General features: G+C 69.1%; 48 protein-coding genes (2 of these 48 running past the window's edge). 26 read left to right on the top strand and 22 right to left on the bottom strand.

Annotation, left to right across the window (positions count from 1 at the left end; translation table 11 throughout):
• The 7 genes from ACEN9Q_RS12495 to ACEN9Q_RS12525 form a co-directional block, all read left to right on the top strand.
• A protein-coding gene (locus ACEN9Q_RS12495; protein ID WP_495628654.1) for an exo-rhamnogalacturonan lyase family protein crosses the window boundary here: on the top strand, positions 1–477 show its end. 2229 nt of this gene lie to the left of the window's left edge; only the last 477 of its 2706 coding nucleotides appear in the window; its start codon lies off the left edge, out of view; its stop codon occupies positions 475–477.
• 9 nt (positions 478–486) lie between these two features.
• Complete coding sequence (locus ACEN9Q_RS12500; protein WP_495628655.1) at positions 487–1788, top strand: right-handed parallel beta-helix repeat-containing protein; 1302 nt, start codon at positions 487–489, stop codon at positions 1786–1788.
• Between the two features lie 23 nt (positions 1789–1811).
• Positions 1812–3101, top strand: a complete 1290-nt coding sequence (locus tag ACEN9Q_RS12505; protein WP_495628656.1) for a rhamnogalacturonan acetylesterase — start codon at positions 1812–1814, stop codon at positions 3099–3101.
• A complete protein-coding gene (locus tag ACEN9Q_RS12510) occupies positions 3098–4072 on the top strand; it encodes a glycoside hydrolase family 43 protein (RefSeq protein ID WP_056451137.1) in 975 nt (324 codons plus the stop codon). Before ACEN9Q_RS12505 ends, ACEN9Q_RS12510 begins: the two co-directional genes overlap by 4 nt.
• A 108-nt stretch (positions 4073–4180) precedes the next feature.
• Entirely contained in the window at positions 4181–4606 is a 426-nt protein-coding gene (locus ACEN9Q_RS12515; protein ID WP_082548434.1) for a DUF2382 domain-containing protein, read from the top strand.
• A gap of 20 nt (positions 4607–4626) precedes the next feature.
• Positions 4627–5808, top strand: coding sequence for a YsnF/AvaK domain-containing protein (locus ACEN9Q_RS12520; protein WP_495628657.1), 1182 nt, complete (start codon positions 4627–4629; stop codon positions 5806–5808).
• Positions 5809–5905: 97 nt separating this feature from the next.
• Positions 5906–7255 (top strand): GMC family oxidoreductase N-terminal domain-containing protein, encoded by a 1350-nt coding sequence (locus tag ACEN9Q_RS12525; RefSeq protein WP_495628658.1) that lies wholly within the window; start codon positions 5906–5908, stop codon positions 7253–7255.
• Here the strand turns inward: ACEN9Q_RS12525 and ACEN9Q_RS12530 are convergent.
• Complete coding sequence (locus ACEN9Q_RS12530) at positions 7218–9404, bottom strand: glycoside hydrolase family 3 C-terminal domain-containing protein (RefSeq protein WP_495628659.1); 2187 nt, start codon at positions 9402–9404, stop codon at positions 7218–7220. The two genes, ACEN9Q_RS12525 and ACEN9Q_RS12530, sit on opposite strands and share 38 nt — an antisense overlap.
• A gap of 169 nt (positions 9405–9573) precedes the next feature.
• On the opposite strand from ACEN9Q_RS12530, the gene ACEN9Q_RS12535 reads away from it, so the two are divergent.
• Complete coding sequence (locus tag ACEN9Q_RS12535; RefSeq protein ID WP_495628660.1) at positions 9574–11049, top strand: tryptophan halogenase family protein; 1476 nt, start codon at positions 9574–9576, stop codon at positions 11047–11049.
• Between the two features lie 50 nt (positions 11050–11099).
• Here ACEN9Q_RS12535 and ACEN9Q_RS12540 read toward each other — a convergent pair whose 3' ends face one another.
• Complete coding sequence (locus ACEN9Q_RS12540; protein WP_056451118.1) at positions 11100–11732, bottom strand: TetR/AcrR family transcriptional regulator; 633 nt, start codon at positions 11730–11732, stop codon at positions 11100–11102.
• Positions 11733–11815: 83 nt separating this feature from the next.
• On the opposite strand from ACEN9Q_RS12540, the gene ACEN9Q_RS12545 reads away from it, so the two are divergent.
• Positions 11816–12484: an O-methyltransferase gene (locus ACEN9Q_RS12545; RefSeq protein WP_495628661.1), complete on the top strand. Its 669-nt coding sequence runs from the start codon at positions 11816–11818 to the stop codon at positions 12482–12484.
• Between the two features lie 185 nt (positions 12485–12669).
• Complete coding sequence (locus ACEN9Q_RS12550) at positions 12670–14058, top strand: NCS2 family permease (RefSeq protein WP_495628662.1); 1389 nt, start codon at positions 12670–12672, stop codon at positions 14056–14058.
• A gap of 6 nt (positions 14059–14064) precedes the next feature.
• On the opposite strand, the gene ACEN9Q_RS12555 is transcribed toward ACEN9Q_RS12550, so the two are convergent.
• Positions 14065–14445: a nuclear transport factor 2 family protein gene (locus ACEN9Q_RS12555; protein ID WP_056451110.1), complete on the bottom strand. Its 381-nt coding sequence runs from the start codon at positions 14443–14445 to the stop codon at positions 14065–14067.
• Positions 14446–14591: 146 nt separating this feature from the next.
• On the opposite strand from ACEN9Q_RS12555, the gene ACEN9Q_RS12560 reads away from it, so the two are divergent.
• Both ACEN9Q_RS12560 and ACEN9Q_RS12565 read left to right on the top strand, forming a co-directional pair.
• Positions 14592–15002, top strand: coding sequence for a hypothetical protein (locus ACEN9Q_RS12560; RefSeq protein ID WP_229412919.1), 411 nt, complete (start codon positions 14592–14594; stop codon positions 15000–15002).
• A gap of 56 nt (positions 15003–15058) precedes the next feature.
• The gene (locus ACEN9Q_RS12565) at positions 15059–15877 is read left to right on the top strand and encodes a metallophosphoesterase (protein WP_056451106.1); all 819 of its coding nucleotides are present in this window, start codon (positions 15059–15061) and stop codon (positions 15875–15877) included.
• A 3-nt stretch (positions 15878–15880) separates the two neighbouring features.
• Here ACEN9Q_RS12565 and ACEN9Q_RS12570 read toward each other — a convergent pair whose 3' ends face one another.
• From ACEN9Q_RS12570 to ACEN9Q_RS12585, 4 genes are all read right to left on the bottom strand, one after another.
• A complete protein-coding gene (locus ACEN9Q_RS12570; RefSeq protein WP_056451104.1) occupies positions 15881–17308 on the bottom strand; it encodes a glycoside hydrolase family 88/105 protein in 1428 nt (475 codons plus the stop codon).
• Positions 17309–17322: 14 nt separating this feature from the next.
• Entirely contained in the window at positions 17323–18024 is a 702-nt protein-coding gene (locus ACEN9Q_RS12575) for a DUF6250 domain-containing protein (protein ID WP_495628663.1), read from the bottom strand.
• Entirely contained in the window at positions 18021–19727 is a 1707-nt protein-coding gene (locus ACEN9Q_RS12580; protein ID WP_495628664.1) for a rhamnogalacturonan acetylesterase, read from the bottom strand. The genes ACEN9Q_RS12575 and ACEN9Q_RS12580 overlap by 4 nt, the downstream gene beginning before the upstream one ends.
• A gap of 181 nt (positions 19728–19908) precedes the next feature.
• On the bottom strand, positions 19909–20541 hold the full coding sequence (locus tag ACEN9Q_RS12585) for a 3-keto-disaccharide hydrolase (protein ID WP_056451098.1): 633 nt from the start codon (positions 20539–20541) through the stop codon (positions 19909–19911).
• Between the two features lie 47 nt (positions 20542–20588).
• On the opposite strand from ACEN9Q_RS12585, the gene ACEN9Q_RS12590 reads away from it, so the two are divergent.
• Entirely contained in the window at positions 20589–21509 is a 921-nt protein-coding gene (locus ACEN9Q_RS12590; protein WP_495628665.1) for an alpha/beta hydrolase, read from the top strand.
• A 346-nt stretch (positions 21510–21855) separates the two neighbouring features.
• Here ACEN9Q_RS12590 and ACEN9Q_RS12595 read toward each other — a convergent pair whose 3' ends face one another.
• The 6 genes from ACEN9Q_RS12595 to ACEN9Q_RS12620 form a co-directional block, all read right to left on the bottom strand.
• Complete coding sequence (locus ACEN9Q_RS12595; RefSeq protein ID WP_495628666.1) at positions 21856–22182, bottom strand: L-rhamnose mutarotase; 327 nt, start codon at positions 22180–22182, stop codon at positions 21856–21858.
• The gene (locus ACEN9Q_RS12600) at positions 22179–23384 is read right to left on the bottom strand and encodes a glycoside hydrolase family 88/105 protein (RefSeq protein ID WP_495628667.1); all 1206 of its coding nucleotides are present in this window, start codon (positions 23382–23384) and stop codon (positions 22179–22181) included. The genes ACEN9Q_RS12595 and ACEN9Q_RS12600 overlap by 4 nt, the downstream gene beginning before the upstream one ends.
• A 28-nt stretch (positions 23385–23412) precedes the next feature.
• The gene (locus ACEN9Q_RS12605) at positions 23413–26118 is read right to left on the bottom strand and encodes a glycosyl hydrolase (RefSeq protein ID WP_495628668.1); all 2706 of its coding nucleotides are present in this window, start codon (positions 26116–26118) and stop codon (positions 23413–23415) included.
• 156 nt (positions 26119–26274) lie between these two features.
• A complete protein-coding gene (rhaI, locus tag ACEN9Q_RS12610; RefSeq protein WP_495628669.1) occupies positions 26275–27570 on the bottom strand; it encodes an L-rhamnose catabolism isomerase in 1296 nt (431 codons plus the stop codon).
• 87 nt (positions 27571–27657) lie between these two features.
• The gene (locus tag ACEN9Q_RS12615; RefSeq protein WP_157202174.1) at positions 27658–29766 is read right to left on the bottom strand and encodes a bifunctional rhamnulose-1-phosphate aldolase/short-chain dehydrogenase; all 2109 of its coding nucleotides are present in this window, start codon (positions 29764–29766) and stop codon (positions 27658–27660) included.
• 160 nt (positions 29767–29926) lie between these two features.
• A complete protein-coding gene (locus ACEN9Q_RS12620; RefSeq protein WP_267874997.1) occupies positions 29927–30061 on the bottom strand; it encodes a hypothetical protein in 135 nt (44 codons plus the stop codon).
• A 49-nt stretch (positions 30062–30110) separates the two neighbouring features.
• On the opposite strand from ACEN9Q_RS12620, the gene ACEN9Q_RS12625 reads away from it, so the two are divergent.
• The 7 genes from ACEN9Q_RS12625 (at position 30111) to ACEN9Q_RS12655 (ending at position 37621) form a co-directional block, all read left to right on the top strand.
• Entirely contained in the window at positions 30111–31013 is a 903-nt protein-coding gene (locus ACEN9Q_RS12625; protein ID WP_056451083.1) for a DeoR/GlpR family DNA-binding transcription regulator, read from the top strand.
• Positions 31010–32017 (top strand): rhamnose ABC transporter substrate-binding protein, encoded by a 1008-nt coding sequence (rhaS, locus tag ACEN9Q_RS12630; protein ID WP_056451080.1) that lies wholly within the window; start codon positions 31010–31012, stop codon positions 32015–32017. The genes ACEN9Q_RS12625 and rhaS overlap by 4 nt, the downstream gene beginning before the upstream one ends.
• A gap of 166 nt (positions 32018–32183) precedes the next feature.
• Complete coding sequence (locus tag ACEN9Q_RS12635) at positions 32184–33734, top strand: sugar ABC transporter ATP-binding protein (RefSeq protein WP_495628670.1); 1551 nt, start codon at positions 32184–32186, stop codon at positions 33732–33734.
• Positions 33731–34729 (top strand): ABC transporter permease, encoded by a 999-nt coding sequence (locus ACEN9Q_RS12640; RefSeq protein ID WP_495628671.1) that lies wholly within the window; start codon positions 33731–33733, stop codon positions 34727–34729. The genes ACEN9Q_RS12635 and ACEN9Q_RS12640 overlap by 4 nt, the downstream gene beginning before the upstream one ends.
• Positions 34726–35751 carry an ABC transporter permease gene (locus tag ACEN9Q_RS12645; RefSeq protein WP_495628672.1) on the top strand — a complete coding sequence of 342 codons (1026 nt, stop codon included), beginning with the start codon at positions 34726–34728 and terminating at the stop codon, positions 35749–35751. Before ACEN9Q_RS12640 ends, ACEN9Q_RS12645 begins: the two co-directional genes overlap by 4 nt.
• A complete protein-coding gene (locus tag ACEN9Q_RS12650) occupies positions 35748–37100 on the top strand; it encodes an FGGY-family carbohydrate kinase (protein ID WP_495628673.1) in 1353 nt (450 codons plus the stop codon). The genes ACEN9Q_RS12645 and ACEN9Q_RS12650 overlap by 4 nt, the downstream gene beginning before the upstream one ends.
• A 44-nt stretch (positions 37101–37144) precedes the next feature.
• Positions 37145–37621: a YbaK/EbsC family protein gene (locus tag ACEN9Q_RS12655; RefSeq protein ID WP_495628674.1), complete on the top strand. Its 477-nt coding sequence runs from the start codon at positions 37145–37147 to the stop codon at positions 37619–37621.
• Positions 37622–37839: 218 nt separating this feature from the next.
• On the opposite strand, the gene ACEN9Q_RS12660 is transcribed toward ACEN9Q_RS12655, so the two are convergent.
• From ACEN9Q_RS12660 to ACEN9Q_RS12670, 3 genes are all read right to left on the bottom strand, one after another.
• Positions 37840–40137, bottom strand: a complete 2298-nt coding sequence (locus tag ACEN9Q_RS12660; protein WP_495628675.1) for a putative bifunctional diguanylate cyclase/phosphodiesterase — start codon at positions 40135–40137, stop codon at positions 37840–37842.
• Positions 40138–40235: 98 nt separating this feature from the next.
• The gene (locus tag ACEN9Q_RS12665; RefSeq protein WP_495628676.1) at positions 40236–44075 is read right to left on the bottom strand and encodes a beta-galactosidase; all 3840 of its coding nucleotides are present in this window, start codon (positions 44073–44075) and stop codon (positions 40236–40238) included.
• Positions 44072–45493, bottom strand: coding sequence for a glycoside hydrolase family 28 protein (locus ACEN9Q_RS12670; RefSeq protein WP_495628677.1), 1422 nt, complete (start codon positions 45491–45493; stop codon positions 44072–44074). Before ACEN9Q_RS12670 ends, ACEN9Q_RS12665 begins: the two co-directional genes overlap by 4 nt.
• A gap of 240 nt (positions 45494–45733) precedes the next feature.
• Between ACEN9Q_RS12670 and ACEN9Q_RS12675 the strand changes: the two genes are divergently transcribed.
• From ACEN9Q_RS12675 to ACEN9Q_RS12695, 5 genes are all read left to right on the top strand, one after another.
• Positions 45734–48772, top strand: a complete 3039-nt coding sequence (locus ACEN9Q_RS12675; RefSeq protein ID WP_495628678.1) for a TonB-dependent receptor — start codon at positions 45734–45736, stop codon at positions 48770–48772.
• A 186-nt stretch (positions 48773–48958) separates the two neighbouring features.
• Positions 48959–49339, top strand: a complete 381-nt coding sequence (locus ACEN9Q_RS12680; protein WP_056451057.1) for a glyoxalase superfamily protein — start codon at positions 48959–48961, stop codon at positions 49337–49339.
• 154 nt (positions 49340–49493) lie between these two features.
• On the top strand, positions 49494–50366 hold the full coding sequence (locus tag ACEN9Q_RS12685; protein ID WP_495628679.1) for a PhzF family phenazine biosynthesis protein: 873 nt from the start codon (positions 49494–49496) through the stop codon (positions 50364–50366).
• 67 nt (positions 50367–50433) lie between these two features.
• Positions 50434–50784: a TfoX/Sxy family protein gene (locus ACEN9Q_RS12690; protein ID WP_056451051.1), complete on the top strand. Its 351-nt coding sequence runs from the start codon at positions 50434–50436 to the stop codon at positions 50782–50784.
• 73 nt (positions 50785–50857) lie between these two features.
• On the top strand, positions 50858–51835 hold the full coding sequence (locus ACEN9Q_RS12695) for a family 43 glycosylhydrolase (RefSeq protein WP_495628680.1): 978 nt from the start codon (positions 50858–50860) through the stop codon (positions 51833–51835).
• Positions 51836–51917: 82 nt separating this feature from the next.
• Here ACEN9Q_RS12695 and ACEN9Q_RS12700 read toward each other — a convergent pair whose 3' ends face one another.
• The 3 genes from ACEN9Q_RS12700 to ACEN9Q_RS12710 are packed head-to-tail and all read right to left on the bottom strand — an operon-like array spanning position 51918 to position 54328.
• A complete protein-coding gene (locus ACEN9Q_RS12700; RefSeq protein WP_495628681.1) occupies positions 51918–52682 on the bottom strand; it encodes a hypothetical protein in 765 nt (254 codons plus the stop codon).
• Between the two features lie 52 nt (positions 52683–52734).
• Positions 52735–53520, bottom strand: coding sequence for a DUF2491 family protein (locus ACEN9Q_RS12705; protein ID WP_495628682.1), 786 nt, complete (start codon positions 53518–53520; stop codon positions 52735–52737).
• A 4-nt stretch (positions 53521–53524) separates the two neighbouring features.
• Complete coding sequence (locus ACEN9Q_RS12710; RefSeq protein WP_495628683.1) at positions 53525–54328, bottom strand: hypothetical protein; 804 nt, start codon at positions 54326–54328, stop codon at positions 53525–53527.
• 82 nt (positions 54329–54410) lie between these two features.
• On the opposite strand from ACEN9Q_RS12710, the gene ACEN9Q_RS12715 reads away from it, so the two are divergent.
• The gene (locus ACEN9Q_RS12715) at positions 54411–54902 is read left to right on the top strand and encodes a phage regulatory CII family protein (RefSeq protein WP_495628684.1); all 492 of its coding nucleotides are present in this window, start codon (positions 54411–54413) and stop codon (positions 54900–54902) included.
• Here the strand turns inward: ACEN9Q_RS12715 and ACEN9Q_RS12720 are convergent, their stop codons facing one another.
• The 3 genes from ACEN9Q_RS12720 to ACEN9Q_RS12730 form a co-directional block, all read right to left on the bottom strand.
• Complete coding sequence (locus ACEN9Q_RS12720; protein ID WP_056451211.1) at positions 54903–55334, bottom strand: hypothetical protein; 432 nt, start codon at positions 55332–55334, stop codon at positions 54903–54905. It abuts the gene before it with no gap.
• A gap of 96 nt (positions 55335–55430) precedes the next feature.
• Complete coding sequence (locus ACEN9Q_RS12725; RefSeq protein WP_495628685.1) at positions 55431–56468, bottom strand: glycoside hydrolase family 43 protein; 1038 nt, start codon at positions 56466–56468, stop codon at positions 55431–55433.
• A 16-nt stretch (positions 56469–56484) separates the two neighbouring features.
• Positions 56485–56639 carry the 3' portion of a family 43 glycosylhydrolase gene (locus ACEN9Q_RS12730; RefSeq protein ID WP_495628686.1) on the bottom strand. Its footprint extends 910 nt past the window's final position, so only the last 155 of its 1065 coding nucleotides appear in the window; its start codon lies off the right edge, out of view; it ends in the stop codon at positions 56485–56487.

Below are 56639 nucleotides of genomic sequence, written 5' to 3' on the forward strand. Positions count from 1 at the left end.
TACGAGCCGGACACGGGCCACCTGCACAACATGATCGGCACGAACGTGAAGGCGCTGCACCTGAACGCGGTCTTCGGCGCGGTCGAGATCTTCGATGAACTCATCCGCCTGACGGGCGACAAGGCGTTCGAGGCCGCGTGGCTGGATTACTGCGAACTGTTCAACGCCCCGGTCGAGGAACAGCGGCGCCGCCTCGGCATGCCGCACGGCGCCACGCACGCGCTGTACGTCGGCCACTCGCGCCTGACGGCGTATGCGGCCTGGAAGCGCAACGACCCCGCACTGGCGCGGCGCGCGTGGCGCGAATTCGCCGGCGAAGGCAAGCCGCGGCCGTTCCGCACCGTCCACGTGGCCGGACCGGCCGCACTCAATCCCGTCGACGAAGTCCCGTGGGCCAGCACCAACGAAACGGCGCAATGGGGCCTGGCCGCGATCCAGAACCTGGCCCTGATCGGCGCCGCGCTGCCCCGCACCTAGGAGAACACCTTGTACCTGTCACGTTACATCGCCGCGGCCATGGCCTGCGCCGCCGCGCCGGCATTCGCCGCGACCTATTATGTGGCGCCCGCGGGCAGCGACACGGCCGCCGGCACCCAGGCGGCGCCCTGGCAATCGTTCGCGCACGCGCAGGCCGTGGCGCAGCCCGGCGACACCGTCTGGTTCCGCGGCGGCCGCTACGCCTACACGCGGGCGACGACGAACTGCGCGTCGCGCCGCGCAACAGTGTCCGCCATCGTCCTCGACAAGAGCGGCACGGAGGCGCAACCGATCCGCTACTGGGCGTATCCGGGCGAGACCCCGGTGTTCGACTTCGCGGGCATGAAGGACGATTGCCGCGTCAAGGGCATCGAGGTCGTCGCCGACTGGATCCACCTGAAAGGCCTGGAAATCACGGGGGCGCCGCAACAGCCGGACAACCGCCTGAACCACGAGTCGTGGGGCGTGTGGGTCAACGGCAACCACGACGTGTTCGAACGGCTCGACCTGCACCACAACATGGGGCCGGGCCTGTTCATCAAGGACGGCGGCTGGAACCTCGTGCTGAACAGCGACTCGCACCACAACTACGACCCGTACACGTCGAACGGCGCGGGCCAGAGCGCGGACGGCTTCGGCGCCCACATCAGCGCCGGCCATCCCGGCAACGTGTTCCGCGGCTGCCGCGCGTGGGACAACTCGGACGACGGCTTCGACCTGATCAACGCCTATTCGCCGGTCACCATCGAGCAGTCGTGGGCCTGGCAACAGGGCTACCTGCCCGGCACGCACACGTCGCTCCCGGCCGGGAACGGCAACGGCATCAAGGCCGGCGGCTACAGCGGCAGGTACGTGCCGAACGGCGTGAAACACGTGGTGCGCTTCTCCGTCGCCTTCGGCAACAAGGTGTCCGGCTTCTATGCCAACCACCACCCGCTGGCGCTGGACTTCTTCCACAACACGGCGTTCGGCAACGCCGTCGACTTCAACATGCTGGGCATCGCGCCCGACGGCGGTCCGGTCTACCTGGGCACCCTGCGCAACAACCTCGCGTATCCGGCGGGCGCGCCGCTCAAGGTGGCGGGCGCGGACAGCGCCGCCAATTCCTGGGACCTGCACCTCGCCCTGTCGGCGGCCGATTTCGACAGCGTGGCGGCAACCGGCTGGGACGCGCCGCGCAAGCCGGACGGCAGCCTGCCCGACGTGCCGATGTTCCATCCGAGCGCCGCCAGCGCCGTCATCGACAAGGGCGTCGACGTCGGGCTGCCCTACCACGGCAAGGCGCCGGACCTGGGCGCCTTCGAGCGCTGAACCGAGACCAAGAACGGAGACCCATGAACCGATCCATCCGCGGCGCCGCCGGCGCCCTTCTCCTCGCCGCCTGCGCGGCCCACGTCCACGCGGCCGACACGTGGAAATTCGCCTTCGGCCCCGGCGCGGCGCCGGCCGGCTATACCCGCGTCGGCGCGGACGCCGTCTACACGGCCGCACGCGGCTACGGCCTCGAACCGGGCAGCGGGCCGGACGGCGTCCATCCGTATTACTTCTCCGTCGATCTCCCGGAAGGCAATTACACGGTGACGGTCACGCTGGGCGACGACAAGGCGGCTGCGGTGACGACCGTGAAATCCGAGCTGCGCCGCCTGATGCTGGAGAACGTCCGCACGGCGCCCGGCGCGACCGTCACGAAGACGTTCGACGTCAACGTGCGCACGCCGCGGATCGCCGCCGTGGCGGGCGTGGCGGCCGGCGAGGTGAAGCTGAAGGCGCCGCGCGAAACGGTCGAGGAAGCGTGGAACTGGGACCCGCGCCTGACGCTGGAAATCAACGGCGCGCACCCGGCCGTGCGCACGATCGCGATCGCGCCCGCCAGCGTGCCGACCCTGTTCCTGCTGGGCGATTCGACCGTGTGCGACCAGCCGGCGGAACCCTACAACAGCTGGGGCCAGATGCTGCCGCGCTTCTTCAAGCCGGGCATCGCCGTCGCCAACCACGGCGAATCGGGCGAGACCTACCGCGATTCGCTCGCGCGCCGGCGCCTCGACAAGATCGTCAGCCTCATGAAGCCGGGCGACATGCTGCTCATGCAGTTCGGCCACAACGACCAGAAGCAGATCAAGTCCGGCAAGGGCGGCCCGTTCACGACGTACAAGGCGGAGATCAAGGCCCACGTCGATGCCGTCCGCGCCCACGGCGGCCTGCCCGTGATCGTGTCGTCGATGGAGCGGCGCGGCTTCGACGCCGACGGCCACGTGATCCCGTCGCTCAAGGATTATGCCGAGGCGGCGCGCCAGTCGGCCAAAGAACTGGACGTGCCGTTCATCGACCTGAATGCGATGAGCAAGACCTTCTACGAGGCGCTCGGGCCGGAAGGCTCGAAGGCCGCGTTCGCGGAGCCGGCGCCGGGACGCCTGGACAACACCCACCACGACAGCTACGGCAGCTACGAGCTGGCCAAGGCCGTCGTGCTGGGCCTGCGCCGGGCGCACGTGCCGGCGGCCGCGTTCATCGTCGACGATTTCGCGTTCGATCCGGCCCACCCGGACCCGGTCGCGACGTTCGCCGTGCCCCCGAGCCCGCGCCGCACCGACCAGCGCCCGCTCGGCGACGAGGGCCACAAATGAAACGCCGCGCGGCATTGGCGGTCCTCGCCGCGGGCGCGCTGGCCGGCTGCGCGGGCACCGCGCCGGCGCCGCCCGGCGACGCCTACGTCTTCGCCTACTTCATCGGCAACGGCGAGGACGGCCTGCACCTGGCGGGCAGCCGCGACGGCTACCGCTGGGACGCGCTGAACGGCGGCCGCAGCTTCCTTGCGCCCACGGCCGGCAAGGCGAAGCTGATGCGCGACCCGTGCATCCTGCGCGGCCCGGACGGCATCTACCGCATGGTGTGGACGAGCGGCTGGAACGAGACCGGCATCGGCTATGCCTCGTCGCCTGACCTCGTGCACTGGTCGCCGCAGCGCGAGCTGCCCGTGATGGCGCACGAACCGACCGCGCTGAACGCGTGGGCGCCGGAAATCGCGTGGGACGAGCGGCGCGGCGAATACCTGATCTTCTGGTCGTCGACCATCCCCGGCCGTTTCGCGCAGTCCGAAGCGGCCGGCGACGACGCCGGCGCGAACAAGTACGACCACCGCATCTACGCGACGACGACGCGCGACTTCGCGACCTTCACGCCCGCGCGCCTGTTCTACGATCCGGGCTTCTCCGTCATCGACGCGACCTTCGTGCGCACGCGCCGGGGCGACTGGCTGCTCGTGAAGGACGAGACGCGCCACCCGCCGCGCAAATACCTGCAGCTGGCCCATGCCGCCAGCCTGCAAGGGCCGTTCGCGCCGCTGGCCGCGCCGATCACGCCCGCCGGCCTGTGGACGGAAGGCCCGACGGCGCTGCAGGTGGGCGACGACGTGATCGTCTACTACGACGCCTACACGGCAAAGCACTACGGCGCGCTGCGCTCGCGTGACCTCGTGCATTGGGAAGACGTGACGGCACGGATGCGCTTCCCGGACGAAGGAACGCCGAAGCGCATGCGCCACGGGACGGCCCTGCGGGTGCCGGCCGACGTGCTGGACGCGCTGCGCGCACGCTGAGCACCGGGGCGCGGCACCGCTTGTTGAAGGGCAACGGTGCGCGGAAAGTCTGCCGGTTGGAGTACGCTCGGTCCTCCAGTGTCGTGATCCCGGAGGCGGACCGTGTCGATGAACCCAGCAGAACCCGAACAGGAAAAGCAGGAGCTCGTCCGGGTTCCCGTTGTCCGCGAGGAGGCTTGGGTCGAGAAACGGATCGTCGACACGGGACGCGGCGTACGCATCCATAAAACCGTCGCCGAACACCCCTGCCGGATCGACGAAAGCCTGTTCCGCGACGACGTGCAGGTCAGCCATGTGCCGGTCGACCGCATCGTCCCGCTCGAGCAGGCGCCCGCGACCCGCTACGAAGGGGATACGCTCGTGGTCCCGATCCTCGAGGAAGTGCTCGTCGTCGAACGGCGCCTGCGCATCAAGGAAGAGCTCCACATCACCCGCACCCGGCGCGAGGAACGCCACGTCGACACCGTCGTGCTCAAGTCCGAGCAGGTGAGCGTGGAGCGCTTCGACGAGCACGGCGACACCTCAACAACGTGACAATCACCGGAGGACGCATCATGCAACATACCCTAGTCGCGGTTTTCGACAACCGCAGCGATGCCCAGAGCGCGATGGACGAACTGCTCGCAGCGGGCTTCACGCGCGACAACGTCAACCTCTCCAGCGCCGACCTGGCCGGCACCACGACCACCACGGGCGCCACGCTCGGCACCACCCACGAGGAAGGCGTCGGCGCCTCCATCAAGCACTTCTTCGAGAACCTGTTCGGCACCGACCACGACGAACACGCCACGCGCTATTCGAACGTCGTGACGGGCGGCCAGCACGTGCTGACCCTGACCACGGCCTCCGAGCCGGACGTGGAACGGGCCGCCGACGTGATCGAACGCTTCGGCCCCGTCGACATCGACGAGCGCCACGACCTGGCCGGCAATGCCGCCGAACTGGGCGCGAGCGCCTACCAGCCGGCCACGTCGCCTTCCGTGCAGGCGGGCTCGATGCAGTCGGGCACCCAGGCCGGCAACCTGTCGGGCAACCTGGCCGACACCCGCGCCGACACCCGTGCCGACCTGCGCACCGATTCGCTGCAGCGCGACACGAGCACCGCCCGGTCGGACAAGGCTTCGATCCCGGTCGTGCGGGAAGAGGTCCACGTCGGCAAGCGCGTGGTCGAACGGGGCGGCGTGCGCGTGTTCTCGCGCGTCGTCGAGACGCCGGTGAACGAGACCGTGGCGCTGCGCGAGGAACACGTCAGCGTGGAACGCCGTCCGGTCGACCAGCCGGTCAACCCGCGCGACACCACCGCGTTCAAGGACAAGACGATCGAACTGCGCGAAACGGCCGAGGAAGCCGTCGTGCAGAAATCCGCGCGCGTCGTCGAGGAAGTCGTCGTCGGCAAGGAAGTCAGCCAGCGCAAGCAGCAGGTCAAGGACACCGTGCGCCATACGGAAGTCGACGTGCAGCCGCTGCAGGGCACGAGCATCGACGACGACACGTATTACCGCAACGACTGGCAGACGAATTACGCGCGCCTCGGCGGCACCTACGACGACTATGCGCCGGCCTACCGCTACGGCAACGAGATGCGGCGCGATGTCCGCTACAAGAACCGCAGCTGGGACGACGTCGAAACCGACCTGCGCAGCGACTGGGATACGCGCTACGGCAGCAGCGGCTCGTCGACGTGGGAACGGATGAAGGCGGCCGTACGCTCCGGGTGGGACCGCATGACGTCCTGACGGGCAGGCGGCATCGAGCCGCAGCAATGCCTGGCGCCGCCTCCCGGCGCCAGGCCGGCCGCACCGTCGCCGGCACGGCGGGCCGCAGTACAATGTCATGATGCGGCCGCCACCCTCCCCACCCTCCTCCTTCGACGCCATCGTGGCCGGCACCGGTCCCGGCGGCGCCAGCGTCGCGCGCGAGCTCGCGCGGGCCGGCGCGCGCGTGCTGATGCTGGAAGCGGGCGGCGACGCCCCGCTCGCCGGCACGCTGGCGCAGATGGCCGGCATGGCCGCCGTCCCCGGCAAGGGCGCGTTCCTGCACCGCGACCTGTCGCTGCTCGTGCGGGCGCTGACGACGGGCGGCACGTCGACGATCAACTTCGCCACCGCCGCGCCGCCGCCGGCCGCCATGTTCGCCGCGCACGGCATCGACCTGGCGCCCGCCCTCGCCGCGTGGCGCGCGGAATTGCCGATGGCGCCGCTGCCGGATGGCCTCGTCGGCCCAATGGCCGCGCGCATCATGGCGGCCGCGCAGGCCCGCGGCCTCCCGTGGCGCAAGCTGGACAAGATGATCCGCCCGGCCGCGTGCCGCACGGGATGCTGGCGCTGCGTCTACGGCTGCCCGTTCGGCGCCAAGTGGTCGGCGCGCGAACTGGTCGACGACGCCCGCGCGCACGGCGCGGCCCTGCTGACGGACGCGCGCGTGACGCGCGTGCTGCTGGACGGCGGCCGCGCGGCCGGCGTCGAAGCCGTCATCAAGGGCCGCACGCAGGCCTTCCGCGCGGGCCTCGTCGTGCTGGCGGCCGGCGGCATCGGCAGTCCGCGCATCCTCCAGGCCTCAAGGCTGCTGGCCGGCCCCGTCCCGTTCTTCAGCGATCCCGTCGTGGCCGTGATGGGCACCGTCGACGGCATCGAGGGCGGCGGCGCCGAGGTGCCGATGGCGGCCGGCATGGGCGATCCGGACGCCGGCGTCACGCTGGCCGACCTCACGCTGCCGCGTCCCATGTACCAGGCGTTCGCGGCGCAGGCAGGCCGCGTCGACCGCCTGCTCGCCCACGGCCGCACGCTCACGGTCATGGTCAAGATCCGCGACGAGATCCGCGGCAACGTCGGCCCCCGCTGGGTCGACAAGACCCTCGACGCAGCCGACCGGCAACGGCTCGACCACGGCATCGCCATCGCGCGAGGCATCCTGGAACAGGCCGGCGCGCGCCACGTCTTCGCCAGCCACCACTTCGCCGCGCATCCCGGCGGCACGGTGCGCATCGGCCGGGCGCTGGACGGGGACCTGCGCACGGCGGCGCCCGGCCTGTACGTGTGCGACGCGTCCGCGATTCCCGACCCGTGGGGCCTGCCGCCGACCCTGACCCTGCTGTGCCTGGGCTGGCGCCTCGGCCGCCACCTGGCCGGGATGGCGGACTACGCGCTCAGCGTGGACGCACCGGCAGCGCCGCCGTCAGCCTGATGTCGGCCGACGACTCGCCGACCATCAGCTTGACGGGCACCGCCTCGACCTCGAACCGGCCTGCCTGCGTGTTCCAGTACGCGAGGCGCTGCGCCGCCAGCGGGATGTGCACGGTGCGCGTCTCGCCCGGCGCGAGGTGTACGCGCCGGAAGCCGACGAGGGCCTGGCGCGGCCGTTCGACCTTCGACTGCGGCCACGCCGCGTACAGTTCGACGACGCTGTCGCCCGCGACCTTGCCGGTGTTGCGGACGTCGACGTCGACCTCCACGCTGCCGTCGGCCGCCAGCGCCGGCGCGCTCGTGCGCAGCTTCGCGTACTGGAACGTCGTGTAGGACAGGCCGTGCCCGAACGGGAACAGCGGCGCGCCCTTGAAATACATATAGGTGCGGCCGTGGCGGATGTCGTAATCCAGCATCGGCGGCAGCTGCGACTCGGCCGCCGGCCAGGTCGCCACGAGCTTGCCGCCCGGGTTGTAGGCGCCGAACAGCACCTGCGCGAGCGCCGTGCCCTGGTCCTGCGACGCATGCGCCATCTGCACGATCGCGGGCACGTGCGCCTTCGACCAGTTGATCGTGTACGGGAAGCTCGACACGAGGACCATCACCGTATGCGGGTTCGCCGCCAGCACCTGTTTTACCAGCCCTTCCTGCGCGAGCGCCAGCGTTGCGCGGTCGCGGCCCTCGCGGCCGTCGCCCGGGTCGGCGCAGGGCCTGGTGCCGGCGTCGGTCCACTCGTGCGCCATGTTCGGGCCGCAGGTCGGATCGTTGCCGACGACGACGATGGCCACGTCCGCGTCGCGCGCCGCCTTCACGGCCGCGTCGCCGGCGTTGTCGAACGCATAGGTCACCTTCACATCCGGCCCCACGGCGGCCTTGATGCCCTCCAGCGCCGTCACCTTGTACGGCGGCAGGCCGCCGTACCAGTCCCAGTGCACGCTGTCCGCGTGGGGGCCGATCACGGCGATGCGCCTGATGCGCTCCCTGGCCAGCGGCAGCGCGTGGCCGTCGTTCTTCATCAGCACGATGGATTCCAGCGCCATGCGCAGCGACACCGCCTTGTGCGCCGCGCTGTCCCACGGGGCCGGACCGTCCTTGATGGCGGCGTACGGATTGCCGGCCGGCGGATCGATGAGACCCAGCTTGATCGTCGTGCGGAACTTGCGGGCGAGCGCGTCGTCGAGGTCGGCCACGGTGATGGTGCCCTCCTTCAGCGCGGCGCGCAGCTCGTCCTGGTATTTGTCGAGGTACTGGTTGATGCCGGCCTTCAGCGCCGCGACGGCCGCCGCCTTCTGGTCCGGATACCGTTTATACAGTTTCACCAGGTTGCCGATCGCGCCGCCGTCGCTGGAGATCACGTCCGCGCCCCATTCGCCGATGACGAGCTTGCGCAGCACGGGATGCACGCCCATCGGCGTGCCGTTCCAGGCGTTGTACGACGCCATCAGCGCGCGCGCCCCGCCCTCCTGGAACGCCATGCGGAACGGGGCCGCATAGTATTCGTGGAACAGGCGCTCGTCGAAATCGGACGACGAGTTGCCGCGCCCGTTCTCGTTGCTGTTGGCGAGGAAGTGCTTGAGCAGCGCGGCGCCGCGCCAGTACTTCGGGTCGTCGCCCTGGATGCCGCGCGTGAACGCCGTCGCCATCGTCCCGACGAGGAACGGGTCTTCGCCGTACACCTCCTCGCTGCGGCCCCAGCGCGGGTCGCGCGCAAGGTCGGACTGCGGGCCCCATTGCATCAGCATCGGATGCTTGTACCGTGTGCTCTGCGTGATGTAGCGGGCTTCGGTCGACTGCACGGCGCCGGCCTGGCGCACGAGGTCCGGGTCCCAGCTCGCGCCCATGCCGGGCGGCTGCGGGAACTGCGTCGTCGTGATCGGCTCGCGCTGGCGCTTGCTCTCGCCGCGCTGCACGACGCCGTGGATGCCCTCGGTGCTGCCGAAGCTGGGGATGCCGAGGCGCGCCACGCCGGAATCCGTCGACAGCGCGGCGATCTTTTCGTCGGGCGTCATCAGGGACAGGATGTTGGCGATGCGCTGCTGCGGCGCCAGGTTCGGGTCCTGGAACGGGTAGCCGGCCGCGCGGGCCGGCAGCGCCGCGCAAGCGCACAGGGCGGCGGCCAGCGCCGTGGCGCGGATCATGTTCGTCTGCATGCGTGTCTCCTTGTGTAAACGTTTTTTGTTAGCGCGAACATCCTCATGATACCGCAGACATGAAACCGTTTTCACAACACTCGGCGAAAACTTGCTGCCGAGCGCTAAAAGTTTCTTGCGCGCCGTAAACACATCAGTACAATCGTTATGCATATCATCAGGAGACAGCATGACTTACGAACGCATCGTGGTCCTCGGCGGCGGCACGGCCGGGTGGATGACCGCAGCGGCCCTGGCCACGGGCCTCAAGGGCACGACGGTGGAACTGGTGGAGTCGGAGGACATCGGCATCGTCGGCGTCGGCGAAGCCACCTTCCCGTCGATCCGCGCCTACCACCAGATCCTCGGCATCCCGGAAGCCGACTTCCTGCGCGCCACCAACGGCACATACAAGCTGGGAATCAAGTTCTGCGACTGGCGCGTGCGCGGCGAGGACTATTACCACACGTTCGGCGACTTCGGCCAGCTGGACGGCCCCAACGCGCTGTGGGGCCAGTATCGCCGCCACGTGAACGCCGGCCTGCCCGCGTTCGGCGAACAATGCCTGCCGACGGTGATGGCGCTGAACGACCGCTTCTGCGCGCCCGGCAAGGACGCCGCCCATTTCAACTACGCCTACCACTTCGACGCCAACCTGTATGCCCGCTTCCTGCGCGACATCGCGATCGGGCGCGGCGTGCGCCGCACCGAGGGCAAGGTCGTCGACGTGGCGCGCCGCCAGGACGGCGGCGTGGCGTCGCTCAAGCTGGACGACGGCCGTGTCGTCGGGGCCGACCTGTTCATCGATTGTTCCGGCTTCACGTCGCTGCTGCTGGGCCGCACGCTGGGCGAACCGTTCGTCGACTTCAGCCGCTGGCTGCCCGTCGACCGCGCATGGGCGTGCCCGTCCGCGCGCGTCGGCACCGCCCTCACGCCCTATACCCGCGCGACGGCGCTGGATGCGGGCTGGGCGTGGCGCATCCCGCTGCAGGACCGCACCGGCAACGGCCACGTGTTCTCCACCCGCTTCATCGACGAGGACAAGGCGCGCGAACAGCTGCTGCGGCAGCTCGACGGCGAAGCGCTGGCGGAACCGCGCCTGCTGCGCTTCACGACCGGCCACCGCGCCCGCTTCTGGTCCCACAACGTGGTCGGCATCGGCCTCGCGACGGGCTTTCTCGAGCCGCTGGAATCGACCAGCATCTACCTCGTGCAGGTCGGGATCGGCCGCCTGATGACATTGCTGCAGCGGGGCGGCGCCGTACCGGCGGCGGCCATCGATGCGTACAACACGGGCCTCGTGCGCCAGTTCGAACGCATCCGCGACTTCATCCTCATGCACTACTGCCTGACGGCGCGCCGCGACACGCCGTTCTGGACCGCGATGGCCGCCACGGAACTGCCGGAAACGCTGGCGTACAAGCTGCACGCGTGGCGCCATACGGGCGCGCTGCACCAGTACGAGGAGGAAGGCTTCGACGGCCACAGCTGGCTCGCGATCCACGCCGGCATGCACCACTGGCCCGAGCGCAGCGATCCGACGTTCAACCAGCTGCCCGCCGAGAAGTCGCTCGAATGGGTGCGCGAGCGCGCGCGCCAGCTGGCCGAGGCGGTCGCGCCGGTGTCCACGCACGAGGCCTATCTGGCGCAGGTGCTGGGGCGCTGACGCCCGCGTGGGCATGTTTCGTTCGGAGCCCCCGGCCTCGAACGCCCACCCTACCGCGCCGCCAGCCGCTCCAGCCACGCGCACAGCATGTCCGCCAGCGCGTCGGCATAGGCCGCGATCTCGTCCGGGGTGCGCGGCCGCTCCGAGAACTGCTTGCCGACCGCGGTGAACGTGTCCATCAACAGGTCGGCCGCCAGTGCGCGCGTCGCCTGCGATGCGCGCGGCAGCGTCTCGCGCATGAACGCCGCGATGGCCGCCTCGCCGGCCGCACGCGCTTCGCTGGCCTCGGGCGCGTCGCGGTACAGCGGCGCCGCGTCGTTCAGCGCCACGCGCATCGCCGCTTCCTCGCATTCCGACCGCACGAACGCGTGCACCATCGAACGCAGCCGGTCCAGTGGCGGCCTGCCCGCGTCTTCGATGATCGCGCACAGCATCGCCGTCGTGCGGTTCCACTCGTCGCTCTGCAGGCGGAACAGGATCGCCGCCTTGTTCGGAAAGTACTGGTACAGCGAGCCGACGCTCACCCCCGCCTTTTCCGCCACGCGCGTCGTCGTGAAGCGCTGCGCGCCTTCGGTCGCCAGAACCTGAAGGGCCGCTTCCAGCACGGCCGCCACGAGGTCGCTGGAACGGGCCTGTTTGGGCAGCTTGCGCGAGGCGATCTGGGGGCGGCGGCGTGCGGTCATGGGCGTGTTCCGAAATGCGAATAGAAAACCTGAAGGATTATTCGCATAATAACCGGGTCACTCACCCACCACAAGGAACCACCATGCAGATCACGAACACCCTCGCCACGCCGCCCGTCGCGCCGCTGCTCGCGCGCCTGTTCGCCGAGGCGGACGCCCAGTCGCCGCAGGCGCTCTTCGGCGACGTCCCGCACGCGGAAGTCACGCGTCTCATGCGCAGCAGGACGGATTACCGCGACCTGTACGCCCGCCTCAAGGATCTCGCGCTGCCGGTCGCGCGCGACACGGGCGCGCTGCTCTACATGCTGGCACGCACCGGCCGCGCCCGGACGATCGTCGAATTCGGCACGTCGTTCGGCATCTCGACCATCCACCTCGCCGCGGCGCTGCGCGACAATGGCGGCGGCCGGCTCATCACGAGCGAATTCGAGCCGGAGAAGGTCGAGCGGGCGCGCGCGAACCTGGCGGCGGCGGGCCTCGGGGACCTCGTCGAGATCCGCACCGGCGACGCGCTGCACACGCTCGCCGCCGGCCTGCCCGCCGCGATCGACCTCGTGCTGCTGGACGGCGCCAAGGCCCTGTATCCGGAGATCCTCACCCTGCTGGAAGCGCACCTGCGGCCGGGGGCCGCCATCGTGGCCGACAACGCCGACCACAGTCCGGCCTACCTGGCGCGCGTGCGCGATCCGGCGAACGGCTACCTGTCGATGCCGTTCGGGACCGACGTCGAGCTGTCCGTGCGTCTCGCCTGATGCCGGAAAGGCATGCAAAAAAGTCCATTGCGGCCAAAGGCAATACGGATTTCCTTATAGTCCCTATGCACCCGCCGCATGTCCTGCCGCTTGACTTCGGGCCTAAGCTTCTAGACTCATAACGACGAGACACCCGACGACGCGTCCACGCGGCGCGCGACGGGCCATAACACAGGAGCAGCCGCATGTCCCAGCCTCAACTCCAGCGCATCGAGCGCGAAGATGCTTTCACATCCCCACCTGCCACTGCCGGTAAAATCGACCAGTACTTCCAGATCACCGCGCGCGGCAGCACGCAACGGCGGGAGGTCGTGGCCGGCGTCACCACCTTCCTCGCCATGGTGTACTCCGTGTTCGTCGTGCCGGGCATGCTGGGCCAGGCGGGGTTCGACGTCAGCGCCGTCTTCGTCGCCGTGTGCCTGACCGCGGCATTCGGCTCGCTGCTCATGGGCCTGTGGGCACGGCTGCCGATCGCGGTCGGCTGCGCCATTTCGCTGACCGCGTTCACGGCCTTCGGCCTCGTGCTGGGCAAAGGCCTCACGCCCGCCGTCGCGCTGGGCGCCGTGTTCCTGATGGGCCTCATTTTCACGGCGATTTCCGTGACCGGCGTACGCTCGTGGATCCTGCAGAACCTGCCGGCCGGCGTGGCGCACGGCACCGGCGTGGGCATCGGCCTGTTCCTGCTGATGATCGCATCCAGCGACGTCGGCCTGATCGTCAAGAACGCCAGCCCCGGCCTGCCGGTGGCGCTGGGCCACGTCACCGCATTCCCGGTGCTGATGAGCATCCTCGGCCTGGCCGCCATCTTCGGCCTGGAACAGCGCAAGGTGCCGGGCGGTATCCTGCTGGTGGTGATCGGCATTTCCGCCCTCGGCCTCGCGTTCGATCCCAAGGTGCACTTCACGGGCATCTTCTCCTGGCCGCAACTGAGCGCGCCGGGCCATGCGTCGCTGATCGGCGCGATGGACATCAAGGGCGCGCTGACCGCGGCCGTGCTGCCCAGCGTGCTGGCGCTCGTGATGACCGCGGTGTTCGACGCCACCGGCACCATCCGCGCCGTGGCCGGCCAGGCGGGCCAGGTCGATGCGCGCGGCTACATCCACAACGGCGGCAAGGCGCTCACGGCCGATTCGCTGAGTTCGATCTTTTCGAGCCTGGTCGGCGGCGCCCCCGCCGCGGCCTACATCGAATCGGGTGTCGGCACCGCGGCCGGCGCCCGCACCGGCCTGACCGCGACCGTCGTCGGCCTGCTGTTCCTCGTGCTGATCTTCTTTTCGCCGCTGGCCGGCCTCGTGCCGTCGTATGCCACCGCGCCGGCGCTGATGTACGTGGGCCTGCTGATGCTGAGCAGCGTCGCCCACATGAACATGGATGACAAGCTGGACGCGCTGTCCGGCCTCGTGTGCGCCGTGTTCATCCTGTTGAGCTGCAATATCGTGACCGGCATCATGCTGGGCTTCTGCACCCTCGTGATCGGCCGCGTGCTGGCCGGCGAGTGGCGCAAGCTGAACTTCGGCACCGTCAGCATCGCCGTCGCGCTGGCCGTGTTCTACGCGGGCGGCTGGGCGATCTGAGTCGCGTCAGAACATCCCGTCCCGGTTCGCCATCGGGACGGGCGCCGCCTGGGCGATGTCCCACATCTCGGCGATGCGTCCCTCCTCGAAGCGCAGGATGTGGACGGTCGCCAGCTCCATTCCCCCCTCTTCCATGACGGCACGCGCATGCACGGCCACCAGCGGGCCCTCGGCGATCGCGCGTTGCACCTCGTACACCATGTGCGGGAAACGGACCGCGTTCTCCTTCATCGCCGCCCGCAAGGTCGCGACGTCCGCCGCGAAATACGGGTTGTGGTGCCGGAAACCCGGCGCCGCGTAGCGCGCGAACGCGTCGTCGACTTGCCCGCCGGCGGTCAACCGCAGGAAGGCGGTCGCCGTTTCTTTCAATGTGGTCGTGTCGCTCACGGTGTTCTCCTGGTCGTTGTCCGCAAGGGGGCATCGTGCCACCGGCGCGGCGCCATGACAAGCTGCAGGGCCGGCGCGGGCGTATCGTACGCCGCATCTTTCCGGGATTGTGTAATCTAAGTGACAACTTCCTACAGGAGAATTTCATGAAAGCCACCACCATTTCGAGCATCATGCTGGCCGTCGCCGTGCTGGTCACCGGTTGCCACAAGGCCGAGGACAAGAACGGCATGGGCCCGGCCCAGGAAGCCGGCAAGGCCCTCGACGACGCCGGCGCCAAGGCGGCCGCCGAGTCCAAGGAAGCCGCCGCCAACGCCAATGCCGCCGCCGTGCAGGCCGGCCAGAACGCGAAGGAAGCGGCCCAGCAGGCCAACGAGAACGTGAAGGCCGCGGCCGACCGTACCGGCGACCAGTTGCAGCAGGCCGGTGCCGAAGTCCGCCAGGAATCGCACGAAGCCGCCCAGAACGTGAAGGAAGGCGCCAAGGACGCGACGGCCGCCACCGGTCGCGGCCTGGAGCGCGCGGGCGAGAAGATGCAGGACGCCGCCCACAAGTAATCCAGCAGCCCGGATGCGCGCGGCGGCGGCCTGCCGGAAGGCGGTATACTCCGGCGATGCGCATCCAGCTCTTCTCCGACCTCCACCTCGAACGCGATCCCGGGTTCCAGCCGACCATCCTTGCCGACACGGACGTCGTCGTCCTGGCCGGTGACATCGGCTCGTACCAGGCCCGTTCGCGCCTCGCCACCGACGACTTCGGGCTCGCCCGTTTCGCCCGGGCCCACACGGGCGCCGGCGCGCGCGTGCTGTACGTGCCCGGCAACCACGAATTCGATGGCCTCGACTTCGACGCCACGCAGGCGCGCCTGCGCGCGACGTGCGCCGCGCTGGACATCACATGGCTCGACCGCGCCACAGTCACGATCGGCGACGTGCGCTTCATCGGCACCACGCTGTGGGCCGACTTCGACGCGCTGGCGTCCGGCGAGACCGACATCACGCGCCAGCTCAAGCAGCGCGAAAAAGCCTTCCGCGCCGCGAATTACTACCTGAGCGGGAACACGACGCTGGTGAACGGCGAGCCGCTGCTGGCCGAGGGCCAGCGCGAACTGTCGTTCGAATGCCAGGCCTGGCTGCGCGCCGCGCTGGCGACGCCGTTCGACGGCACCACCATCGCCGTCACCCATTACGCCCCGACCCTGCGCAGCGCCGACCCGCGCTACGGCGTCTCGCCCGGCACGGCCGGCTTCTGCAACGCGCTGGACGACCTGCTGCCGTTCGCGGACGTGTGGATGCACGGCCACCTGCATTGCGCGAACGATTACGTCGTCGAAGGCACTGGCTGGCGCTGCCGCGTCGTCGCGAATCCGCTCGGCTATGCGAACAAGGGCGAGCAGGCGGCGTTCCGGCCCGACCTCGTGATCGAGGTCTGACGGTCAGTCGCGCGCGCCTTGGTACATCAGGGCGCTGTCGTTCATCCCGAACTTGAACCTGCGGTTCAACGCGATGATCTCGGCGCCCGCCAGCAGCGTGGGACCGTAGCCGTGCGCCGCCTTCACGCTGGTCGGCCGGTAGGCGTAGAACGCCGGATCGAACGCCATGCCCGTCCCCACGCAGATGCCGTCGATCTGCCCGTTCGGCCTGACCCGGCTCGCGACGGCATCCCACGCCAGGTTCGCCATCGGCCCGTAGGCCTGCGCGTCGACATAGCCGCGGTTGACGGCGCGCGCGATGGCGTACGCGTAGATCGCCGTGGCCGACGTCTCCTCGTAGGTATCGTTGCGGTCGATCAGCTGGTGCCAGAAGCCATCCTTGGTCTGGTAGCTGGCGAGGCCCTTGATGTGGGCGCGCAGCTGGTCGAGCACGGCCTTGTAATCCTTGTGGTCCTTCGGCAGCACCTCCAGCACCTCGACCATGGCCATCACGGCCCAGCCGTTGGCGCGCGCCCAGTGCATTTCGGGGTGGTCGCGCAAGCCCTCGACGTAACCGTGCATGTAGATGCCGAGGCGCGGATTGAACATGCGCTTCGAGAACTGCAGCACCTGGCGCGCCGCGTCGTCGTAATAGCGCCGGTCGCCCGTCGCCTTGCCCAGGTAGGCGATGGTCGGCACGCCCATGAACATATCGTCCAGCCACAGCGTGTCCGGCAGCGGGCGCATCCTGGCGCCGCCATGGCCGTCCGGGCCGCCCCGCGCCAGGGTGCCGTCCTTCAGCCGGTATTCCTTCTTCGCGACGAAGTCGCCGCAGATGCCGATCATCTGCGTGTAATCGACGGGCGAACGTACGCCACCCTCGCCCAGCTTCGCCTTCAGGAAGCTCTGGCACAGCGCCCCGGCGTCGTCCAGCGCGTGCGGGTTCAGGAAGCTCTTGATCGGCGCCGGCGCATGTTCGCGGTCCGCCATGACGCCCGGCAGATACGTTTTCGTCAGCGCGGCCAGCAACTGGTGCCGCTTGATCGCGTAGTCGGTGTAGCGGCGGTCGCCCGTGGCCGCGCCCGCGGCCAGCATGCCGGAGTACGTGACGCCCCATTCATAGCTCGTCAGGCGGAAGTCGCCCGGCTTCAACACGGCGTTCGGATCGGGCCGGGTCAGGTCCGCGATCGGTGCGCCCGTCGTCTTGTCGATCACCTCGGCCGGCGTGACCTTGTCCAGGTAGTCGAACACGCGGTCCAGCACGGCCTTGACCTCGGCCGCGTCCATCGCGCGGTATGGCGTCGGGTAATGCACTGCCAGCGCATGCAGCATGGCGTCGGCCGCGACCGGGCCCTTTTCCTGCGGCGCCGGGGCCTGCTGGGCGGATGCGTCCAGCGCGACGGCGGCGGCCAGCGCCAGCGCCAGCCTGTGGCGCGGCTTCGATCGGTTCATCAAAAGTCTCCTGCTTATTCGAGTCGTTGTATGGTCAGGTCGTCCACCGTCTGGCGCGACCACGTCGTGCGCAAACCCAGGTAGCCGGCCGTGAGCGGATGCGGGTCGCGGTACGTGAACCAGTCCGCGCCGTCCACGCGCACGCGCGTGCAGCCGCCGTACACCGCGATCTCGATGCGGTAGTCGCGGTTCGGCATGAGCAGGTGCGGGGCATCGCCGTATTCGCCGACTAGCTTGCGCTCGCCGTCGCCGTAGCGGCGCAGGCGCGTGGTCGTGTTGCGGTTGCCGCCGATGCCGACGTAGTACATGGCGAGATCGTCGTAGTCCTCGAACTTGCCGCTGCGCGTGAACAGGTCGGCGCGCGCGGGATCGCGCGCCATCCAGAACACGTTCAGGTCGGACAGGCGGTCGTTCTTGCCGCCGGCGACGACGACACGGCGCGTAAAGCGGATCAGGAGATTGCCGGACAGCGGCTTGTCGAGCCACACGGTGGCGCCCGAGTCGACGTCCATCAGCAACCGCCCGTCGCGGTTCTCGACGACGTTGCCTGGCTTGCGCGCATACTCGGCCACATAGCCCGCGAGCGGGCCGCTGAAATCGTCCCGGACGAGCACCGCGCCCGGCCTGCCCCAGTCCGTGCAGGCCGCGGGTGCGGCTGCATCGGCCTGCCCGGCGAGCGCCGTCAGTGCCGCCAGGGCGGCGAGGCCGCGCCTCATTGCGCCGCCACCGCCCGGTCGGCAAAATACGGCCCGAGCGGATTGCCCGGCAGCGCCTTCAACCCGGCCACGACGCGCTCCGCGTTGAACTCGGCGCCGGCCGCATTCGTGTGGGTGCGCGCGTCGGCGAACAGTCCGTTCACGCGCTCCGGCCCGAGCCGCTTGTAGCCGTCCGCCACGAGCAGGGTCAAGTCGATGAACTGCGCGCCGCTGGCCGCGGCCACCTGGCGGTCCCAGTCGGCGAACGTTGCGAAGTCGCGGCCTTCCTGCCAGCGGTCGCGGTGCGGGACGGGCGCCAGCAGGACCACGGTCGCGCCCTTCGCCTTCGCGTCCGCCACGTAGCGCGCCATGTACCAGCCGAAGCTGTGCACCTGTTCCTTGCTGCCGTCCGGCCGCGTGTCTTCCACGGTCTCCGGGCCGATGCCCGGCGCCGACGCGCGGTTCTTCATCGCCGGGTCGCCGATGCGGCCGCCGTCGTTGTGCCCAAACTGGACCAGCACGACGTCGCCGCGCTTGAGCTGGTCGCGCACCTTGTCCCAGCGGCCTTCCGTGAAATACGTGCGGCTGCTGCGGCCGCCGATGGCGGCGTTCACCACATTGATCTTGCGGGCGTCGAAGTAAGGCGCGATGCGCTCGCCCCAGCCGATCATGCCGCGCATGCCGCCGCTCTTCACCGTCGAATCGCCAACGAGGTACAAGGTCGGCAGGCTCGCGTCGCGCGGCGCTTCGTCGTGCACGGTGCGGGCATCCACGACGGGGCGGTCGTCCTCGCGCGCCGGCGGCTGCGGGTTGGCCGGCGCCTGCGGCTTCAGCCACGCGGCGATGCGCGGATCGCCCAGCGCCTCGAGTCCCTGTACGACGACCTGCGCATTCAGCACGGCGCCGGCCCAGTTGGTGTGCGTGTGCTCGTCCGGCACCGTCTGCGGGAACAGCTGCCTGACCGCCTCCATGCCCAGCGCGTCGTAGCGGCGCGCGATGCCTTCGTTCAGGTCGATGAAGCCGACGCCTTCGGCCTTGGCGACGGCAGCGGCCCAGCCGCCGTACGTGTCCTTGTCGCGCTTCGCGTGGCCTGCCGCGTCCCACTGCTTGTGCGGGATCGGCGAGCAGATGACGGGCGTGGCGCCCTTCGCGCGGATGTCGGCCACGAATTTGCGCAGATACCAGCCGTAGCTGTGCACCACCTCGTGCTTGTGGGTGAGGAGGTTGTCGATCTCCTGCGTCTCGTCGCCGGTGCCGCGGATCGTGCCGCGCGCGCGGCTCGTGTCGTTGACGGGGCTGGCGTCGTTGTGACCGAACTGCATGACGACGATGTCGCCCCGCTTGACGAAGGCCAGCGTGCGCTCCCAGTGGCCGCTCGTGATGTAGGTGCGGCTCGACAGCCCGCCGACGGCGCGGTTGACGACGTTGACCTTGGCCGGATCGAACCAGGCGGCGATCGGATTGCCCCAGCCCCACTGGCCCGCCGCGCCCTTGCCCTGGCCGTCGTCGCGGCCGTTGCGGACCGTGGAATCGCCGATCAGGATCAGCGACGGCAGCTGAGGATTCGCGGGCTCCGGCAGCGTGACCTGGGCGCGCGCCGGGTCCGTATTGACGGCCGGCGGCAGGGTCTGGGCCTGGGCACAGGCGATGGAAAGGAAGATGAGCGCGGCGGCGCGCATCAACCGTGAAAACAGCGGGGAAAACAGCGGGGAAAGCAGCGGCATGGCGGGGGTCCGGTCTCGTTGTTCTGCGACCCATTCTATGCGAGCGGCGTCGCCCGTCAAAACCGGTCCAGCCAAAGAATCAGGAAAATGATCGGTTGACGATCACCGCGGCTGCAACAATGGGCGGATCCGAACAACCGGGAAGCCACCCATGCGCCCACCACCAGCCCGCGCCGGCGCGTTACAGGCGCTCGACGCGCAGGTTGCGCAGCTCGTACGGCGTGCCCTCGAGCTGGAAGCCGATGCGGCCCGTCGCCGGCTGCGCGATGGTGACGCTGTTCTGGCGGACGCCATTGATCGTCACGTCGATGCAGCCGCCGCGCACCAGCACGTCCATGCTGTTCCACTCGCCCGGCGCGCGCTCGCTGTCGGGCGCCGTGTGCGCCTTGATCGCCGGGTAGGCGCCCGGGGCGCTCGTCAGCGGCTCGCTGAACGTGGCGCCCGCCATCGGCAGCAGGTCGCCCGCGGCGCCGTGCTTCGTCTGTACCTGGATACTGTAGGGCCAGACGCCATCCTTCGGTCCGGACGCCACGTGCAGCAGCACGCCGCCGTTGCCCGGCTTGCCGGGCCAGCGCCATTCCACGTGCAAGCGATAATCCGTGTACGCGTCGCGCGTGGCGATGAAACCGGACGGCTTGCCCGCCACCGCGATGACGCCGTCCGCGCGTTCCTGCCAGACGCCGTCCAGCCGCGCCGCCGGCGTCGTCACGATATCCAGTGCGCCGAGCGCGCCGGCCACCGGCGCCGTCGTCGTCGCACACCCCAGCAGGCCCGCGCACAACAGCGCGCCGCCGAACCACCCAAGCTTTACCATGTCAGGACCTCATGATGAATCGTTCGAATGAAAACAGGAGACTTTGCATGAAACTCGTCGCCGGCGCCCTCCTCGCCGGCTCCGTCGACGCGGCCCGCGCCGCGCCGCAAATCCCGGCCACCGCCGTGATCCCGCTGTGGCCCGAGGGCGTGCCGGACGCGAAGCCGGGACTCGGCCCCGAACACGTCGAGAACGGCCACACGTCCAACGTCAGTGAACCGACGCTGACCGTCTACGGCCCCGCCGTCGACCGTCCGAACGGCACGGCCGTCATCATCTGCCCGGGCGGCGGCTACGTGCGGCTGTCCACGCAGCGCGAGGGCGAGCAGTACGCGGCATGGCTCGGCACGCTCGGCGTCACGAGCTTCGTGCTCACATACCGGATGCAGGAGTTCGGCCATCCGGCCCCGCTGCGCGACGTGCTGCGCGCGGTACGCATCGTGCGCGCCGAAGCGGCACGGTACCACATCCGCCCCGACCGCATCGGCGTGATGGGCAGCTCCGCCGGCGGCCACCTGGCGGCCAGCGCCGGCACGCTGTTCGACCATCCGCTGGGCCGCACGGGCGCGGAACTCGACAAGGTCAGCGCCCGCCCCGACTTCCTCATGCTGCTGTACCCCGTCATCACGATGGACGGCCCGGCCGTGCACGCGGGCTCGCGCAAGGCGCTGCTGGGCGCGAACCCGTCGGCGGCGGAGGTGCGCCTGATGTCGGTCGAGAAGCAGGTGACGGCCGCCACGCCGCCCACGCTGCTGATCCACACGCAGGAAGACCGGACGGTCCCCGTCGAGAACAGCATCCTGTTCTACCAGGCGCTCACGCGGGCGAAGGTGCCGGCCGAGATGTATCTGTTCGAGCATGGCGGTCACGGCATGGGGATGAAGGCCGGACTCGGGACCGCGTCCGACTGGCCGAAACGGGCGGAGGAATGGCTGAAGGCGCGGGGGCTGCTCGATCCGGCGAAATAAAACCCCGTCGGTCCCGCGATAACAACCGTCGCTCCAGCGATAACAACCGTCGTTCCCGTGATAATAACCGTCGTTCCCGTGATAACAACCGTCGTTCCCGTGATAACAACCGTCGTTCCCGTGATAACAATCGTCGTTCCCGCGAAGGCGGGAACCCAAGTTTGGCACTGCCGCACCGTGTGAAATCGGGCCCCCGCCTCCGCGGGGGCGACGTTGTAATGCAGCGAGCTTCGACATTGGGCCCTCGCCTGCGCGGGGGCGACGTTGTAATGCAGCGAGCTTCGGCATTGGGCCCCCGCCTCCGCGGGGCGACGTATCGAAGCAGCGGGCCGATGCCGCGGCCGGCTCACGCCAGGTAAAACACCTGCTTCAACGCCCATTCCCTCGGCCGGTTTCCCGGCTCCACCTCCATCAGCGGCGCCATGGTGTCCCACCAGCGCCGCATCACCGGATGCTCCGGCAACGCGGCGACCGTGTGGCCGGGCCGCAGCTTGAGCACGGCGAACAGCTGCAGCGTGTCCTCATCGAGGAAAATCGAATAGTCGTAAATGCCGGCGGCGCGCAGCAGGTCGGCCAGCTCGGGCCAGATGGCGTCGTGGCGGCGCTTGTACTCGTCGACGTTGCCGGGCTTGAGCCGCATGACGAATGCACGGGTTTCGGCCTGGCCGCTCATCGCGCGCCTCCCTGGGCCATGCGCTTGAGTTCCGCGGCCGCGAGCATGACGCCGCCGACACCGTAGTCGTAGCTGGACGTGGGCCGGTAGAACGCCGGCTCGGCGCCGGTCTGCTGGATATTGCCGACGCGGCCGTCCGCATACACGTTCCTGAGGATGCCGGCCCACGCCTTCGCGATCACGGGCCGGAACTTCGCGCCGTCGAGCAGGCCGTGGTTCACGCCGTACGCCATGCCGTACACGAACAGCGCCGAGCCCGAAAGCTCCGGCAGCGGGTAGGTCTTCGGATCGAGCAGGCCCGCGTGCCACAGGCCGTTCGCGTCCTGCAGCGAAGCGATTTTATCGGCCATCTCGCGCAGCTGCTGCACGTAGAAGCCGCGTTGCGGATCGTCCGCCGGCACGTAGTCCAGCACGCGCGCGAGGCCGCCCATCACCCAGCCTTCGCCGCGCGACCAGAATATCTTCTTGCCGTTCGGCTCGCGCTTGTCCTTGTAGCTGGCGTCGCGCGCATACAGGTGTTCGTCCTTGTCGTACAGCAGGTCGTACGTACGCTTCCAGTTCACGTGCATGTAGTCGAGGTATTTGCGCTCGCCCGTCGCCTTGTACATCTTGGCCCACACGGGCGGCGCCATGAACAGCGCGTCGCACCACCACCACGGAATGCGCGCGTCGTTGGGCTTGAGCGTCGCCAGCGGCAGCAGGTCTTCCATCTCGGCCTTCGTCAAGGTCAGCATGCCCGGGCTCTTCTCCTGGAAATACAGGTCGAGGTAGGTCTGGGCAATCGAGAGATCGTCCGCGTTCGGCAGCCGCGAGCGTTCCTGGAAGTCGAAGTGGCGTGCCATCGCGAGCATCGCGTCGCGGTATTTTGCATCGCCCGTCGCCTCGGACGCCGCCATGAAGCCCGTGTACATCACGCTCTCGGTCCAGATGCGCGAGAACCACGGCTGGGCGCGCGCCAGCTGCCAGTCGGCCACGCGGCGCAGGACCTTGTCGATCGCCCCCGGCGTCAGCTCGGGCGACAGGTCGGTCGCCAGCGGGCCGGCGTCGAGGGGCGCGTCGCCGAAATGGCGGGCGATGTCCTTGTCGATGATGGCCTGCATGGTCGGCGTCGGCAGCGGATAGGCGGCCATGGTCTGCGCCCACGCCGGCAGCGCCAGCGCGACGCCCGCGGCCAGCAGGGAAAGTCGTCGGATCGTCTTCATGTCGTTATCGTCCTGTTCTGCGTAGTGATCATTGCCCGCCCTCGCCCAGCAGCCTGACGGGGCCCAGCAGGCCCGCCGGCTGCGGCGCGATCAGCGCCGTGTCCTGCGGGACGAAGCGCTGGCCGTAGCGCGCCCACAGCAGCCGGTAGTCCGGCAGCGCGTGGCCCGCCAGCGCGTTCAGCGCGAGATTGCCCACCTGGACCTCGATGCGGTTGCGGCCCGGCCGCAGGAATGCCGTGACGTCGACGGCATAGGGCGGATGCCAGACGGCGCCCGCGCGGCGTCCGTTCACGACCACCTGGGCCGCTTCGCGCACGGGGCTCTCATACATCGCGCGCATCCCGGCCGGGACTTTCGGCGTCGACGCGAGCGGCGTGCCGGGGCCGAAGTCGAGCACGATGCGGCGCGACTTCAGTTGCGCGGCCGTGAGCTCGACCTCCTTGTCGTACGTGGCGACGCCCGAGAAATAGCGGGCCGCATCAATGTCCGTCCACGAACGCAGCGCGTCCAGCCGCACGGCCTGCGCCCTGCCCGGAAACGTCAGGTTCCAGCCGCGCCCGAGGTCGGCGATCTCGGTCGTGGCCGCGGCGGGCGCGGGCGCCGGCGCGGCCGGCAGCGCATCGGCCAGCACGAGCACGCGCGATTCGTACGGCGCCAGGTCGAGCCGCGCCGGCAGCGTGGCGGCCGTCATGCGGCCGCTGTCCGGATCGATCCACGCGGCCGCCTTGCGCACGGCCGCGAAACTCGCCTCCGCATGCACGGGGCGGTTGCTCGTGTTGGCGATGAAATACACGTCCGCGTCGCGCAGCCGGCGCCGCACGAAGCCGACGTCGGCCGCCTGCGCGGAGAGCTTCATGTCCGGCGCCAGCACGGCCTGCAGCGCGGCGCCGACGGCGTTGTCGTCCGCCACCACGCGCACGTTCGGGCTCGCGAACAGCGCCTTGGCCTTCGCCGCCACGCTTGCCGAGATGCGCGCCGCATCCAGATATCCTGGCGCCAGCGCCGGCGCGCCGCCCACGGCGACGATCTTCCCGCCGCCGCGCACGTAATCCGCCAGCCTGTCGATCACGTCGGGCGCGAGCCGCGTCACGTGCGGCATCACGAGCACGGGATGCCTGACACCGAGCGCGAGGATCGCCTGCGCGTCGATGTAGTCGAGGTTCTGGCCCGCGTCGAGGATCTGCGCGGTGAGCGCCGGCGTCACGTACTTGTGCATCTCCGCCGACAGCGACACCTTGCCCGGCACGAGGGCCGCGTACACGTCATCGTTCGGCAGCAGCACGGCGACCTGGTTCGCGGGCTCGCCCTGGCGCATCAGCCAGCTCATGCGCGTCAGATAGCCCGTCACGTCCGGCATCACGTTCCACCACGGGTTGTGGTCGTTGAACACGGCAGCCGCATAGAATGCGTAGCCCGGTTCGAGCGTGCCCGGCGGCGTGTACGGCCAGCCGTGGCCCACGAACTGGTTCACGCCTTCGAGCAGCATGCGGTCCGCTTCCGCCTTCATGTCCAGCGGCGTCGCGGCGAATGCGGGCGAGTGCAGCCACGTCCACGTCTCGGCCGAGATCACGGGACGGCCGTACAGGTGGCCGGCCGACGTCGCGAGGCGCGTGAACGAGAATTCGCGGAACTGCGGCCCCTCGCCTTCCGGCAGCGCGACGAGGCGGTTGCTGGACAGCGAGACGGCCGGCTCGCCGTACGTCTGCGAGCGGAACCGCGTGCCGTGTCGTTTCGCCCAGGCGTCGATCGGCATCAGATAACGCTCCTCCACGAGCTCCGTCTGCGTCAGCGCCCAGTCGTGGCGCACGGCCGCCGCATCCGGCCCCTGGCCCGTGAACACGGCCGGCAGGTGCGGCACGATGTCGTAGCCGCGCCGCTTCCTGAATTCGGCCACGAAATCGTCCGTCCAGTCGGTGCTGTAGACTTCCAGGCTGTCCGAGAACACGGCATACGGCGGCGCGTCGCCGAACGCTTTCATCAGCGGCTCGGCGACGGTGGCGAGATGATGGTCGATGGCCTTGCGGCTCAGGTGGTCGAGCACGAAGCCTTCCGCGCCCAGCGCCGCGCGCTTGACCTGCTGGCCCGTGCGGCTGGCGATGTAGGCGACGACCTTGCGCGGCCCGTTCGCCGGTGCGACCGGCGCGCGGCCGTCGGCCCCGGCCGCGGCGGAAAGCGGCCGCAACGCCGCCGGGTCGACGTCGGCGCCGATGAAGGTCGCGACGAGCTTTTCGCCGCTCATGACGGCCGGCAGCGCGAAGCTGGAGGCGCCGGCCGGCACGTCGACGACGGCCTGGCGCAGCCGCGCCGCGGCCTCGTCGACCGTGACGTGCGGCCCGCCGTACGGCCAGCCGCTGGCCAGCGTCATATCGACGCGCAGGCCGTTGGCGCGGCCCGTGCGGTTGGCGAAGCCGACGGCGTCGAGGAATTCGGGAGACAGGTACGGGACGTTATGGATGCCGCGCGCGGCATCGTCGAGTTCCATCGGATACACGGGCTGGATCTCGAAGCCGCCGATGCCGCCGGCCTTCATCGCGAGGATCTCGCGTTCCAGCTCGGGTTTGGCGACGGCGGGGCCGAACCACCACCAGCGCATCATGGGACCGGCGTCGGGCGGCGGCGCCTGGAGGTGTGCGGCGACGTCGGCGAAGGCGGCCGACGGACCGGCGGCGTGCGCGGCGAAGGCGCACGACAGCGCGGCCGCCAGTAAAGCGATGCGCGGGGAGCGCTGGCTCATGCGGGGGACTCCTGGGGCGGGTGGGCGAAACGCGCCAGCGCTGCTGGCGCTTGCATAACCCCGGCGCCCCCGCGCAGGCGGGGGCCCAAGTCTGTGTGCGTTCACGCAAAACTCAGGTTCCCGCCTGCGCGGGAACGACGCTCTTCTACCTCGGCTTTACACGATCCCGCTGCTGCTCGCCCCCGCCTTCGCCGGACGCGCGCCGGCCACGCGGTCGCGGTAGCCGCTCGCGCGGTAGCACGCCACCGGGTCGGCCGCGCCGCCCGCGCGCACCCGCGCCATCGCGAGGATGGCCGACACGTCGGTGCGGTACGCCGTCTTCAGCGCCTGCGCCGACAGCAGCACGTCGTTGGACTCCTGCAGCGCGGCCAGCTCGGCGCGGTCCACCAGCGCGGCCTGCACGTAGGCGCGCTGCACTTCCACGGCGCTGTTCATCAGGCTCTCGACGGGGTCCGTCACGTTGTGCGACTGGTCCAGCATGTACGCCGGCGCGAACGTCGGGCCTTCGCGCAGCGCGGCGTCGGACAGCTCGTTGAAGACCAGGAACAGCTGGAACGGGTTGATGGAGCCGGAATCCAGGTCGTCGTCGCCGTATTTGCTGTCGTTGAAGTGGAAGCCGCCCAGCTTGCCGAACTGCGCGAGGCGCGCGACGATCATCTCGATGTTCGTGTTCGGCGCGTGGTGGCCGAGGTCGACGAGGCATTTCGCCTTCGGGCCGAGCGCGGTGGCGCAGGCGAAGCTGGTGCCCCAGTCGGCGATCGTGGTCGCGTAGAACGCCGGCTCGAACAGCTTGTGCTCGATGAAGACGTTCCAGTCGTCCGGCAGCGCGGCGTAGATGCCGCGCATGCTTTCCAGGTAGCGCTCCAGCGCGCCGCGCAGATTGCTCTGGCCGGGGAAGTTGGCGCCGTCGCCGACCCACACGGTCAGCGCCTTCGACCCGAGCTCGCGTCCCAGTTCGATGCAGTCGATGTTGTGCGCGACGGCCTGCGCGCGCGTCGCGGCGTTCAGCGCCGTGAGGCTGCCGTATTTATACGTGTGTTCCTGGCCCTGCTGGTCCTGGAAGGTGTTCGAGTTGACGGCATCGAACGCCAGTCCCAGCGCATCCGCGTGCTGGCGCAGCTCTTTCGCGTCGGTCGGTTTGTCCCACGGGAAGTGCGGCGACACGCTTGGGGTGGCGCGCGTGAGCTGGTTGATCACGCCGCAGTCGTCCAGCTTTTCGAACACGTTGCGGGGTTCGCCGCGGCCCGGGAAGCGCGCGAAGCGGGTGCCGCCCGTGCCCACGCCCCAGCTGGGCACGGCCACGGCGAAGCGCTGCGCGAGCGCCGTCAGTTCTTCGATATCGCGGCCGCGGCGCGCCAGCATCCCGCCCAGTGCGTCATAGTCGGCCTGCAGCCGGGCTGCGGCCTTGGCATTGTGCTCGGCCACCAGTCCGGCGTCGATGAGGGTCGTCATACCTGTCTCCTGTCGTCGGCGGCACCGCGTCCGGCGGTGCCGCTCATCTTTTAAATAGTAACCCAGCCCGCATGGACTGGCGAGCGGTCAGCGCGTGAACGCTGCCGCGTTGCCCGCATCGACGTTCAGCACGTTGCCCGTGCTCTTGCCGGACTTTTCGCTGGCGAAGAAGTACACGGCTTCCGCGATGTCTTCCGGGAACACGCTCTTTTTCAGCATGCTGCGCTTGCGGTAGAACTCTTCGACGTCGTCGGCGCCGATCTTGTTCGAGGCCGCGCGCTCTTCCTTCCACTTGCCGTCCCAGATGCGCGAACCGCGGATGACGGCGTCCGGATTGACGACGTTGACGCGGATGCCGTGCTCGGCGCCTTCCAGCGCGATGCAGCGGGCCAGGTGGATCTCGGCCGCCTTCGCGGTGCAGTACGCGGCCGCGCCGGCCGACGCCACGAGGCCGTTCTTGCTGCCGACGAAGACGATGCTGCCGCCCAGCTTTTGCTGCTTCATGATCTGGAACGTGTTGCGGCTGACGAGGAAGTAGCCGGTGACGAGGATGTCCTGGTTGCGCTTCCAGACTTCCAGCGACGTCTCGTCCAGCGGCGCGGCCGAGGCGATGCCGGCGTTCGAGACGAGCAGGTCGACGCCGCCGAAGCGCAAGCAGCTCGCCGCCAGGATCGCGGCCACCTCGTCCTCGCTCGTGATGTTCGCCTGCACGGTCGCCACGCTGTCCTTGCCGGCGACCTTCACGAGATCCTGGCTTGCGCCTTCCAGCGCTTCGGCGTCGATATCGGTCAGCATCACGCACGCGCCTTCCTGCAGCAGCTGGCGCGCCACGGCCTGGCCGATGCCGCCGGCGCCGCCCGTCACGAGGGCGATGCGGCCCGCGAGGCTCTTCGGCTTGGGCATGCGCTGCAGCTTGGCTTCCTCGAGCAGCCAGTATTCGATGTCGAACGCTTCCTGTTCCGGCAGGCCGACGTATTCGTCGACGCCGTTCGCGCCGCGCATCACGTTGATCGCGTTGACGTAGAATTCGCCGGCGATGCGCGCGGTGGCCTTGTCCTTCGCGAACGACAGCATGCCGACGCCCGGGATCAGGTAGATGATCGGATTGGCGTCGCGGACCTTCGGCGACGTCGCGCGCTTGCAGCGCTCGTAGTAGGCCGTGTAATCGGCGCGGTAATCGCTCAGGGCCTGATCGAGACCATTCACCAGGCGATCGAAATCGGGCGCGGCCGGGTCGAAATCGAGGACCAGCGGGCGGATCTTGGTGCGCAGGAAGTGGTCCGGGCACGAGGTGCCCAGCGCGGCCAGCGGCGCGAGGTCGGCGCTGCAGACGAATTCCAGCACCGCGTCGGAATCGTCGAAGTGACCGAGCTTGTATTCCTGCTGGCTGATCTTCCCGCGCAGCAGGGGCATCAGGCGGGCGACGAGGGCCGCGCGCTCCTGCGCCGGCAGCGCGTCGGCCACCTGGCCGCCGAACACGGGCTGCCTGACGTTCGCGGCCAGCCATTCGTCGGCGCGCTTGATCATCGCCAGCGTCGTCTCGTAGCACGACTTGGCCGTGTCGCCCCAGGTGAACAGGCCGTGGCCCTCGAGGATGATGCCCTTCAGCTGCGGCTGTTCCTGCGACAGTTTTTCCAGTTTCAGGCCCAGGTCGTAGCCGGGACGCTGCCACGGCAGCCAGCCCAGCTCACCTTCGAAGATCTTTTCGGTCAGCGCGCGGCTGTTCTTGCAGGCGGCGATCGCGATCACCGAGTCCGGGTGCATGTGGTCGACGTGTTTACGGTCGATGTAGGCATGCAGCGGGGTGTCGATCGAGGCGGCGCGCGGGTTCAGGTTGAACGTGCAGTGCGGCAGGTAGCCGACCATCTCGTCCTCCTGATCCAGGCCGCGGTAGCGGGCTTTCAGCGCCTGCAGCTTGTCCATGTACAGGGTCGAAAAGCCGTCCAGCTTGATCGACCCGAGGTCACCGCCCGACCCTTTCACCCACAACACCTCGACCTGCGCGCCGCTGAGCGGATCGGTCATCGCGATCTTGGCCGACGTATTGCCGCCGCCAAAATTCGTGATGCGCAGGTCCGAACCGAGCAGGTTGGAACGGTACAGCAGCAATTCCGGCTCGCTCAGCGAGGCAGCGTGCTGGTCGTCCCAGCGCGACGTAATCGGTTCCTTCTGCTTCGTGTCGCTCATTGCACCCATTAAAAAATCTCCATATGCGTTATCTGTCGTCGGAGGGCGGGGATCCCGTCTCCTTCACCTGCGCCGCGGCGATCCACGGTCACGGCATCCGGGCACAGTAGAATTCAGGGGGCCGAGCAGTGTCAACGCAGAACCGATCAAGATCGTGAGCAAGAGCGATTTAATCATCCGGTTGATCGAAACGCGCATTTGAGCGCCACACCGCGCCCAAATAATCAATTGGTTGATCATTTAACGATTGACGCCGCTGCAACTCCTCTTTACTCTTTTTCCCAGACAACGCGGCTTCCGGCATGACGTTGTCCCGCCGCATCACAAAAACAGACGGCATTAGGAGGAGACAAATGGTGAATCACAAACGCCGCAAGCGTTTGCTGAAACTGCTCGCCGAGCATCAGACGGCGACGGTCCAGCAACTCGTCGAATGGCTCAATGCGTCACCGGCAACGGTCCGGCGCGACATCAGCTGGCTCGCAGCCCGCAACCTGCTCACCCGCACCCGCGGCGGCGCCGAGAATTTGCTGCCGAAGAAACGGCAGTTCCCGCTGTCGAGCGAAACGTTCCAGAACAACATCCAGTGCTATGCGGCGCGCAAGCGGGCCATCGCGCGCCACGCGGCCGGCATGTGCGCCGAGGGCGAAACGATCATCATCAACGGCGGCACGACGACGTTCATGATGGCCGAATTCCTGGCCGACAAGCACCTCAAGATCCTGACCAATTCGTTCCTGATGGCCGAGCGCCTGCTCGTGTCGAGCGAGAACGAGATCATCGTCCCCGGCGGGAAGGTCTACCGCGAGCAGAACGTGATCCTGTCGCCGTTCGACAACGACATCACCCAGCACCACTACGCCGGCAAGATGTTCATGAGCGTCTACGGCCTGTCGCTGCTCGGACTGATGGAAGCGGACCCGCTCCTGATCCAGGCCGAGAAGCGCCTGATCAGCCAGGCCGAGGAACTGATCGTGCTGGCCGACAGTTCCAAGTTCGCGCGCAAGGCGGGCCTGATCCTGTGCGGCCTCGATCGCGTCTCGACCGTCATTACGGACACCGGCGTCTCGGAGAAAGCCGTCCAGACGCTCGAACAATACGGCGTCAAGGTCGTCACCGTCGAACCCGACGAAGTGGCGCCGAACGTCGGTGCACCTTTTTTTAACCCGCAGTTCGACCTGCAGTCGGCCGCGCTGTTCCATCTGGACGCGCAGCTCGACCCGCGGCTGGATTCGCAACTGGAGGCAGCGCATTGAAGCCAACACACCTGTTCGTCGCGCTGGCGGCCGTCGGCATCCTGGCCGGCACCGCCGGCTGCGGCCAGAAGAAGCCCGAAAAGACGCGCATCGCGATGGTCGTGAAAAACCTCGGCAACGGCTTCTTCGACGCGGCCCACACGGGCGCCGACGAAGCGGCCAAGCAGCTGGGCGACGTGGAAGTGATCTATACCGGTCCGACGACGCCGAGCGCCGAGGGCCAGATCGAGATCATCAACTCGCTGATCAGCCAAAAGGTCGACGCCATCGTCATCTCCGCCAACGATCCGAACGCGCTGGTGCCGATCGCGAAGAAGGCGATGCAGCGCGGGATCAAGGTCGTCTCGTTCGACAGCGGCATCGCGCCCGAGGGCCGGCAGATGCAGCTGAACCCGTCGAATGCTGAACTGATCGGCGAAAAGCAGATCCAGATGGCGGCCGACGAGATCAAGGGCGCGGGCGAGATCGCGATCCTGTCCGCGTCGGCGCAGGCGACGAACCAGAACATCTGGATCGACGTGATGAAGAAGGTGCTGCAAAAGCCGGAGTACGCGAAGATCAAGCTGGTGGCCACCGTGTACGGCGACGACCAGTCCGACAAGAGCTACCGCGAGGCCATCGGCCTGCTGCGCAGCCATCCTGACCTCAAGGCGATCATCGCCCCGACGACGGTGGGCATCGTCGCGGCCAGCAAGGCCGTCTCCGACGAGAACCTCGTCGGAAAGGTCTACGTGACGGGCCTCGGCCTGCCGTCCGAGATGGCCGGCCACGTGAAGAGCGGCGCCGTGAAGGAATTCGCGATCTGGAACCCGATCGACCTGGGTTACGCGGCCACCTATGCGGCCGACCAGTTCGTGAAGGGCAAGGCCGAAGCGAAACCGGGCGCCAGCGTGTCCGTGGGCCGCCTGGGCAGCGTGACGCTCGACGCCAACCGCGAAGCCGCGCTCGGGCCGCCGTACACGTACGACGCGACGAACGTCGACAAGTTCGCGAAGCTGTTCTGACGTTGTCGACGTCGCCGGACCGACACCGGCGCGTCGTTGAGTGTTACCCCGGGACCGTCGTCCCCGCGGAGGCGGGGACCCAATGTACGCCAGCGCTGCGCCGGTGCACTTGGATTCCCGCCTGCGCGGGAACGACGGCTCATGTGCAAACTTGCAGCAAGACCTTATGCCACACACCCACACCACAAGCTCGGAATCGCACGCGCCGCCGGTCCTGCAACTGACCGGCATCAGCAAGCGCTTCAACGGCATCCACGCCCTGAACGGCGTGAACATCACGATCCGCGCCGGCGAATGCATGGCCCTGGTCGGCGAGAACGGCGCCGGCAAGTCCACGCTCGTGAAGACCCTCACGGGCATCTACCGCCCGGACGCCGGCACCATGGCGCTGGACGGCCGTCCCGTATCGTTCGCGAGCCCGCAGGAAGCGATGGCCGCGGGGATCACGGCCGTGCACCAGGAAACCGTCATGTTCGACGAACTGTCGGTCGCCGAAAATATCTACGTCGGCCGCCAGCCCGTGCGCGCCGGCCGCATCGACTGGGCCCGCATCGAGCGCGAGGCCGAAGCCCTGTTCGCGCGCCTGGAAGTCGCGCTGCCCGTGAAGGCGCGCGTGAAAGACCTGTCGGTCGCGCAGCGCCACTTCGTCGAGATCGCGCGCGCCCTCGCCCAGGATGCCCGCGTCGTCATCATGGACGAACCGACGGCCGCGCTGTCGCAGCGCGAGATCCGCGAACTGTACCGCATCATCGAACAACTGAAGGCCGCCGGCACGGCCGTCATCTTCATCTCGCACAAATTCGACGAGATCTTCGAAGTGGCCGACTGCTACACGGTGCTGCGCGACGGCCAGTTCGTGGCCGAGGGCCGCCTGGCCGACATCACGGAACAGGAACTGGTCGCGCTGATGGTGGGCCGCGCCGTGCACCAGGCGTATCCGAAGCTCGAAGCCGAGATCGGCGCACCGCTGCTCGTCGTGCAGAACCTGTCGCACCCCACCGAATTCGACGGCGTCAGTTTCACCCTGCGCCGTGGCGAGATCCTCGGTTTCTACGGCCTGGTCGGCGCCGGCCGGTCGGAAGTGATGCAGGCCCTGTTCGGCCTCACGCCGGGCGTACGCGGCGACGTCACGCTGGACGGCAAGCCCGTGGCGGCGCGCTCCCCGGCCGAGGCGATCCGCCTGGGCATCGCCTACGTGCCGGAAGACCGCCAGCACCATGGCGCGCACCTGACCATGCCGATCCAGCACAACATCACGCTGCCGATCCTGTCGCGCATCGGGCTTTTCCTGCGCGGCCACGCCAGGCAGGAGACCGCGATCGCGCGCCACTTCGCGGAGCAGCTGGAACTGAAGGCGAGCCACCTCACGCAGCACGTGGCCGAGCTCTCGGGCGGCAACCAGCAGAAGGTCGTCCTCGGCAAATGGCTCGCCACCGACCCGAAAGTGATCATCCTCGACGAGCCGACCAAGGGCATCGACATCGGCTCGAAGGCAGCCGTGCACCGCTTCATCGGCCAGCTCGTGGCGCGCGGCCTGTCCGTGATCCTCGTGTCGTCGGAACTGCCGGAAGTGCTGGGCATGGCGGACCGCATCGTCGTCATGCACCACGGCCGCGTGCAGCGCGAATTCCTGCGCGCCGAGGCGACGCCGGAATCGGTGGTCGCCGCCGCATCGGGCCTGGCTCTGGACAACACGCGCGCGACGGAGGCCGCATGAATCTGCTGAAACAACGCGAACCGCTGCTGGCGGCGATGGTCGTCCTGCTCGTCGTGGCCGTCGGCCTGAAGGAACCGGCATTCCTGTCCGCCGACTCTCTGGCCAACGTCGTCACGGACAGCACGCTGCTCGTGATGCTGGCGCTGACGCAGATGCTGGTCATCGTCACGCGCGGCGTCGATCTGTCGGTCGCATCGAACCTGGCGCTGTCCGGCATGGTCGCCGCGATGCTCGGCGCCCACTACCCCGGCATGCCGCTCGCGCTGATCATGCTGGCCGCCGTCGCCGTCGGCCTCGGGCTCGGCCTCGTCAACGGCTGGCTGATCGGCCGGCTGGAACTGCCGCCGATCGTCGTCACACTCGGCACGATGAGCGTCTACCGCGGCGCCGTGTTCGTGCTGTCGGGCGGCGCCTGGGTGTCGGCGCACCAGATGCCGCCGCACTTCATCGCGTTCCCGCTGGACCGCCTCCTCGGCCTGCCGCACCTCGTGTGGATCGCCGCCGCCACGCTGGCGGCGCTGGCCTGGGTGGCCCGCAGCACCCGCTTCGGGCGCGACCTGTACGCCATCGGCAACGCGCCGCAATGCGCCGGCTATATCGGCATCCCCACCCACAGGCGCCTGCTGTGGACGTACGCGCTGTCCGGCGCGGTGGCCGGCCTGTGCGGCTACCTGTGGGTCGCGCGCTACGCCGTCGCCTATACCGAAATCGCCTACGGCTTCGAATTCACCGTGATCGCCGCCTGCGTGATCGGCGGCGTCTCGATCGGCGGCGGCGTCGGCACGGTGCTCGGCGCCACGCTGGGCGCCCTGTTCCTCACCGTGATCGGCAACGCGCTGCCGGTGCTGCAGGTCTCGCCGTTCTGGCAGAGCGCCCTCACCGGCCTCGTGATCCTCGTCGCCGTCCTGATCAACGCCCGCGGCGCCGGCCGCCGCAGCCGCCAGATCCTGCCGCTGCACGGCACCGCCGCCCCAACCCACCGGAGTGCCGCGTGAACCCCACCACCACGATGCAAACTGAAAAAAACCCGGCCCCGACGTCGCGCTACACGATCCTCGACCGCGAAACGCCGCGCCTGAAAACCTTCCTCGGGCGCTGGGAAAGCCTGCTGGCGATGCTGTTCATCGCCGTCTTCGTGGCCAACAGCATCGCGCTGCCGAACTTCCTCGACCTGTACAACCTGCTGGACGGCACGCAGAACTTCAGCGAAAAGGCGTTGATCGCGCTGCCGATGGCGCTCTTGATCATCTGCCGCGAAATCGACATCTCCGTCGCGGGCACGCTCGCGCTGTCGTCGGTCGCGATGGGTCTCGCGCAAGGCGCCGGCTTCCCGCCGGAAAGCCTTGCACTCGTCGCGCTGGCCACGGGCACCGCATGCGGCTTCCTGAACGGCGTGCTCGTCACGCGCTTCGCGCTGCCGTCGATCGTCGTCACCATCGGCACCGTGTCGCTGTTCCGCGGCCTGGCCAGCGTCGTCCTCGGCGACAAGGCGTTCACCGGCTACCCGCAGCTGATGGCCGACTGGGGCCAGGGCTACTTCTTCGGCATCGTCCCGCGCGAATTCGTCGTGCTGCTCGTGTGCGCCGCGCTGTTCGCGGTGCTGCTGCACACGACGAGCTGGGGCCGCCGCATCTACGCCATCGGCAACAACCCCGAAGCGGCGCGCTTTTCCGGCATCGCCGTCGACCGCTACCGCCTCGCCCTGTTCATGCTGACGGGCGCGATGGCCGGCCTGGCAGCGTTCCTGCTGACGGGCCGCATCGGCAGCACGCGCCCGAACATCGCCACCGGCTGGGAACTGGAAGTGATCACGATGGTGATCCTCGGCGGCGTGTCCATCGCCGGCGGCGCCGGCACGATCGCGGGCGTCATGCTGGCCGTGCTCACGATGGGCACCGTCACGTACGGGCTGTCGCTCGCCAACATCCCCGGCATCTACATGACCATCGTCGTCGGCGTGCTGCTGCTGGTGACGATCGCGCTGCCGAAGCTGCTGCGCATGCGGCGCGCGCGATGAGCACCATGAACGACGCCCTGCTCGTCCTCGACATCGGCAAGACGAACGCCAAGCTGGCGCTGATCGACGCGTACGGCACCGTCCTCGCCGAACGGCGCCGGCCGAACGCCGTGCTGACGGACGGACCGTACGCCCGCCACGACACCGACGGCCTGTGGGACTGGATGCTGGCCGCGTGCCGCGACTTCGCCACCCAGGCGCACGTATCGGCCATCGTGCCGGTCACGCACGGCGCGACGGCCGCGCTGGTCGACGGCGACGGCCTCGTGCTCCCCGTGCTCGACTACGAGGCGGAGCTGCCGGGCCTGGACTACGCGGCGCTCCGTCCGCCGTATGACGAGACATTGTCGCCAGGCCTGCCCGCGGGCCTGAACCTGGGCCGCCAGCTCGCCTGGCTGCAGGCCCGCTTCCCGGCCGAATTCGGGCGCGCGCGCCATATCCTCATGTATCCGCAGTACTGGGCCTGGCGGCTGTCCGGCGCGGCCGCGTCGGAAGCGACGTCGCTCGGCTGCCACACGGACCTGTGGAATCCGTGCCGGCAAACGTATTCGAGCCTCGTCGAGCGCATGGGCTGGACCGCGTTGATGCCGCCGCTGGTGCCGGCGCATGCGGCGCTGGGCCGGCTCCGTCCCGAGATCGCCGCCGCCACCGGGCTGCCGGCCGACTGCGAGGTCCTGTGCGGCATCCACGACAGCAACGCGTCGCTGCTGCGCTACCTCGGCACCGACGAGGGCACCGTGCTGTCGACCGGCACGTGGATGATCGCCGCCGCATTCGGCGCACCGCTTGCCGGCTTGCGCGAACAGGCCGACATGCTGGCCAACACGAACGCGCTGGGCCGGCCGGTCGCCTGCATGCGCTTCATGGGCGGACGCGAATTCGGCGAACTGGCCGGCGCGGCGCCGGTGCCGTGCGGCTTCGACGACATCGAACGCCTCGTCGCGCAGGGCACGCTGGCGCTGCCCTGCTTCGCGGCGACGGGCGGCCCGTTCGCCGGCCGCGCGGGCAGCATCGACGGCCCGCCGCCGGTCGACGCGCGCGAACGCTATGCGCTGGCCACGCTGTACTGCGTGCTGATGACGGATTACTGTCTCGAGGCGCTTGCTGCCACCGGCCCGCTCGCGGTCGAAGGCAGTTTCACGGCGAACCCGTGGTTCGGCCCCCTGCTCGCGGCGTTGCGGCCGCAACAGCCTGTGTCCTATTCGGACGACGCGAGCGGCACGACATGCGGCGGCTGGATGCTGCGCTACCGCGACGCCACGCCGCCCGGCACCAGCACGGCGATCGCGGCCCGGGCGCCTGCCGGTTTCGACGCCTACCGCGCCCGCTGGCGCGCCGCGCTCGCCTAGCGCCGGTGGTAGACTGGCCGGATTTCACGCCACGAAAATCCACGATGAGCCTCGCCTCCGTCACCGCCTTCTTCGCCACCCACGCGCCCGACATCGCGATCGAGCGCTACGCCACCAGCACCGCGACCGTCGCCCTCGCCGCCGAGGCGCTGGGCGTGGCGCCGGGACAGATCGCCAAGACGCTGTCGCTGCGCCTGGACGACGAGGTGGTGCTGCTGGTCGCGCGCGGCGACGCCCGGCTGGACAACCGCAAATACAAGGAGCGCTTCGGCCAGAAGGCCCGCATGCTGGGCCTGGACGAGGTGGAGCACGAGACCGGCCATCCGGTCGGCGGCGTCTGCCCGTTCGGCCTGGCGCGGCCGCTGCGCGTGTTCTGCGACGTGTCGCTGCGCGCGTTCGACGTCGTGTTTCCCGCCGCCGGCGCGCCCGATGCGGCCGTGCGCATGACGCCGGAGCGGCTGGCCGTCCTCACGCAGGCGGCGTGGGTGGACGTGGCCCAGGACGCGGCTGTCGCCGCCTGAGCGCATCGTGGGCACGGGGTGCCCACCCTACGACATATCGAGGTTATCTTGCTGATTTCGCGCCGTGGGCACGGGGTACCCACCCTACGATATGCCGGGGTTACCTTGCGAAATCGATCCACCGTGCCCGCCAACCGCACGCGTCCCGATGGCGGCTACTGCCGTTCACGTAGGGCGGGCACCCCGTGCCCGCGCGAACACAGGCACCGCGCGAACATCTACACGGGCGCAGCGATCGCGTCGCGCTCCAGCCGCGCAATGAGGTCCGCCAGCGGCATTGGCCGGCAATACAGATAACCCTGCATGCACGGCCGGCCGTTCTCCGCCAGGAAGCGCGCCTGCGCCTCGGTCTCGATGCCTTCCGCGACGACGCGCAGGCCCAGGTGGTCGGCCATCGCGAGGATCGTCTGCACGATCGCCGTGCCGTTGGCGTCGTGCGGGGTGTCGCGCATGAAGCTCTTGTCGATCTTGAGTTCGTACAGCGGCATCTTTTTGAGGTAGCCCAGGCTCGAATAGCCGGTGCCGAAATCGTCGATCGAGAAGCGGATGCCGAACGTCGCCAGTTCGCGCATCTTCGCCGTGATGACGTCGAAGTCCTCGACGAGCAGGCCCTCCGTCACCTCGAACACGAACGCGTGCGGCGCCACGCCCGATTCGGCGAATGCCGCCTGCACCTGCGCGACGAATTCGGGCTGGCGGAACTGGCGCGGGCTGACGTTGACGGACAGCTGCAGCGGATGCCCCGCCCGCTCCAGCGCGAGGCGCGCCTGGCAGGCCTGGCGCAACACCCACAGGCCGAGGGGAACGATGAGCCCAGTCGTTTCCGCCACGGGAATGAAGATGTCGGGCGGGACGAAGGTGCCGTCGCCGCGACGCCAGCGCATCAGCATCTCGGCGCCGACCGGCCGGCCCGCCGAATCGACCTGCAGCTGCAGGTGCATGGACAGCTCGCCGTTGTCGAGCGCGGCGGACAGGTCGCGGCCCAGCGTGAGCTGGCGTTCGGCCGCGGCCAGCATGGGCGTCTCGAACACGGCCACGCCGTCGCGGCCCGCCGCCTTGGCGTGGTACATGGCGAGATCGGCGTCGCGCAGCAGGTCGGCGACGGACTGGCCGGGGCGCGTGGGCAGCGCCACGCCGATGCTGGCGGTCGAATGGTAGCTCTGGTCGTCGATGGTGATGGCGTCGGCCAGCGCGGCGCGGATCTTGTCCGACACGGCCAGCGCGGCGTTCGTGGCGATGGCAGCATCCGTACCCAGGCCGTCGAGCAGCACGACGAATTCGTCGCCGCCCAGGCGTGCCACCGTGTCGCCCTTGCGCACCACCTGGGCCAGCAGCTTCGCCGTGTGCTTGAGCAGCGCGTCGCCCGTCGCGTGGCCGCGCGCGTCGTTCACGTGCTTGAAGTTGTCCAGGTCGATGTACAGCACGGCCCCGAGCCCGCGGCCGGAATTCGCGGCGGCGACCATGGCGTCGAGCCGCTCCGTCATCAGGCGCCGGTTCGGCAGGCCCGTGAGGACGTCATAGTACGCGAGGCGGTGGATCGCGTCGGCCGAGTGGCGGCGCTCCGTGATGTCGCGGCCCACGACGACCCAGTGGCTGATCCGCCCCGCGTCGTCGGTGAACGGCATCAATTCCATCTCGACCCAGTACGGATCGCCGGACTTGGTGTAGTTGACCAGTTCCGCCGTCACCGCCTGGCCGTTGCGCATCGACTCGACGATGCGTTCCACGACGGCCGGATCGGTGCCCGCGCCGTGCAGCACGCGCATGCTGCGGCCGACGATGTCGGCGTCGGTGTAACCCGTGCGGCGCTGGAACGCTTCGTTGGAAAAGATGATGGGCTGGTCGCGGTCGGGCGTGTCGACGGCGCGCGCGATCAGCACCATGTCGTTCAGGCGCGCCAGCGCGGCCGACGTCAGGCGCAGTTCGGCGTTCAGCGCCTGCAGCGCGTCCTGGCCGGTCTCCAGCGACCTGGCGAAGCCGCGCACCTCGTCCAGCGAACGCGAAAGGCCCTTGAGCATCGTGCCGCACGTGAGCGTCAGCAGCGCGCCCACGCAGGTGAAGTTGAGCGCCACGAGCAGCGCCGTCACGAGCGGGTCGTGGCCCATGTCCACCAGCGCTGAGTGGAAGTGGCCGATCCCGAGAACGAGGATCACCGCGCTGGCGACCAGCGCCGCCAGCGCCGGCGCGGTCCCGAGCAGGATGGCCGCCAGCACGGGCGGCGCCATCAGGTAGTTCTGGCTGACCGGCCCCACCTTGAGCATCAGGCAGATGGCCACCATGTAGATGATGGTGAGGAAGTTCAGGACGCGGAAGGTGTATGGCAGGCGCTCCAGGCGCCACAGCACGAACAGCCACGCCAGCGCGACGGCGTCCATCACGGCCACGGTCCAGACACCGTGGCGCAACACGACGATCACGCTGGGGATGGCGGCTACCGTGCCCAGGACGAGCACTATCGACAACAGCCGCGAGAAGATCCGCGCGCGCCATTGTGCGATATCGTCGAAGCCTTGCATCAAACTGTTCCTCGCGGCGCACCCGGAGGAGGATCCGGTCCGGCCAATGTTCTCGTAAGGAAACATTGTAAAGGCCGGGCCCCGGACCTGTCACTTCTTTACTTCGAGGTGTTGCGCGAGTGTGACTGATAGTTCAATATCTCGCCGCTTCCCGCGTCGCCTGCCACGCCGCCGCGTGCCGCGCGCAAGACGACGAGCCGCACCGGTTCCAGCGCATTCGCCGGCTCGCCGTCCGTCGTCACGGCGAGGGCGATCGTATTCTCGCCATGCGCGTCGAGGATGCCCGGCGGGATCACGAACACCCGTTGCGGCCCAACGTTGGCGATGAACTGCCCCATGTTCCAGCCGTTGACGAAGATGAGGGCGCGGTTGTCGCGGTCCGAACGCGGGCTGCTCGCGTCGCCGAACGCGAGACCCAGCTGGACGTCGTGCCCGCGCGGCAGGTCGAGCTTCACCTGCGTGCGCAGCCAGTACGTGCCGGGACCGGGCGGCGAGTCGCCGACGTGCGCCTTGGTCCATGCCTGCGCCGGCGCGCCGGGCAGGTGCCAGCCGGCCCGCTCGCCGTACAAGCCGCCGTCGTTGAGCGGACCGCGCATGCGGTCGGCGATGTCCTCGCCGCCGCGGTTGCCCTGGATGCGCCAGTGGATCGGCACCGCGAACCGGCGTCCGCCCTTCGCCGTCAGCGACGCCGCGATCAGGCCGCGCGCCTCGCGGTGCGCATCGTCCGCCATCAAGTCCCAGTTGTGCGAATCGTTGCGCACCATGACGGCGACGACGTGCGGTCCCGGCGCCAGCTTGCCGAGGTCGAAGCGCACGCTGTCCGTCGTCTCCGGGAACGAGCGGCCGGTGTCCAGTTCGTGCTGGCCGAGGAAGCGGCCGTCGACCCAGGCCTGCAGCATGCCCGCGCCGCCGCCGCCATAAAACAGGTCGAGCCGGTTCGCGGCCGGATCGGCCGCGTCGAAGCGGCCCCGGTACCACACGTCGCCGTGGTGGAAGCCGTAGTCGCTCATCGCCAGCGTCGGCTGGCCGCGCTCCGGCTGGGTCCACGTCTGCGCCGCCGACGGACGGCCGTCCGCCTGCGCCCAGTCGCGGTCGTCGAAGCCGGGCTGCGCCTCGAGGCTGTCCATGCGCCGCGTCCACGCCAGCTTGCCCAGGTCCGGCACGGTCACGCGCGCCGGCCCCGCCAGCGTGCCGGCGCGCAGGCTGCCGTCCGGCTGCGGCGTGAGCACGAGCGCCGCGCCGTTGAACGTGGCCGCCGCGATGCCCGGCCCCCAGATCTCGAGCGGGCTGGCGGCGTCCGTGTCGCCGGTCAGCCGCAGGACGCCATCGTCGATGCGCGCCGTGCGCACGAGCGCGGGCGTCAGTTCGAGCACGCGGCCCGCCGGGGTGTCCTGCGTCCAGAAACGCTGCGACGTCGCCTCGTCGGCGATCAGCAGCAGCAGCGGCGCGCGCCCGCCGCCCGTGATGCGCACGCGCGCCAGGCCCGTGTGCGCATACGCGAGTTTCAGGTCGCCGCGCGCCGCGTCGAACGTCGCACCGACACTGCCTTCCACCACCTCGACCTTCGGCGCCGACGCGTAGCGCAGCACGGTTTCACCCTGTTCGCCGCCGCGGCCCTGCAGCAGCACGACGTCGCGCGCCCCGTCGCGCATCTGCGCCTGCAGCTCCGACGTGGAATACACGAGATGCTGGCGCTCCATGTCGTAGGCGGCCAGCAGCATCTTGGCATCCTGGCCATTCAGGCGCGACGCGATCGTGTAGCGGCCGTCGCGGGTCTCGAGGTCGAACGAGAACGCGTCGTCCGTCGCCAGGTCGGACGGGCCGTGCACGGCGAACAGCACGTGGGTGCCCAGCTCCGTGTTGACGTTGTGGTACAGCCGCACGCGCGCCGACGTGGTCTTGATCGGCGGCCCCTTGTCCATGTGCGCCAGCACGGCGCCGGCGGCCTGGACGAACATCCCCTGCTGCTTCAGCGCCAGCGCCTTGGGACGCAGCCCGCGGTCTTCCGCGATCGGCGCGCCGTAATCGTAGGACGTGTACACGATCGGCCCCGGCAGCCAGCCCCACGACGTGCCGCCGAACGCCATGTAGATGTTGTGGATCGTGATGCGGTTGATGAGGTTCGTGCCGTAGAACACGCGCTCGTAGCCCTTGCCCTGGCGTTCGGCCGTGCAGCCGTACGTGCCGTTCGAGCCCCAGTAATCGAACCAGCCGGCGCCCACTTCGGCCGCGAAGCCCGGCGTGCCGGGCGAGGACAGCGCGCCGGCCTTCGGACCCGGCGCGGCGTAGATGCCCCAGTCGGGCGCCTTGTTCGGGCCCGCCGGATTCGCATGCACGTCGCAGCTGCCGCCCGGGTAGCCGTCGAACGCATACAGGTCGGTCGGCCCCGGATTCGCCCACGGCGCGCTGGACTGCGCCGGCGTCCAGTCGGGCAGGCGGCCGGCCGCGTTGTGGAAGAACGGGACCGTGATGCCGTCGGCGCGCGCCTTCGCGGCCAGGTGCGCCATCTGGCGCGCGTGCTTGGGCTCCACCTTGCCCAGCTCATTCTCGATCTGGTAGGCGATGACGGTGCCGCCGCCCGTCGTCACCTGGTGGCGCGCGACGATGGCGTCGATCTGCGTCATCCATTCGTCGACGGCCGCGAGATAGGCCGGATCGTCCGTGCGCGCTTCCGCGCGGTTGCGGAACATCCAGCCCGGGAAGCCGCCGCCGGACAGCTCCGCATTCACATACGGTCCCGTGCGCGCGATCACGTACATGCCCTCTTCTTCCGCGATCTCGAGCGCCCGCTCGACGTTGCGCACGCCGGAAAAATCGTACACACCGGGCGCCGGCGAGTGATACGCCCAGTCGAAATAGAACGACACGCCGTTGAAGCCGAGCGCCTTCATCTTCTGGATCACGTCGCGCCACTGCGCCGGATCCGGCAGGCGGAACGGGTGGATCTCGCCCGACCAGACGACGACACGCTTGCCGCCGATGGTCAAGGAGTACGGGTCCCAGCCGACGCGTTGCGGCGCGCGCGGCGGGCGCACGGCGGCCGCCACGTCGGCGGCCCGTTCGGCCAGCAGGTCCGGCGCGGCGACGCCCGCCGCGACACCGGCCAGGGCCCGCTTCGGCGTCCACGTCCGCAGCCCGTCATGGCTGTCGGCCTGCCACGCGTGGCCCGCCGCGTCGGCGCAGACGGCGCGCCAGCCGCCGTCGGGCAGGCGCACGAGGTCCGCGCCCGCGGCGGCCGGTCCGAACGCGCCGACGGCGCGCTCCACGGTCCACGGACCGGCCGGATCGCGCGCGCGCGCCAGCGCCAGCACGCCGTCGCCGCGGCGCCGCACGAGCGCCACGTAACCGTCGCCATCGCTGGCCACGGCTGCGTCCTCGTACGCTTCCTGCAGCCCGGCCAGCGGGCGCGGCGTTGACCAGTGCGCGAGGGCGGCATCCGCTTCCACCAGCCACGGCTGGAACGGCGCCGCGGCACCGCCCCGCGCCAGCGCCACGACGAGCGTCACGCCGCCGTCGCGCGTGCGCAGCCAGCGCGGCGCGCGCACCCGCCCCGGCAGCGGCACCGCGCGCACGAAGGTCCAGTGTTTGAGGTCGGACGAACGGGCCAGCCCGACCTCATTGCCGGCGCCGCCCGCGTACGCGACCCAGTACGCGCCGTCGTGGCGGATCAGCGCCGGGTCGCGCAGCATGCCGCGCGGCGGCGCATACGCTTCCGACGCCTGCGTGACGAACCGCGTGCCGTCGTCCGAGCGGAACACGCTCAAACGGTCCGGCAGGCCCGGCGCGACGGCGGCCATCAGCCATACGGTGGCGGCCGCATCGTGCACGCCGCTCGCCCGCGCAGCCGCGCCGGACGCCTGCGGATCACCGGGCTCCTGCGCCGCCGCGGTCCCGATGGCGGCCGCCAGCAGCGCGCCGAGGAAACGGGTCGCGTTCATGCGCGCACCTCCGCGCGGTTGTCGAAGCCCAGCACGTTCTCCGTGACGACGGGCGTGCCGCGCACCGTGCGCACCGCCACGTCGCGCAGCACGACGTCGCGCACCGGCAGTTCGGCCTCGCCCTTGATCAGGCAGACGAATCCGGCCTCGTCGACCCGGATGCCCGCCACGTGCAAGCCTTCGATCGGCGTCAGGCGCCGCTCCAGTGTCGGCACCAGCGTCTTCCACTGGTACAGCACGTCCGTCTCCACCGCCAGCACGCCGCCCTTGATGCTCGTGGCGCTCACGTTCGTCATGTGGATGTTGCGCACGAACCCTCCGCGCCGTTCGTTGGTCTTCACGTACAGCAGGTTGTTGATGGTGCTGGCGACGGTGGAATCGGCATGGTCGAAGTGGCAGTCGTCAACGAACACGTTTTCCACGCCGCCCGACAGCTCGCTGCCGATCGCCATCAGTTGGTGGCCGTTCTTGATCCGGCAGCGGCGCATGACGATGTTGCGGCTCGCGATGCCGATGCGCCAGGCGTCGCGGTCGCGCCCGGACTTCACGGACACGGCGTCGTCGCCCTGGTCGAACACGCATGCGTCGATCAGCACGTTCTGGCTCATCTCGGGATCGACGCCGTCGTTGTTGTGGCCGTGGGCGGCGATGTCGACGCGCCGGATGACGACGTCGCGGCACAGGTAGGGATGCAGCACCCAGAACGGGCTGTCGACGATGTGGACGTCCTCGACGAGCACGTGGCGGCAGCGGTTGAACTGGATGAAGTGCGGGCGCAGGTTGGCCTGGCCCGTGGTCATGTCGCGCCGCTCGACCGGCACGCCGTCGCGGCACGCCATGTTGTACAGCGCCACCAGCGCGTCCATGTGCGCCTTCGGCCGCGCATACCACCGGCGCCACACGTCCAGCCGCGCGCGCAGCGTGCCGCGGCCCGTCACGGCCACGTTCTCGCAATCGTACGCATAGACGAGCGGCGAATAATTCATGCATTCCAGCCCTTCCCAGCTCGTGGGCACGGCCGGCAGGTAATCGCGCGGCTCGGCGGAAAACAGCAGGGTTGCGCCCTCCTCCACGTGCAGCGCGACGTGGCTCTTCAGGTGGATGGGGCCCGTCGGCCACGTCCCCGGCGGCACGACGACGACGCCCCCGCCGGCCGCGTGGGCTTGTGCGATGGCGCGCGCGATCGCGGCGCTCGTCTTCGCCTGGTCGTCCTGGGCGGCGCCGAATGCGGCGATGGCAAAGCGCGGACAAGCCGAGAAATCGGGCACGGCGATGACGGGCATCGCGAACGGCGCGGCCACGCGCACGTCGGTGCGCGCGAGTGCGCGCGGGACCTGCCCGAACGACTGGCAGCCTGCCAGCACGGGCACGGCAAGGCCGGCACGCAGCAGCGCGCGCCGTGAGATGGAACTGGACACCGGTTGTCTCCTTTGATTGTGCATCGCGCACGCGATGAGCGCAGACGCATGCGCGCCGCCCGTATTGTGCCGCCTGTGCGTGCGCTGTTGTCGATTCGCCATGCAAGCACTCAACAACGTGATTATTCATGCGAACGGTACGGAAGATGGATTCGCGCCGCGAAGCTTGGCGCTACCATGCCCCCGTCAATATGACCGAACGAGTCATGAGTCATTGATAACAACATGGAGACTACAACGATGAGTTTCACTGGACACCCTGGAACCTTGCACCCGCTGGCACGCCGCAGCCGCATCAGCATCGGCGTGCTGGCCATGCTCGCGTCGCTGCACGCGCACGGGCAGGAGGCCGCCCCCGCCGCGGGCGCGGCCGCGGCCACGGCCACGAACGCCACCGCCACCGCCACCGCCGCCGACGGCAAGGCACCGGAAAGCGTCGTCGTCGTGACGGGCTTTCGCGCGAGCCTGAACAGCGCGCTGAACACGAAGAAGAACAGCGACGGCATCGTCGACGTCATCAAGGCCGAGGACATCGCCAAGTTCCCCGACGCGAACCTGGCGGAATCGCTGCAGCGCGTGCCCGGCGTCGCGCTGGCGCGCGGCGACGGCGGCGAAGGCAAGCAGATCACCGTGCGCGGCCTGAACGCGGGCTTCACCCGGGTGCGCATCAACGGCATCGAAGGCGTGGCCGCGACGGGCGCGTCCGACATCAACGGCAGCACCAACCGCGGCCGCGGCTTCGACTTTTCCGTGTTCGCATCGGAGCTGTTCAACAGCCTGGAAGTGCGCAAGACGTCCGAAGCGGACATCGAGGAAGGCTCGCTCGGCGCCACCGTCGACCTGCGCACGGCCCGCCCGTTCGACTTCAAGGGCCGCACGTTCAGCATCGGCGGCCAGGAGAGCCACAACTCCCTCTCGGGCAAGACGCAGCCGCGGGTGACGGCGCTGCTGTCGGACCGCTGGGACACAGGCTACGGCAAGGTCGGCGCGCTGCTGTCCGCCGCGTATTCGAAACGTCGCGCGACGGAGGAAGGCTACGAGGCCGTGGAGCTGCTCAGCGCCAGCAACGACGGCGGCTTCTGCTCGCCCGTCGGCGTGGCGCCGCAGAACCCGGCCGACAGCGCCGTCAAGGGCATCACGGCGACGACGTGCGGCACCGGCATGGCGCGCGCGACCGATCCGGCCGCGTACAACAACGTCATGGGCCGCAAGGACAATTACGGCGGCACGGTCGCCAACCCGGCGGCCGGCTCGGGCGCGTTCGCGCCGCGCATCCCGCGCTACCGCCGTTCGCAGACGGACTACCAGCGCACGGGCATCACCAACTCCTACCAGTGGCGCAATGCCGACAGCGAGCTGAATCTCGACCTGATGTACGGGAAGTTCGCCAACAAACGCTACGACAACTACATCGAGGCGATCTCGTTCGGCCGCAACCTCGGGTCGAACGGCAAGCCGCAGACCTCGATCCTCGATGCGAACTTCGACCAGAACGGCAGCTGGGACTACGGCAAGTTCAACGGCGTCGACGTGCGCACGGAAGGCCTGCTGGACGTCTACACGACCAAGTTCCGCCAGCACGTGCTGTCCGGCAGCCACCGGTTCAGCGACACGGTCAAGGCCGACTTCATGGCCGGTAACTCGAACTCGAACCTGAACGAGCCGATGCGCGCCACCGTGCAGTTCGACGCGCCGAACGTGGATGGCTTCTCGTGGGACTTCCGCAACAACCGCAACGTCCCGGCGCTGAACTTCGGCATCGACGTCGCCGATCCGGCCAACTTCCAGTTCGCCCCGCAGGACGCCGCCGGCAACGTGCGCGGCATGTTCGTGGGCCGCTACCTGGACACGACCAACAAGCTGCAGACGCAGGCCGTCAACCTGCACTGGGAACTCAACGACCACCTGACGAGCCACTTCGGCCTCTCGAGCCGCAAGAACATCTGGACCAACTACGAGATCGGCAACAGCGCCAATGCCGTGTCGCTGCCGGCCGGCGTCACCATGGCCGACATCTCGCGCCAGATCAGCGGGTTCGGATCAGGCCTCGGCGGCACCGGCGTGCCGTCGTCGTGGGCGGCCGTCGACCTGCCGAAGTTCCTCGGCGTCGTCAACACCGAGTGCCACTGCGACGCCGTGCCGGGTTCGCAGTACAACTACCTGGCGCAGACGAACCGCCGCGTGGAGGAAGACATCGACGCGCTGTACGGCATGGTCGACTTCAACTACGACTTCGCCAACATCACCTGGCGCGGCAACGTCGGCGTGCGCGGCGCCGACACCAAGGCCACGTCCACGGCGATGATCAACGTGCAGGGCCAGCTGCAGCCGAATACGGGCACGAAGAAATACCGCGACTGGCTGCCCGCCTTCAACCTGACGGCCCAGCTGCCGAAGGACGTGTTCCTGCGCTTCTCGGCCGGCAAGACGCTGTCGCGCCCCGAGTACACGGACCTGGCCCCGAACGCCACCGTGTCGCCGATCTCGCAGTCGGTCTCGATCGGCAATCCGAACCTCGACCCGATCCGCGCCAACACGTACGACCTGCAGGCCGAATGGTATTACGCGAAGAACGCGATGATCTCGCTCGGTCACTTCCGCAAGGACATCAAGAGCTTCATCCAGAGCGTCAACGAACGCGTGCCCTACAACACGCTCGGCCTGCCGAACGAACTGCTGATCCTCAACGGCTGCTCGCTGACGGGCGCGCCCATCTGCCAGACCTTGCCGACGACGGAAGTCAACGTGAGCCGCAAGGTCAACACGGCCGGCGGTCCGCTCAAGGGCTGGGAATTCAACCTGCAGGCGCCGTTCAGCTTCCTGCCCGGCTTCTGGAGCAATTTCGGCCTGCTCGCGAACGCGACGCGCGTGAAGTCGAAGATCACGTACATCACCCGCGTCGACAACCCGGCCACGCCGGCCAACGAGCAGCTGACCCAGGTGGCCGACTTCACGGGCCTGTCGCCGCGCACCCACAACCTCACCTTGTACTACGAGGACGCGAAGTTCAGCGCCCGCGTGTCGGCGGCGCACCGCTCCAGCTACATCTATGCCGTGCTGGGCGACGTCAACGGCGCCGACTACACGATGGTGGACGGCTCGACCAACATCGACATGAGCCTGTCGTACAACCTCACGCCGCAACTGCGCCTGTCGCTGGAGGGCCAGAACCTGACCGACACGCCGCTGCGCTACGGCCGCGACACCCAGCGCAACGACACGCTGCTGTACGTGCATTCGGGCCGCTCGTTCGTGCTGGGGCTGAACTACAAGTACTGACGGCCGTACCGCAGCGGACGGCGATCTGGTATGCTTGCCGATTCGACCACGATCCCGTCCTGCGACATGGCTTTCGCTACACGCGACCCACGCTTCATCGTCCCCGCCTGCTGGCTGCCCATCGCAGCCATGCGGCTGGCGGACGCCGGCCGGGACGGCGGTTCCTGAATCCACCCAGGAGGCACCATGTACACCCTGTCCCGCGTCACCCCGATCCTGCGCATCTTCGACGAAGCGAAGGCGCGCGAATTCTATATCGACTTCCTCGGCTTCAAGGTCGACTGGGAGCACCGCTTCGAGGGCGGCGACTTCCCCGTCTACATGCAGGTATCGCTGGGCGACTGCGTGCTGCACCTGTCCGAGCACTACGGCGACGGCAGCCCGGGCGCATCGATCCGCATCGCCGTGCGCGACCTCGACGGCTACCAGGCCACGCTGCTCGCCAAGGAATTCAAGTACGCGCGCCCCGGCATCCAGACGATGCCGTGGGGGACGCGCGAGATGACGATCCGCGATCCGTCGTCCAACCGGCTGTCGTTCGAAGAACCGGTTGCCGCCGGCGCCTGACGGCGCGCCGCATACCACTCGTCCATGATCCGGGGCGACCGGTACACTTTGCGCCGGGCCGGCAATACAGTGCCGGTAACAATCCGCCGACTGTTCCTGTCGGCGCGGGGCGCCGCCGCGTAGACTCGTCGCATCTTCACATCGCGAGACCCCCATGGCACGCCACCCCTTCAAGACCGTCGACGTTTTCACCGCCATCCCGTTCCAGGGCAATCCGCTCGCCGTCGTCTTCGACGCCGACGGCCTCTCCACCGCGCAGATGCAGCGGATCGCCAACTGGACGAACCTGTCCGAGACGACGTTCGTCCTGCGGCCGACACAGGCCGGCGCCGACTACCGGGTGCGCATCTTCACGCCCGGCGCCGAGCTGCCGTTCGCGGGCCACCCCACGATCGGCACGGCGCACGCGCTGCTCGAAGCGGGCGCGATCGCCGCGCGCGACGGCCGCATCAATCAGGAGTGCGCGGCGGGCCTGGTCCGGCTCGACGTGCGGCACGCGGACGATGGCGCGCGCTGGCTGTCGTTCGAACTTCCCCCGCACACGATCACGCCGCTGGATGCCGCCGCCGCCGCCGAGGTGGCGCAGATCCTCGGCACGCCGCCGGTCGCCCCGCCGTGCCTCGTGGACGCGGGCGCGCGCTGGGTCGTCGCGCAGTTGCCCGATGCGCGCGCCGTGCTGGCGGCGGCCCCGGACCTGCAGCGCATGAAGGCGCGCGACAGCGTCAGCGGACACACGGGCGTGCTCGTCTTCGGCCCGCATCCGGACGGCCGCGCCGCGCGGATCGAGGTGCGCGCGTTCGCCCCCGCGCACGGCGTCGACGAGGACCCGGTCTGCGGCAGCGGCAACGGCGCCGTCGCCGCCTACCTGCGCCACACGGGCCAGCTCGAGGCGTTCGGACGCGACTTCCTGTCCAGCCAGGGCGCCGCCGTGGGCCGGGCCGGCATCCTGCGCCTGACCATCGGCGCGGATGCGGTCAAGGTCGGCGGCAACGCCGTCACCTGCGTGGACGGCCACCTGACCTTCTGATCGCGCTTGATCGGCACGCACGTTCAGGCTAGGCTGGCGGCTTCGATCACGACACCGGAAGGACGACATGGCAACGGAACGCAGCTTCATCGACTACGTCGCGGAAGTGGTGGGACTGGGCGCGCGGCTGACGCACAAGAAGATGTTCGGCGAGTACGCGCTGTACGTGGACGACAAGGTGGTCGCCTTCGCGTGCGACGGCAGCCTGTTCGTCAAGCCGTCGGAAGCCGCCGCGCGGCTCGCGCCCGACCTGCCGCAAGGGCCGCCCTATCCCGGCGCCAAGGACTATCCGGTCGCCGACGAATTGCTCGACGATCCGCAGGCGCTGCGCCAGCTGCTGCTCGAGACCGCGGCGATCATGCCCCCGCCCAAGCCGAAGAAGCCCGCCGCGCCACGTGCGAAACGGACGCCGGGCTGATTTTTAGTTATCGATATCATTGTTCGCGCAACGTGTGCTAGCATGGCGGCTTTCAACCCGACCACGACAACCGATGCGCGTTCCTGCCCGCCCCCTCGCCACCTTGCTGTCCGCCCTGATGTCCGCCTTTCTGGTCGCCGGCGCCGCCCACGCGGCGACGCCGGTGGCGGGCACGCCGATCGCTACACGATTCAACGCCGACCCGTCGCCCCACTGGTTCCCGGCCGCGAAAGGCTTTTATCTGTACGCGACGGACGACGCGTCGAACTCCGGCAAATACTGGGATTCCGTCACGTGGCGGCTGTACACGTCGCCGGACATGAAGACGTGGCGCGACGCCGGCGTGCCGCTGGCCGTCACCGTGTTCAAATGGGCGCGGCCGGACGCCAAGGCCTGGGCGCCGGAAGCCGCCTACCGCAACGGGAAGTACTATTTTTATGCGCCGGTCGGCGGCGACAAGATCGGCGTCGCCGTGTCGGACCGCCCGGACGGCGGCTTCGTGGATGCGCGCAAGACTCCCCTCGTCGACCGGGAACGCGACGTGAACGCGGGCGACGAGCCGATCGACCCGGCCGTCTTCATCGACAAGGACGGGCAAGCCTATATGTATTTCGGCACGCGCGTGCCGAAGGTCGTGAAGCTCAAGGCCGACATGATCTCGCTGGACGGTCCGATCCGGATCGTCACGATCAACGGCCTGTCCGCATCGGACACGAAGAAGAAGTACGGCGAGGCGCCGTTCATGCACGAGCATGACGGCACGTACTACTTCACGTTCTCGTCCGGCTGGCCGGGCCAGATCCTGTACGCGACGGCGAGCTCGCCGCTGGGCCCCTTCACATACCGGGGCGTCGTGATCGACTACCTCAAGATCTCCACGAACCACCAGGCGATCCTCGAACACGGCGGCAAGAGCTGGATCTTCTACCACGACGCGCTGCTGCCGGGCGGCGGCAGCTTCCGCCGCTCGATCGCCGTCGCGCCGCTGGAATACGGCGCCGACGGCACGATCAAACAGGTGCCGGTCGCGCCCGGCCAGCCGAACGACTGACCGGGCCACGGTGGCCGGGTCACGGTGGCCGGGTCACGTTGACCGGGCCACGGTGGCCGGGTCACGTTGACCGGGGACCGACTCAGGCCGGCGTCTTGGCGGACAGCCGCTTGAGCCGCTCCAGCGCGCTCTCGCCGGCCGTCTCCGGCTGGCTCACGGACTTGCGGATCGCATCGAGTTCGGCCTGCTGGTCCAGCGGCTTCTGGCCGATGTCCGCGACGATGCGCAGCCCCTGCGCTTCGTTCGTCACGGCTTCGGCGCGGCGCGTCAACGCCGACAATGCCGTCGAGTTGCCGCGCATGCTCGCGAGGCCGTTCAGCTGGTCCTGGCGTTCGAGGCGCATTTCCTGCAGGTCCTTCTGGGCCTTGGCCGCGGCCAGCGCCTGCATCGCCTTTTTCGCCTGCGCGTCGAATTCGGCCAGCTGCTTCGACAGCGCGTCGACGATCTTCTGCAGCTCGTCCATGTACGCCTTCGCGTCCGCCTCTTCCTGGATTTCCTGCGGCAGGCGCGCCTTGTTCGCTTCCAGCTCGTCGCAGAACATCGTGACCGTCGCTTCCGAAATCGTGCCGGCGGCGAGGCGCTCGGCCAGCTTCTCGGCCGCGCGTTCGTCGCCCGCGATCAGGTTCTGCAGGTTGGCGACGTCGCCGTGTTCCTTGTCGAACGACGCGCGCGCCGTCGCCAGCAGTTGCGCCGTCTCGCGCAGGGTGGCGACCAGGCGGTCGCGGTCGGCCTCGGTCGCGGTCTCGGGGTCGAAGTTGGCGATGGCTTCGGCGATGCGGTTGCCCAGTGCGCCGAAATGCTTCGTGACCAGCCGTGCGGTCAGGCCCCATCCACTAGCGTTGCTCATTGTTGTTCCTTTCGTGCGGTGATGAAGTGCGGTGATGAAACGGTTGATACGGTTACTGGATGACGATGCGTTCCTGCTCGACCGGGACGCCGATGACGAAATCGACGTGGATCCCGCGCCGGTTCGTATCGCCGTCGACGCTCTCCACGATCTCCGTCGTGATCAATAAATATTCGCGCCCGCCGTCCGCCAGCGTGCGCACGTACGGCATGAAGTACATCTGCTGGCGCAGGCCGTGCACGCCCGCCGCATCGTCGATGCGCGTCTCGCGGCCCTCGAACGGCTTGACGAACTGCGCGTCCGGCGCGCCCGCGTCGCGGGTGTAATCGACGCGATCGAGCGCGCCGAACACGGTTTCCAGCGTGGCCGCGTCCAGCATGTCGGCCAGTTGTTCGCGCCACAGCGTATAGCCGGGATCGCCCAGCCCATGGCCGGCGGCGCCCGTGTACGCATCCTGGTCGTCGGCCGTCTCGGGGATCACGCGCGCCAGCTGGGTGCAGTACAGTACCTCGGCCACCTTGCCGTCGTCGCCGCAGAACACCTGCAAGAATTTTTCCTTCGCGTCGTCGTCGCCCTTGTCGAGGTACAGGCGGTACAGCTCCGTGTGCGGCTCGAGGCGGATCTGCGACACGGCCAGGATGCGCGTGTCGGCGGCGGACAGCGTCGCGATCAGCGAGCCGCCCGCCTGCGCCCGGATGATCGGCGAGCATTGCAGCTGCACGACGCTGCCGATGCGCGCGCCCATCGGCGCGGCGGCGTCGGCATGGTGCCCGCCCTGCGTGATGCCCTTGTTGGCCGCGACGGCACGCACGTAGCTGAAAACATCCTTCCAGGCCATCTGTTCAATTCCTTTCGAACGAATAATTCGGTTTCTTCGCCGCGCGGCTGCGGCGCACGCGGCGCCACGCGAAGTACACGGCCCAGCCGACGAGCGCCAGCACGCACAGCGTCATGAACACGCCCAGGAACGAGGTGCCGCCCGACCGCGCCGGCGCCGGCGCCATCGGCGCGCCGCCCGGCGTCGACGGGTACGCGCCCGGATAGCCGTTGTTGTTCGCATGCGCGCCGCGCGCCATGTTCGCCAGCACGGCGCCCGCGATCACATGACCCAGGCCGCTGTCCTGGCGGACGATGATCGGGGCCTGCTGCTGCGCCTGGCCGTACTGTGGCGGCGGCGCCGGCTGGGCGTTGCCTCCGTGTTCGTAGCCCGGCACCGGCCGCGTGTCGCGCCCCGCCTGTGTCTGCGCCTGCTCCTGCGCCTGGCGCCGCGCATCGAGCGTGCGCAGCGCATTCGCTTCGGACGCGTTCCTGTTCAGCTTTTGCGACAGCGCGGAATCCGATTTCTGCGGCGCCGCCGCCCCGCCGCCGAACGAGCCGAAGCCGCCGGACGGCCGGCCCGCGTTCGACGGCTGGACGGGCGCCGGCGCCGGCGCAGCGGACGACGCGTGCCGGCTGAACGAGCCAAAACCGCCCGACTTCGCCGACGAATACGACGGCTTCATCGACGACGACGAGGACGACCGGTGCGACGAAAAGCCGCTCTTGAAGGAGTGCGACGATGTCGTCGGCCTGGCATCGGCGCTGCCGACATGCGCCAGCGGCACGAGCAGCGCCAGCACGAACGCAACTTGATAAGACTTCAACATGGTCAGGAGGGCGATCGAAAGTTAGAATTAGTGTAACGACCGGAATGTTGACACGCACCGGTTAAATTAGCAAAGGATTACCATGACCCGCCGTTACCTCGACATGAACCAGCACGACGCCCTCTACACGGTGGCGCGCAAATACCCGGGCGGCATCGACGCGCTGGCACGCGAGCTGGACATGTCGGCCAATGTCCTGCGCAACAAGCTGGCGCCGACGATCGCATCGCACTATCCGTCGTTCGAGGAGGTGTCGCAGATCGTCGAGTGCTGCCACAAGGCGGGCGTGGCGGATGCGCACCTGCCGCTGCACGCGCTGCTCGTGCGCCACGGGATGGCGGCCTTCGTCGTGCCGCAGCCGGAATCGGCGCGCCAGGACGACCTGTCGCAGACCGTCTGCCGCGTGATGAGCGACGTCGGGGCCGTGGCCGAGGCGGTGTCGAGCGCCCTGCTCGACGGCACCGTCACCCCGGTCGAGGCCGACCTGATCGAACGTAAATTCCACGCCGCGCTGTCCGCCCTGGGCGCCTGGCGCGCACGCCTGCGCCAGGAAACCGAGGCGGGTCTCCGCTGATCAGGAACGCAGGCGGCGTGCCGGCGCCGGCCCGTCGTCCTGCGCTGCGCCGCGCAGGGAGCGCAAAAACAGTCCCAGGCCGCCGAAGGCCAGCGCCAGGATGCAGATGAGTTCAAAGGCCGACATCGTGCGCAGCGACATGTTCACGGATGCGATCACGCCGAATACGAGCGCGGCGAACGCGCCGACGGCAAGCAGCCAGCCCAGCGCACTGCGGGCGTTGTAGAAGATCATGGCGATGCCGATCACGAGGGGAATCAGCACGATCCCGCCCGTGATGCCGTAGCCGCCGACGCCGAACAGGCGCGTGCCGAGCCCGAAGCTGGAGCTCACCACGACGCTGTTGAGCAGCAGGTAAAACCCGCCGCACATCAGGATGAGCCCGAGAAAAAACCGGCCCGTCCCGCCGCTCGTTCCGCCCGCACCGTTCATCGTGTCCTCCGTCTTTATATTTGTTGCGACGGCGACAACAATACCAGAATTTCCGGTCACCTTGCTACTGTGCCCGGCGGTGATGGCGCGAATGTTTTACCGCGCCACGACAGGCCGCGGCGCATCCGCCACCGGTTCGCCGAAATCGGGCATGCCGTCCGGCCGCCAATGGATGACCTGGGCGCGCGTATGGCGGTTCGGGTCGTGCAGCGAATCGCCCTGGATCTCGCGGTAGTTGCGCGCGTGGTAGACCAGCACGTCGGTCTTGCCGTCCGGCGTCGTCGTGAACGCGTTGTGGCCCGGCCCCCACTGGCCGTTCTTCGCGCTGCTCCTGAAGACGGGTTGCGCCAGCTTGGTCCACGACCTGGGGTCGAGCAGGTCGGCGTCGTCCGGCGCGCTCGTCATGCCGAGGCAGTAATTCTCGTCGGTGGCGCTGGCCGAGAACGTGACGAACACGCGGCCGTGGCGCACCAGCACGGCCGGGCCCTCGTCGACCGCGAATTTCACCTTCTCCCACGCATACTCCGGCTTCGACAGCATCACGGCCGGTCCCTTGATCGTCAGCGGCGTGTCCATCTTCGCGATGTAGATGTTGGTGCCGGGGCTGGAGTCGGGCGCCGTCTGCGTCCACACGAGGTAGCGCTGGCCGCGGTTCTCGAACGTGGTGGCGTCCAGCGAGAACGATTCCCAGCCCGTCTTGACCTGGCCGCGCTCGACCCACTCGCCCGCGAATGGATCGGCGGACGCGTTTTCCAGCGCGTACAGGCGGATGTCCCACGGATGCTCGGCGCTGCCCGCCGTGAAATAGATGTACCACTTGCCGTCGATGCGGTGCATCTCGGGCGCCCAAATGTGCGCGCCCATCGCGCCGGTCGCGTGCTTGCGCCACACGGTCTTCGCCGGCGCGGCGCCCAGGCCGTCGAGCGAACGGGCGCGCCGGATCTCGATGCGGTCGTACTCCGGCACCGTCGCCGTGAAGTAGTACCAGCCGTCGGGCTGCAGCGACACCTGCGGGTCGGCGCGCTGCCGCACCAGCGGATTGTGGAACACGGGTTCGGCGGCGCGGGCGGACGACGCCGCGGCGGCAAGGCACAGCACCAGCGCCGGCAAGGCGCGGACGGAAAAGCTGGACATCGGTTCTCCCAATTGGTTAGACAGGCGGGTCGAGCCGGATGGCGACCTTCGCGTCGCGGTCCGTGCGCACGACACCGCCCTCCTCGATCAATTCGCTCACCTGGATCAGGCTGCGCCGCTGTTCGGGTCCGTCGCGTTTCGCATCCGGCCCCTGGCGCCCCGGGTGGACGA

The organism is Massilia sp. Masssp93, from assembly GCF_059491295.1.

What these genes read in the sequence shown, in the direction of transcription:
- ACEN9Q_RS12620 (WP_267874997.1), bottom strand. Translation starts at nt 30,061, where the DNA reads ATGCCGGAAGCCGCGTTGTCTGGGAAAAAGAGTAAAGAGGAGTTGCAG.
- ACEN9Q_RS12560 (WP_229412919.1), top strand. Translation starts at nt 14,592, where the DNA reads ATGAAAGCCACCACCATTTCGAGCATCATGCTGGCCGTCGCCGTGCTG.
- ACEN9Q_RS12565 (WP_056451106.1), top strand. Translation starts at nt 15,059, where the DNA reads ATGCGCATCCAGCTCTTCTCCGACCTCCACCTCGAACGCGATCCCGGG.
- ACEN9Q_RS12540 (WP_056451118.1), bottom strand. Translation starts at nt 11,732, where the DNA reads ATGACCGCACGCCGCCGCCCCCAGATCGCCTCGCGCAAGCTGCCCAAA.
- ACEN9Q_RS12640 (WP_495628671.1), top strand. Translation starts at nt 33,731, where the DNA reads ATGAATCTGCTGAAACAACGCGAACCGCTGCTGGCGGCGATGGTCGTC.
- ACEN9Q_RS12625 (WP_056451083.1), top strand. Translation starts at nt 30,111, where the DNA reads ATGGTGAATCACAAACGCCGCAAGCGTTTGCTGAAACTGCTCGCCGAG.
- ACEN9Q_RS12595 (WP_495628666.1), bottom strand. Translation starts at nt 22,182, where the DNA reads ATGAGCGGCCAGGCCGAAACCCGTGCATTCGTCATGCGGCTCAAGCCC.
- ACEN9Q_RS12650 (WP_495628673.1), top strand. Translation starts at nt 35,748, where the DNA reads ATGAGCACCATGAACGACGCCCTGCTCGTCCTCGACATCGGCAAGACG.
- ACEN9Q_RS12525 (WP_495628658.1), top strand. Translation starts at nt 5,906, where the DNA reads ATGATGCGGCCGCCACCCTCCCCACCCTCCTCCTTCGACGCCATCGTG.
- ACEN9Q_RS12680 (WP_056451057.1), top strand. Translation starts at nt 48,959, where the DNA reads ATGTACACCCTGTCCCGCGTCACCCCGATCCTGCGCATCTTCGACGAA.
- ACEN9Q_RS12715 (WP_495628684.1), top strand. Translation starts at nt 54,411, where the DNA reads ATGACCCGCCGTTACCTCGACATGAACCAGCACGACGCCCTCTACACG.
- rhaI (WP_495628669.1), bottom strand. Translation starts at nt 27,570, where the DNA reads ATGACGACCCTCATCGACGCCGGACTGGTGGCCGAGCACAATGCCAAG.
- ACEN9Q_RS12705 (WP_495628682.1), bottom strand. Translation starts at nt 53,520, where the DNA reads ATGGCCTGGAAGGATGTTTTCAGCTACGTGCGTGCCGTCGCGGCCAAC.
- ACEN9Q_RS12665 (WP_495628676.1), bottom strand. Translation starts at nt 44,075, where the DNA reads ATGAACGCGACCCGTTTCCTCGGCGCGCTGCTGGCGGCCGCCATCGGG.
- ACEN9Q_RS12720 (WP_056451211.1), bottom strand. Translation starts at nt 55,334, where the DNA reads ATGAACGGTGCGGGCGGAACGAGCGGCGGGACGGGCCGGTTTTTTCTC.
- ACEN9Q_RS12520 (WP_495628657.1), top strand. Translation starts at nt 4,627, where the DNA reads ATGCAACATACCCTAGTCGCGGTTTTCGACAACCGCAGCGATGCCCAG.
- ACEN9Q_RS12590 (WP_495628665.1), top strand. Translation starts at nt 20,589, where the DNA reads ATGAAACTCGTCGCCGGCGCCCTCCTCGCCGGCTCCGTCGACGCGGCC.
- ACEN9Q_RS12570 (WP_056451104.1), bottom strand. Translation starts at nt 17,308, where the DNA reads ATGAACCGATCGAAGCCGCGCCACAGGCTGGCGCTGGCGCTGGCCGCC.
- ACEN9Q_RS12585 (WP_056451098.1), bottom strand. Translation starts at nt 20,541, where the DNA reads ATGGTAAAGCTTGGGTGGTTCGGCGGCGCGCTGTTGTGCGCGGGCCTG.
- ACEN9Q_RS12635 (WP_495628670.1), top strand. Translation starts at nt 32,184, where the DNA reads ATGCCACACACCCACACCACAAGCTCGGAATCGCACGCGCCGCCGGTC.
- ACEN9Q_RS12510 (WP_056451137.1), top strand. Translation starts at nt 3,098, where the DNA reads ATGAAACGCCGCGCGGCATTGGCGGTCCTCGCCGCGGGCGCGCTGGCC.
- ACEN9Q_RS12515 (WP_082548434.1), top strand. Translation starts at nt 4,181, where the DNA reads ATGAACCCAGCAGAACCCGAACAGGAAAAGCAGGAGCTCGTCCGGGTT.
- ACEN9Q_RS12535 (WP_495628660.1), top strand. Translation starts at nt 9,574, where the DNA reads ATGACTTACGAACGCATCGTGGTCCTCGGCGGCGGCACGGCCGGGTGG.
- ACEN9Q_RS12580 (WP_495628664.1), bottom strand. Translation starts at nt 19,727, where the DNA reads ATGCCGCTGCTTTCCCCGCTGTTTTCCCCGCTGTTTTCACGGTTGATG.
- ACEN9Q_RS12675 (WP_495628678.1), top strand. Translation starts at nt 45,734, where the DNA reads ATGAGTTTCACTGGACACCCTGGAACCTTGCACCCGCTGGCACGCCGC.
- ACEN9Q_RS12655 (WP_495628674.1), top strand. Translation starts at nt 37,145, where the DNA reads ATGAGCCTCGCCTCCGTCACCGCCTTCTTCGCCACCCACGCGCCCGAC.
- ACEN9Q_RS12550 (WP_495628662.1), top strand. Translation starts at nt 12,670, where the DNA reads ATGTCCCAGCCTCAACTCCAGCGCATCGAGCGCGAAGATGCTTTCACA.
- ACEN9Q_RS12505 (WP_495628656.1), top strand. Translation starts at nt 1,812, where the DNA reads ATGAACCGATCCATCCGCGGCGCCGCCGGCGCCCTTCTCCTCGCCGCC.
- ACEN9Q_RS12575 (WP_495628663.1), bottom strand. Translation starts at nt 18,024, where the DNA reads ATGAGGCGCGGCCTCGCCGCCCTGGCGGCACTGACGGCGCTCGCCGGG.
- ACEN9Q_RS12615 (WP_157202174.1), bottom strand. Translation starts at nt 29,766, where the DNA reads ATGGGTGCAATGAGCGACACGAAGCAGAAGGAACCGATTACGTCGCGC.
- ACEN9Q_RS12685 (WP_495628679.1), top strand. Translation starts at nt 49,494, where the DNA reads ATGGCACGCCACCCCTTCAAGACCGTCGACGTTTTCACCGCCATCCCG.
- ACEN9Q_RS12700 (WP_495628681.1), bottom strand. Translation starts at nt 52,682, where the DNA reads ATGAGCAACGCTAGTGGATGGGGCCTGACCGCACGGCTGGTCACGAAG.
- ACEN9Q_RS12725 (WP_495628685.1), bottom strand. Translation starts at nt 56,468, where the DNA reads ATGTCCAGCTTTTCCGTCCGCGCCTTGCCGGCGCTGGTGCTGTGCCTT.
- ACEN9Q_RS12600 (WP_495628667.1), bottom strand. Translation starts at nt 23,384, where the DNA reads ATGAAGACGATCCGACGACTTTCCCTGCTGGCCGCGGGCGTCGCGCTG.
- ACEN9Q_RS12660 (WP_495628675.1), bottom strand. Translation starts at nt 40,137, where the DNA reads ATGCAAGGCTTCGACGATATCGCACAATGGCGCGCGCGGATCTTCTCG.
- ACEN9Q_RS12605 (WP_495628668.1), bottom strand. Translation starts at nt 26,118, where the DNA reads ATGAGCCAGCGCTCCCCGCGCATCGCTTTACTGGCGGCCGCGCTGTCG.
- ACEN9Q_RS12695 (WP_495628680.1), top strand. Translation starts at nt 50,858, where the DNA reads ATGCGCGTTCCTGCCCGCCCCCTCGCCACCTTGCTGTCCGCCCTGATG.
- ACEN9Q_RS12530 (WP_495628659.1), bottom strand. Translation starts at nt 9,404, where the DNA reads ATGCAGACGAACATGATCCGCGCCACGGCGCTGGCCGCCGCCCTGTGC.
- ACEN9Q_RS12545 (WP_495628661.1), top strand. Translation starts at nt 11,816, where the DNA reads ATGCAGATCACGAACACCCTCGCCACGCCGCCCGTCGCGCCGCTGCTC.
- ACEN9Q_RS12710 (WP_495628683.1), bottom strand. Translation starts at nt 54,328, where the DNA reads ATGTTGAAGTCTTATCAAGTTGCGTTCGTGCTGGCGCTGCTCGTGCCG.
- ACEN9Q_RS12690 (WP_056451051.1), top strand. Translation starts at nt 50,434, where the DNA reads ATGGCAACGGAACGCAGCTTCATCGACTACGTCGCGGAAGTGGTGGGA.